A 55,182-nucleotide genomic window follows, 5' to 3' on the forward strand; every position below is an offset into this window, starting at 1 on the left:
AGCTTCGGCGCGCTGCAGGACCTGCCCTACGGCTTCGTCGCCAGCCTGAACGGCTCTTATGTCGAGCGCGCGCCGACGGGCTACGAGCTGTTTTCGCAGGGTCCGCACGACGCCACTGCGACCTTCGAGATCGGCAATCCGAACCTGAAGCTGGAACGCGCCCGCACGGCCGAGATCAGCATCCGCCGCGCCGAGGGGCCGTTCCGGCTCGACGCCACCGGCTACTACACGCGCTATACGGGCTTCATCTACCGCAACTACACGGGCGCGCTCTGCGACGACGACTTCGCCTCCTGCGGCAGCGGCAACGAGCTGCGCCAGATCGTCTACAAGCAGCAGAACGCGACCTTCTACGGCGCCGAGATCGGCGCGCAGATCGATCTGCTTCCCGTCGGAAACGGCTGGGCGGGCATCGAGGCGCAATACGACTTCGTGCACGCACAGTTCGATGACGGCAGCTACGTGCCGCGCATCCCGCCGCATCGCCTCGGCGGCGGTGTCTTCGTGCGCGCCGATGGTTGGTATGCGCGCGTCAACCTGCTCCACGCCTTCGACCATACCGAGATCGCGGCCTTCGAGACCACGACAGCGGGCTGGAACGACCTGCGCGCGGAGGTCAGCTACACCAAGACGCTCGACCCGGCCGTCTACGGCGCCAACGAGATCACGCTCGGCCTGCAGGGCCGCAACCTGCTCGACGATGACATCCGCAACTCGGCCTCCTTCAAGAAGGACGAGATCCTGCTGCAGGGACGAAACGTGCGGCTGTTCATGACCGCACGGTTCTGAGGCCCAGCCGGCTCAGCCGTGGCAGCTGCAGCCGGCGTGGTTGCAGCCGTCGTGATCGGGATGCCCCTTCGCGCATTCGTCGCAGCAGAAGGCCTTGCCGTCGTGTTGGACCGCCTTCTCGACCGAGACCACGCAGACGCAGTCCGGGCAGGCACATTTCACCATCTCGACGTCGACGCTGGTCATGTCGGTCTCCTCGAGTGCAGATCCGCGACGGAAACGACGCGGATCGAGACAGCAGCGTAGAACGAAAAAGCCGGACCCGCGAGGAGCCCGGCTCGATCGATTCTCGTTTCGAGAGGACAGCGGCGCCGACCTTGCGGCGCCTGCAGTCGATCAGCGCTTGATCTTCACGCGGGCCTTGCGGGCGGCGTAGCGCGCATCGCGTGCAGCCTTGCGCTCCTCGGCTTCCTGCATCTTGCGTGCGGCGAGTGCGGCGGCTTCCGCCTCTTCGCGCTCGATCTGGGCCTTGAGCTCGGCCTCCTCGCGGAGCCGCTTCTCCTCGGCCGCCTTGCGCTCGGCTTCGACGCGGGCGCGCTCGCGCTCGCGGGTCCGGTCCTCACGTGCCTTGGCGACCTCGGCGCGGGCCTTGGCCTTGGCGATCATCTCGGGATCGTCGAGGGCCGGCCGGGACTTGAACTTCTCAAGCAGGGCCGCCTTGGCATTCTGAGAATTCTGGCGGCGGTCGTCGAAATTGCGATAGTCGAATGCGCCCATCTGACCTTTCTCGTGTCGTGAGTCGAAACCCCGCCGGGGTCTGAGCAGAAATCCACGGCGGGAGGGACCCGGATCGAAGCCGGGTTACGCAACGGCGCAGCCGATGCACGTTTGCGCCGCAACAATCAACAGAAGGCGAGCTTCGGGCACGCCTTTCGCGGAAGATTTTCAGCAAGCGTTGCGCGAAATCTTCGAAGACGCTTAACGCTGATCTTAGGCGACCTCAGCCGGCCTGCAGGTTCACGGCCGCGGCCTTGCCGCTACGCTTATCGTTCTCGACATCGAAGCTCACCTTCTGACCTTCGGCGAGACCACGCAGGCCAGCCGCCTGAACAGCCGAGACGTGAACGAACACGTCCTTGCCGCCGGTATCGGGCTGGATGAAGCCGTAACCCTTGATCTCATCGAACCATTTTACGGTACCCGTCTGCATTCGGTCATCTCCGTTCTGCCGACCCTTTCCGCGTATCGTGCCCTGCCTCGATCGAGGCCGACGCATCCGTCACAGCGGAAGTCGTCACTCGGCCGCAGCACTCCGTCGTGGACGGGTGCTGGCGAGGCGGCCGTGGGTCGCGCGATGGCCTTGAGTTAGGTCGCGCCCGCCGGAGCGACAAGAGTTCACAACCTGTTGGAATCTCCCCCTCACGCTCTCGTCAACCGTAGGGAAGGGAGGGCGAAAAGGCCGCCAAGGTTGCCCCGCCCCCCACCTTGCGGCTAGGCTTGGCCATAACGAAAGCCGCAGAACAGCGTCCGGTCCGAGCCTTTCGACGGCTCGTCCCGACGCCCCGAGCGGCCTATCCGTCGAGGGGTGAGCAGATGGCAGACGGTTCGTTGGACATTCGCGGACAAAGCTTCGGTGCGCTGACGCACACGACTGGATGACCATCGCGATCCAGTGCTTGTCCTGACCCCCTCGAGGGCCCCCAGTTTCCCTAGCCGCCGTTTCGGCCGCCAGCCCATCTTGGCGCTGACGATTGCGTGCATAGCCGCCTTGGCCGTGCCGCAGCCGGCCCGCGCCTTCGATTTCTTCGGCCTGTTCGGTTCGGAAGAGGAGCCGCCGCAGCCGAGTGCGACGGCTTTGCCCTATACGGTGCGCATCACCGGCGTCGACGACAACGACGTGGTGCAGGCCCTTCAGGACACCTCGACCCTCTATCGCCTGCGCCAGGAGGCGCCGCCCGACGGCGAGGGGCTGGTGCGCCGGGCCGAGGCCGACTTGCGTCGCCTCACCGAGGTTCTCTCCGGATACGGTTTCTACCAGGGCACGGTGACGATCCGCGTCGACGGCGTCACCGTCACCGGAGAATCGTCGCTCGCCGCGGCGGCCCGCGCGGCCGAGACCTCTCGCAGCCGTGCGCTGGTGCCGGTGAAGATCGTCGTCGATCTCGGCCCGGCCTACACGGTCCGCTCGGTCACCGTCCGCGACCGCGCCGGGCGCGGCTTCCCGAGCGACGTGCTGCCGCCGAAGATCCTCCGCGTCGAAGACGATGCGCCGGCCCGCTCGGCCACGGTGCTCGCCCGCGAGGCGAAGATCGTCGACCGGTTCCGGTCGCTCGGCCATCCCTTCGCCAAGGTGATCTCGCGCGATCCGGTCGTCGACGACGCCGCGCACGTGATGGACGTGACCTTCACCGTCGATCCCGGCCCGAGGGCTGGCATCGGCGAGGTCGCCGTCTCGGGCGGCGAGGGCATCGACCCGGCGGTGATCCGCTCCTTCATCTATTCGGAGCCCGGCGATCCGTATTCGCCCAAGGCCATTTCCGAGATCCGCCGGACGGTGGCGAAGGTCGAGGGTGTCGGCGCGATCCGCGTGCGCGAGGGCGAGACGCTGGATGCCAACGGCAACCTGCCGGTCTTCGTCGAGATCGGCGAGCGCGAGCGCAACCTGCTCGGCGTCGCGGCACGCTATTCCACCGTCGATGGGCCGGGCGTGCGCGCCTATTACGCCAACCGCAACCTGTTCGGCGGCGGCGAGACCCTGCGGATCGATGCCGACCTCTACTATCTCGGCCTCGGCTACGATCCCTTCGCGCAGCAGCGCAAATTCGCCGGCATAGACACGACGGGCCTCGGTGGCCGGCTCTCGGCGACCTTCGTGAAGCCGGCGCTCGCCGGCACCCGCAACGACCTTCTCGCGAACGTCTTCGTCACCCGCGAGGTGCAGCAGAGCTACCTCGTCGACGCCGCGGGCGCCTCGGTCGGCATCCGCCATCGCTTCTCCGACAGCTTCTCGGCCCAGGTCGGCATCGACGGCCAGGTCGGGCGCTCGAAGGACGCGCTGGGCACCGTCGACTACCGCCTGATCGGCGTGCCGGTCTCGGTGAATTACGACTCGACCGACAGCCTGCTCGACCCGACCAAGGGTGTGCGCCTCTCGGCCTCGGTAGCGCCCTATCCGAGCTTCCTCGGCTCCGATCCGGGCATCTTCGTCGCGAAGGCGCAGGGTTCGACCTATTACGCCCTCGACGAGGACGCGAACTACATCCTCGCCGGCCGCCTCGGCTTCGGCTCGGTCTCGGGCGCCTCGCTGTCGGAGATCCCGGACAATTTCCGCTTCTTCGGCGGCGGAGGCGGATCGGTGCGCGGGTTCGCCTATCGCACGCTGGGCCCGCGCGGACCCTTCAACCTGCCGATCGGCGGCCGCAGCCTGCTGGAGGCCTCGGTCGAGGCCCGCATCAAGGTCACCGACACGATCGGCGTGGTGCCGTTCTTCGATGCCGGAACGGCCTTCGCCTCGTCCCTGCCCGATTTCGATGAACGTATCCGGACCGCGGCGGGCATCGGCCTGCGCTACTACACGGGCATCGGCCCGATCCGTGTCGACCTCGCTTTCCCGCTCGACACGATCAAGGGGTACCACGAGCGCCCGGTCGCCCTGTACATCAGCTTAGGGCAAGCGTTTTGATGGTGGTTGCCGGAACGGCACGAAGCCGCGCGATCGCGGCGTTTCTCGTCCTGCTGCTCCTCGCAGTCGCGCTCCCCGTCGGGCTGTCCAGCGCTGCCGACGGCGAGAAGACGATGCTCGGCGGCCTGCTGTCGAAGACTCTCTCGACGCCGGCTTCCAAGGTGACGATCGGCGGCGTCGACGGGGCGCTCTCCTCCGATTCCACCATCCGCGACGTCACGATCAGCGACCGCGACGGCGTCTGGCTGAAGCTCGACCGCGCCCGGCTCGTCTGGAGCCGTCTCGCGCTGCTCTCCGGGCGCCTACAGGTCGACAGCCTGGAGATCGGCCGCCTCGAGATCATGCGGAAGCCGCTGCCCGACCCCAACGCGGTGCCGGCCGAGGCGCCCGACGGCAAGCTGCTGCCGGACCTGCCGGTGAAGGTCGAGGTGAAGGGGTTTAAGCTCAACGAGCTCGTGCTGGGCGAGCCCATCGCCGGCCAGCCGGCGCGCCTCGCCGCCGACGGCACGATCAAGCTCGGCAACCCGTCCGAGGGCCTCGATCTGAATGTCGATGCCCGCCGCCTCGATGCCGCCGGGCGCTTCATCGCCAAGCTGCTCTTCGTGCCGAAGGGCGAGACGCTGGAACTCAAGACCAGCCTCGTCGAAGAGGCGCATGGCCTGCTCTCGAAGGCGGGTGGTCTTCCGGGCGAACCGCCGATCAACCTCAATCTCGAAGGCCACGGCACCCTCGATGCCTGGAACGCCCGGCTCGATTTCGATGCCGGGCCGGATATCGGCGCCAAGGGCACCGCCCGCATCTCCCGTATCGGCAAGGAGAGGCGGATGAGCCTCGATCTCGCCTCACGGATCGAGGGGCTGGTGCCGGGTCCCGCCGCGGCCATCCTCTCCGGCACCACGAAGCTCGAAGGCAGTCTCGGCTTCGCCGATAGCGGCGCCTTCCGCATCGACCGCCTCGAGCTGACCTCGCGCACGGCCCGTCTCGCCGCGACCGGCGGGATCACCGCGGATCGCGTCGCCGACATGGCGATCCAGGCCCGCGCCGTCCCGACCGAAGGCGGCGTTACCAAGGCGAACGAGACCGAGCTGCAGACCCTTGTCTTCGACGGCAGCCTGAAGGGCCCCCTCGCCTCCCCCGTGGTGAAGGGCGCGCTCAATGCCGCCGGCCTTCGCACCAGGGAATCGTCTCTCGACCGGATCGAAGCCAAGATTGGGGCCGAGCCGATCGGCAACGATCCCAAGGCCACCCGCTTCGCCCTGATGGCGGATGCCAAGATCGAGGGCCTGCGCCTCGCCGACCCGGCCCTGCGCCGCGCCATCGGCTCGCGCGCCGCGCTCACCCTGCGCGCGGCCTCGACGACCGACGGCAATCTCGACGTCTCGACCCTGACCCTCGACGCCGACACGGCCCGGCTGACCTATGCCGGCCGCATCGGCCAAAACACCCTCACTGGCAATGTCGAAGCCGCGCTCGCCGATATCGGCGCTTTCTCGGGCATGGCGGGCCGGACGCTCGCCGGCCGTCTCGACGCCAAGGCCGCGCTCAGCGGCGACCCGGCCCGCAAATCCGTCGCGGCCGATCTCGACCTGCGCGGCCAGGGCCTCGTCCTCGGCATCGACGCCGCCGACCGTCTGCTCGGCCGCGAACCGACCCTGACGGGCCGGGTCTCTCAGGCCTTCGACGGCTACGGCTTCGACCGGCTGAAGCTCGCCGGCGCCACGATCGCCGCGACCCTGCAGGGCCAGGCGACCCAATCCCAGGCCGACGTCACAGGCCGCGTCGATCTCAGCGACCTCGCCGCCCTCGACGGGCGCCTGAAGGGTCACGCGGGTCTCGACGCCCACCTCACCGGCTCGCTCCTGTCGCCGTCTCTGACCGCGACCATCGCCGTGCCGGAGGCTTCGGCGAATGCGAAGCCGATCCGGAACATGCGCATCGACGCGGTCCTCGCCGACCTGACCAACGCGCTCAACGGCACCGTGCGGCTCAGCGGCAGCGTCGCCGAGAAGCCGCTGACCGGCGAGGCGCGGATTGCGAGGCCCGCGCCGAAGGAGTTCTCGCTCGACCAGCTCGCCTTCGCGCTCGGCTCCGTCACGCTCGACGGCCGCGCGGCCGTGAACATCGACACACTGTTGAGCGAGGGCCGCATTGCGCTGCGCGCCGGCAATCTCGACGATCTCTCACCCCTGGCGCTCGCGCCGATGGGCGGCAATCTCGATGCGGCGATCACGCTGTCCCGCGAGGGCGGTCGCCAGGACGCCGCCATCCGCGCCACGGGCGCCTCGCTGCGCTACGACCGCTACGGCCTCGCCCGGCTCGATGCCGACCTGACGGCGCGCGACGTCCGCGCCCATCCCTCGCTGGACGGCCGGCTCAATGCGGACCGGCTCGTCGCGGCTGGCCAGACGATCGACACGGTGCGCTTGAATGCCGCCGGGACGCCAACGGCGAGCGACGTCACCTTGACGGCCCAAGCGCGCGGCTTCGCCCTCGACGGTGCCGCCCGGCTGGTGCCGGGCAGCGCGACCAGGATCGAGCTGCAGCGCTTCTCGGCCACCCGCGGCGGCGACAAGGTCGCGCTCGCGGGGCCAGCCAGCGTGACCATCGAGGACGGCGCGGCCGTGATCGACGGTTTGAGCATCGCAGCAGGCTCCGGCCGTGTCAGCGTGCAGGGCCGCGCCGGCAAGACCCTCGACCTGAAGGTCGGCATCCGCGCCCTGCCGCTGGCCATGGCCCGCATCGCCTCGCCGAGCCTCGCGCTCTCGGGCACCGTCGAAGGCGATGCCGACATTCACGGCTCGGCGCAGCGCCCCGAGGGGCATTACGCGCTCACGGTATCGCGACTCGTCGCGCCGGAGACCCGCAAGGCCGGCCTGCCGCCGATCGATGCCAAGGCGAGCGGCACGCTGAGCGACGGTGCCGCCAGCATCGATGGCCGCGTCTCGGCCGGGCGCGGCGCCGAGGTCACCGTCGCAGGCTCCATCCCGATCGAGCCGGGCGGCGCGCTCGCGCTGAAGGCCCGCGGTAGCCTCGATGCGGCGATGGCCAATTCCCTGCTAAGCACCGGCGGCCAGCGCGTCGGCGGCCGCGTCGCCCTCGATGCGGGCGTCAGCGGCACCATCGCCGCGCCGCGCGTCGAAGGCTCTGCCACGCTGACGGGCGGCAGCATCACCGATCCGCTGAACGGCATCCGCCTTACCGACATCCAGGGCCGCGTCACCGGCCAGGGCGAGACCATCGTGCTCGAACGCCTGACGGCCGCGACCCGCAACGGCGGCCGCCTCTCGGTCGATGGCCGCGTCGCGTTGCAGCCGGCCTCGGGCTTTCCCGGCTCCCTGCGCATCACCGCCGACAAGGCCGAGCTCGTCTCGAGCCCGCTGATGACGGCGGTGACGAACCTCAACCTCGCACTGAGCGGCCCGCTCGCCCAGAAACCCAAGATCGGCGGTCGGGTCGATGTCGTCTCCATCGACGTCTCGGTGCCCGACCGGCTGCCTGCCACGGTGCAGCCGCTGCCCGGCATCCGCCACGTCAACGCGACGCCGGCGGTTCGCGCCCGCCTCGCCAAGCGGGCCGACCGCAAGGCGCAGATCGCCGCCGCCGGCCGCAAGGGCAAGGCCGTCGCGCCGTTCGATGCCACCCTCGACCTCGTGATCAGCGCGCCGAACCGCATCTTCGTGCGCGGGCGCGGCATCGATGCCGAACTCGGCGGCGAGCTGCGCGTGAGCGGCTCCTCACGCGATCCGCGTGCCAACGGCGATTTCGAGATGCGCCGCGGCAAGATCAGCATCGTCGGCCAGCGCCTCGACTTCACCCGTGGACGCCTGAACTTCAACGGCGATGTGACGGCACCCGAACTCGACTTCATCGCGGAGACGAAGGCGTCCGACGTGACGGCCCGTGTCGCCGTCACCGGCCCCGCGAACCAGCCCGCCTTCGCGCTGACCTCCGATCCGGCCCTGCCGCAGGACGAGGTTCTCTCGCGCATCCTGTTCAAGAAGGCCTCCGGCAGCCTGTCACCGTTCCAGGCCTTGCAGCTCGCCCAGGCCGCTGCGCAGCTCTCCGGCGCATCCGGCGGCCCCGACGCGTTCGAGGCGGCCCGCAAGGGACTTGGGCTCGACAGCCTCGACGTCTCCACCGGCGCCAGCGGCGGCCCGGCGGTCGGCGCCTCGCGCTACATTGCCAAGGATCTCAGCGTCGGCGTGAAGGCGGGCGCCAAACCCGCCGACACGGCCGCGACGGTCAATTACGACCTCACCCGCCGGATCAAGCTCAACGGCGAGGCCGGCAGCGACGGCCGCACCTCTCTCGGCGTCGGCGCCGAGTGGGAATGGTGAGGTTCGGCGAGGCACGTCTGCGCAGCTGACGCACGACACGCGGCAACGGTCGAAGCACGTGGGTCGTTTGATCGGATCAGCATCGGCCAACGGTCGGGTTCATGCCTTTCGTCAACGTCACGCGGCTGCGGCTGCGCTCGTTCCGCTACCTGCCCCCCTTCCTATGGATGGCGTTTCGGACCAGTCGTCAGGCGCGGCAGGCTCAGGGCTTGCTGTCCGGCTCGGTCCTTTCCGACCGCGTCATGACGTTCTGGACCCTGACGATGTGGGACGACCAGGACAGCATGCGCCGCTACATGACGGCGGGCGCGCATCGCGCCGCAATGCCCCGTCTCATGACATGGTGCGACGAGGCTTCGGTCGTCCATTGGACGCAGGCGGAGCCGACTCTGCCCTCGTGGCAGGTTGCGGACCAGCACATGCGAAGCGAGGGACGACCATCGAAGGTGAGGTTTCCCAGCCCCGATCACGCAACGCTCGCGTATCGCCCACCGCGAATGGGACGAGGCGCCCCGCTCTGAGGGTTCGCGCCGGGCGCCCACGAAAAAGGGGCCGGTCACCCGGCCCCTCGACAGCGTCAGCTGTCTTCTAAATCAGTAATCGTAGCCGCGGCGGTAGCCACGATCATGGTCGCGGAAACGCTGCTGACGATAGTAGCTGTCCTCGCGGTCGCGTCGCGCCCATTCACGGTCGCGTTCACGCTGTCCGCGGCTCCTCAGATCGACGCCCGGACCATCAGGGCCGATCGTGATACGCTGAGCAGAAGCAGGTACGGCTGCAGCCATGGTGGCGGCAAGGATGGAGCCGGCGAGCATAATCTTCATGGTCTTCACAGTAGACCTCCTTTCTCATGCTACGGTTGTGAGGCCAACACGGGGCGGCCGGCATCGTTCCGAAAAAAGTTTAGCGCTGTTTTCGAAGGATCTCTGCCAGTTCACGGCCAATTGATGCGCCATTGAACGAAGCCTGAACATCCCGCGCACTTTTGCCGAATGCTCCATTCGAGAATTTTTACTCCACCTTCGCTCGCGAATAGTTTTCGGTCGATCTGAACATGCCTGCACGCGAATTGATCTTCTTTCCCGACGCTCGGCTGGGCAGCGTCGCTCAGCCCGTCGAGACGTGGGACGAGGAGTTGCGTGCCCTCGCCGAAGAGGTTTTCGAGGCGTTGTGCGCCGTGTCCGCCATCGGGCTCACGGCGCCGCATATCGGCGTGCCGTCACGCCTCGTCGTGATCCGTTTGCAGCCGGATCTGGCGCATGTCGTTTACGTGAACCCGCAGATCGTCGAGGCTTCGCCGGACAGGGCGCCGCAGGTCGAGGGCAGCGTATCGATGCCCGGCGTCTCGGAGCCGGTCGAGCGAGCGACGCGCATCCGCGTGCGCTACCGCGATCTCGATGGCTTGGAGCAGGAAGAGGAGGCCGAGGGCTTCCTCGCAGCCTGCCTCCAGCACGAGATCGACCAGCTCGACGGCACCTTCTGGATCGAGAGGCTCACGCGATTGCGGCGGGAGCGCGCGGTGAAGCGCTACGCGAAACTCCGGCGCGCCAACGCCTGAGCCCAAAGGTCGTATCGCTCCCTGTGTGGACGCCGTGCTAAAGCCCGGGCGGCATCTCTCGGACAGGTCGATGCGCGCCTCTTTCGCGACCGCTTTTCTGCTCGTCACCGCCTCGGCCCTGCCGAGTGCGGCACAGGCGCCCTCCCGATCGGGCGACGTCCCGTCCACGACCGGCACGGCAGGCGCCTCGCCGATCATCGCCTGCGCCTCCCTCGCCAATCTGCGCGCGGTGCTGCGCGATGCGAAGGGTGATGCCGGAGCAGCGGTGCAGGTCGTGACCGATCCCAAATCCGATCTCGGCTGCTCGGTCCTCGATAAGAAGGCGGTAACGGGCATCTCCGATCACGTCGCCTTGAACGGCCGCGCCTATGAATGCCTCGGCCTGCAGAATACCAGCATCTGCCAGTGGACCGTGGCTGGCTCGGCGGCTCCGCCCCCCGCCCCCTCGACACCGGCGCGGGGTGCCGGGGCGTCTCCAGCTCAGCCGAAAAACAAACGCTGAGCCCGGTCGACGCTGCCAAGGCTGGGCAAAATCGGCAATCGGCCTAGTTTGAGCGGGAGTAACCGTACCCGGAGACGCTGCCTTGCGGCTGCCCCTGACCCTCTGCCTGCTGCTGCTCACCTCTGCCAACGCTCTCGCCGCACCGGCGGCGACGGTGGTCGGCTGCGACAACCTCATAACCCTGAGGCGCCTGACCATGCAGAACCCGGATGGACCGGACATCCCGGCCGAGATCGGCGGATGCCGTGCCATTTCCGCCGACCGGATCGGCGAGGTCGAGAAGCGCTCGATGATCGGCGACGTCCCCTACGAGTGCAGGAACGTCAAGGAAGCGTCCTGCCTCTGGCTGCGACCGTGAGCGGTGCGGGCTAGCAATCGCCGAAGACCACCATGCGGTCGGCAATCAGGTTCAGTCGTCCACCCCTCTTGCGGAGTCGCCGCCCCATCGTTCAGACGGGGGCGATGCGCCTGACCAGGGATCGGGCGTGAGGGGCGGCACAACGTCCGCAGATCGAGAGAGCGAGGGAGCCGTCCTGATGCAGCGTCACGTCGCCCGCCTGCGAGGGGGCCTTGTGCCCGCTCGGTCCCATTGTCTCGGTGCGATGCTGTTCCTGGCCGTCTTGGGCGTCTCCGGTGCGGCGCGGGCCGAAGAGCCGCCGATCACCAGCCTGCAGGATGCCGCCTGCCGTGCAGAGGCGAAGGCGAAGGTGTTCTCGATGCCCGACCCGCTGAATCTCGGCCTGCGCGAGATCGGCAAGCAGCTCTATTTCGGCTGCATGAAGCGCGGGTCGCATTCCGGACGCCACGCCCATCAAAAGAAAAAGCGCCGGCATCACCGGCGCTGATGGGGGTCAGTTCGCGAGAGGCGCGCCGATCCTGGCACGGAGCTGATCCCGCAGGCTCTCGCTGACCGGGCTCGCCTCGGCCTCGATCGCCCACATCAGCCGCAGCAGCTTGCTGATCGGGAGAGTCTGGTTGCGCAGCGCGTCAGCGACCTGCTGCTGGAGTGCTCCGGTCGCTTTGCTCGAAGTCGGCTCGGCTGTCGTCTGCATGATCCGGTCCCGCTCGGACGTGTCTCGCCGCGGGCCTTTAAGGCCATCCGCCGGATCGCGCCATAGCTTTGCCGACTATCCCCAGGCCTTGCACAGCCTGGAATGCTTCCATGCAACACGGCCATGCAGCCAGCGATGGGCAGCACGGGATTCCTGACCGCCGAAATGCGCGAGGCGCTCCGCACGTGAGTCGTACGGAGCGCCTCGAAAGGCCGTTGCGGCGCGTGTCAGTGCAGGGCGATTCCCGTCGTCGACGCGCGGGAGGCCTTCTTCGGCTTGGCGGGCGATTTCGCGGCGGCGGCCTTCGGAGCCGGCTTGGCAGCGACAGCCTTGGCCGGGGCCTTGGCGCGCGCGGGCGCCTTCTTGGCGCTCGCCTCGGCGGCGGGAGCGGTCTCGACGCGGGCAGCGGCGATCTCGATCTCGGCCTGGATCCAATGGGCCTCAGCCCGGCCCGCGACGCGGCCCTCGCCTTCCCAGATGTAGTAGGCGCGCTCACGCACGCGGTGCTCGATGGTGTCCATGATGCTCTCCCGTGGGGTCGTCCGACACGAACCTTGGGAGGGCATGGTTAAGAGATGGTTAAATCGCTTGCGCCGCAATATTCGCGGGATTGGCACAGGTGCGATGCGTCTCATCCGGGCCACAATGCCCCCGTCGACGACCCGGCCTTCAGGTCCGACGCGACAGCCGGCGCTGGTTCGCGCGGACCTTGCGGCGATAGCCGGAGACGACGCTCTGGGTCGAACCGCCCGTGGCCATCGTCATGGCGGCCTCGCCGGCCGCGAACATCTTCTCGCTGATCATGCGCTGCGCTTCGATCTGCGCGCCCGTGCCGCCGGCGGCGAGCTTCGCCAACCGCAGGCCGATCACCGCCTGCGATTCGAGGGCGAGCATCGCGGTGTCCATGCCGAGCTTCCACCACGGTCCGAACATGCAAAGGGGCTCCTGAGTTGAGGCCTTCGTAAAGCCCCGCTTGCTCGAAACGTTCCCGCCCAGCGCCCGGATCGAGCGCCGGCAGGCTCAATCGAAGTCGAAATTGCGACCCTTGGCCTGGGATCCGCCGAGGCTGATCTTCTTGGCCGGGGGCTTCGCCTGGGCGCCGCCGAGGCTGACCTTCTTCGGCGCGGGGGCCGCGGCCTTGGGGTCTTCGACGACCGGAGCCGGCTTCAGCGAGGCCTGGCCGTGGATCACCGAGCCGATCTCGCCAACGGCGCGGATCAGGTCGTCGCGCTCGCAGGCGCGCGCCACCTTGAGCCCGAGCTGGTGCATGTGGCTCTTGCTGTAGAGGTAGCCCGCGAGCCGCGCCCGCGTCAGCGGCGGGATCTCCTCGAGGATGTACGGCAGGTCGTAGTCGTCGGCGCGATAGACCTCCCCCAGCAGCTCCATCGAGACGGGGCATTCCTTGTCGGGTTCGGCGCCGGTCGTCGGATGGGCCTGGCTCATGGATCACCTGCTGGGACGGTGGACGGGTCTGGGATCGCTCCGGTGGCGGAGACATCGGATGCCAAGCCTCGAACGCCGTCCGGAGGGACGGGAGCGAGCGGCTTCATGCATCCGGTGCAGACCGAAGCGATGGCGATGCGTGCCCGACGGTCGCTACGCGCCCACACCGACGCCCGCAAGGCCCTTGCCCGCGCCGCCACGGCCGCATCGTCGTTCGGGCGGATGCGCAGGAACAGCGGCTCCTCGGCGGAAGCCGGCGACGCGGCAAGGACCGCGCCGGCGAGTAGGACGGGGAGGAGGCTTCGCACGCGGCGCCCTCGCTGCTGTGTCCGGAAGCGGGCAGGATCGGCCGCCATGGTTAAACACGGCTTAACCATACACCACCGGAAGCGATGACGCAGCGACCGAACGCCTGATCGACCCGGGCCGCCGTCGCGGTTCAAGCAGGCGCATGGAGATGCTGCCGCTCGGATTCGCGCCCCTGTCGCTCATGGCGGCCGCCCTCGCCTATTCCGGCTTGATGATCTTCGCCATGCGGCGGTGACGGGTGCGCGCCCTCTGCTTGCCGCCGGACTAGGGCCTGCGATAGAGCCGGGGACCATTCCCTGGGCTCCAGAACGATCGACATCCCCATGACGGGCGACAAACCCAAGGCGCGGCTGCCCCGCGGCTTCCTCGACCGCAGCGAGAGCGACCTCGCCGCGCAGGGACGGATGCTGGAGACGATCAAGCAGGCCTTCGAGCTCTACGGGTTCGAGGCGCTTGAGACGCCGTTCATCGAGTACACCGAGGCGCTCGGAAAGTTCCTGCCCGATCTCGACCGGCCGAACGAGGGCGTCTTTTCGTTCCAGGACGACGACGAGCAGTGGCTCTCGCTGCGCTACGACCTGACCGCGCCGCTCGCCCGTCACGTCGCCGAACACTTCGACGCGATCCCGAAGCCCTATCGCAGCTACCGGAACGGCTACGTCTTCCGCAACGAGAAGCCGGGTCCGGGCCGCTTCCGCCAGTTCATGCAGTTCGATGCCGACATCGTCGGCGCCGGTAGCGTGGCAGCGGATGCCGAGGTCTGCATGCTGATGGCCGACACCCTCGACCGGCTCGGCCTCGCCGGCCAATACGTGGTGAAGGTCAACAACCGGAAAGTGCTCGACGGCGTCATGGAGGCCTGCGGGCTCGCGGGCGAAGACAAGGCCGGCCAGCGCCTGACCGTACTGCGCGCCATCGACAAGCTCGATCGGCTGGGCGCCGACGGCGTGCGCCTCCTGCTCGGCGCCGGACGCAAGGACGAGAGCGGCGACTTCACGAAGGGCGCGGGGCTCTCGGCCGACGCGATCGATCGCATCCTCGCCTACGTCTCCTTCGAAGCCGCGCCGCACCAGGGCAGCGACCGCATGGCCTTCTGGGAGAAGCTGTTCGGCACCTGGCACGACGTCGTCGGCGAATCCGAGACCGGCCGCGAAGGCATTGCCGAGTTGCACGCCATCATGCGGCTCTGCACGGCGGCCGGTTACGGCCATGACCGCGTCCGGGCCGATCCGTCCGTGGTGCGCGGCCTCGAATACTATACCGGCCCGGTCTACGAGGCCGAGCTGACCTTCCCCGTCCAGAACGAGGACGGCCAGACGGTGCGCTTCGGCTCGGTCGCGGGCGGTGGCCGCTATGACGGCCTCGTCGGTCGCTTCCGCTCCGAGCCGGTGCCGGCCACCGGATTCTCGATCGGCGTCTCGCGGCTGTTTTCGGCACTGCAGCTCACGAACAGCCCCCTGCTCCAGGGCGCGGCGAAGCCCGGCCCCGTCGTCGTGCTCGTGCTCGACCGTGAAAACATCGCCGAGTACCAGGCCCATGTCGCAGCCCTGCGCCAGGCTGGCATCCGGGCCGAGCTCTATCTCGGCTCGTCCGGCATGAAGGCCCAGATGAAATACGCCGACCGTCGACGTTCGCCCGTCGCCCTGATCCAGGGCTCGAACGAGCGCGAAGCCGGCGAGATCCAGATCAAGGACCTGATCGAAGGCGCCAAGGCTGCGGCCAACATCGCCAGCAACGCCGAGTGGAAGGCCGCGCGGCCCGCCCAGTTCTCGGTGCCGGTTGCCGAGATGGTCGAGCGCGTGCGTGAAGTGCTGGCGCGTCACTACGGCTGAAGCGCGCCCATCAGCCCCGTCTAGTCATTCCGAGTTCCGCCCAGCGGTTCTGGAATGACGGCGGCCATTTGACCGCAGACGCCGCCGCTTAAGCCCTCGTTTACCATACACTCCGACAGTCCTCTCACGCATTGCGGGAGATGACGATGGAACGGGAACGGTGGGAGGCAGCGTATCGGGCGCTGGCGCTGCTGTGTCTCGGCGCCTCGCTCGGCTTCAGCGCGACCGTCTTCGCTGCCGACTACCCCGAGATCATCGACGAGCCGCTGGTCGCCCCGGGTCCCCGCTATTTCCCGCGCGGCGATGGCGAGGCCGATGCTTCGACGCTCGCACCGGTGCCCGTACGGCATCGCATCCTCGGCTGCACGCCCTGGCGCGTTCCCGTACCGACCGATGCCCTCGACGATCCGAGTTATGTCGGCTCGGCCTTCGGCCTGGGAAAGCCGAGCTATTACGGCAACCCGCCCGGCCCGGGCCGCGACGACCCGTTCGGCCGACCTCTGCGCTATTGCCGCTGAACCTTCCTCGGCAGTGCGAGCAGCTTACTCTTCACCCAACACGAAGGGGTAAGCCGTTTCCACCACATATGGCCCGCCGCCGCGTGAAGCCCTTGCCGAGAACAGCGCCGCCCGCCTCGCTGTGAAACCGATCCGCGCGAAAATCCCCGTTTGCACAATGTAATGCGCGACCGCCTCGGCCCCCATGCCACGGCCGAGCCGGGCCAGCGTCACGTGCGGCGTGAACTTCCGCGGTTCGGGCTCCAGACCGGCATGGCGGGCGATGCGCTCGTGCTCCGCATGCAAGTCGTTGAGCTCGGGATTGGTCGCGACGGATGCATAGAGGGCGCGCGGCTTGTCGCCGCCGAAGACCGCGAGTTCGTCGAGCACGATCTCGATCGGCGCTCGCGGTCGCGCGTCTTCGAGCATCGCATGCACCTCGTTCGCCGTGGCGATGTCGACGTCACCGAGGAAGCGCAGCGTGATGTGCAGGTCCCCGTCCTCGACCCAGCGCGCACCGGGCAGGCCACCGCCATACGCACCGAGATGCTGCGCGATCTCGGCCGGGATCTCCAATCCGGTGAACAGGCGCGGCATTCAGTTGCCGCCGGCCTGAAGTCGCCCGAGGAAGGTCTCCACCGAGGGAAGGATCTCCTCGACGATCCTCTGCACGCCCTTCGGATTGGGATGCAGCCGGTCGGCGAGGTTGAAGGCGGGATCGCCGGCGATGCCCGTCAGGAAGAATGGGTAGAGCACCAGCCCGTATTGCTTGGCGAGATCGGGATAGATCGCGTCGAACTTGGCGATGAAGTCCGGCCCGAGATTGGTCGAGGCCTTCATGCCAGCAAGCAGCACCGGAATGCCGCGTGCCTTGAGCCGCGAGATGATCGTGTCGAGCGCCTGACGGGTCACGGCCGGGTCGGTCCCGCGCAGCATGTCGTTGGCGCCGAGTTCGAGAATGACGCCGTCTGTCCCGTCCGGCACCGACCAGTCGAGCCGGTCGAGCCCGCCGGTCGAGGTATCGCCCGAGACGCCGGCATTGCTGATCGCGACGTCGTGACCCTTCGCCTTCAGCTCTTTTTCCAGGACCGCCGGAAAGGCCGCGTTCGCCGGCAGCATGTAGCCGGCCGTGAGGCTGTCCCCGAAGGCGACGAGCTTGAGCGGTTTTGCGGCGCTTGCGGAATGCATGGGAGCAATGAGCGTGACTGCGGCAAAGAGGAGCATCAGCGTGGCCATGCGCCGAGCGCGACGCCACCCCACATGCCGGTTTCCGTGGGGCCGGGGGGCCTCGCCCGCGAATCCGATGCGTGACACAAGGCGCGCGACGATTCCCGATTCAACCTGCACTGGACCGGTCCTTTCGCCGATGACGTCTTCCCCATCCGCGCACAGATCGGTCTCCCGGCCGTGAGCGACAAGGCCGTCTCCCTCTCCGAGATCGATCTGAGCCTCGGTCGCGGCCCCTCCCGCGTCCACGTGCTGCGCGGCATTTCCCTCGAGGTGAACAGGGGCGAAGCCGTCGGCCTCGTCGGTCCATCGGGTTCGGGCAAGTCGACCCTGCTCATGGTGATGGCCGGACTGGAAAGGCCGGATTCCGGGCGGATCACTGTCGCCGGCACGGATCTCGGCGGCCTCGACGAGGATGCGCTGGCGCGCTTCCGCGGCCGCAACATCGGGATCGTCTTCCAGGCTTTCCATCTCGTGCCGACCATGACGGCGCTCGAGAACGTGGCGCTTCCGCTCGAACTCGCCGACGCGCCGGACGCCCAGGCTCGCGCCGCAGCCGAACTCGAGGCCGTCGGGCTCGGGCATCGTCTGAACCACTACCCGGCCCAGCTCTCCGGCGGCGAGCAGCAGCGCGTCGCCGTGGCGCGCGCGCTGGCGCCGAATCCGGCGATCCTCGTCGCCGACGAGCCCACCGGCAACCTCGACGAGGCGACCGGCCGCGGCATCGTCGACCTGCTGTTCGGGCTGAAGCGCGAGCGCGGCGCGACCCTGGTGCTGGTCACCCATGATCCAGGCCTCGCAGAGCGCTGCGACCGAACCGTGCGGCTGCGCGCAGGCCGCGTCGAGGAGCCGGTGACGGCGTGAGCCTTGCTCTCACCAATCCCCCTCATCCTGAGCTGCGAAGCGAAACGAAGCCTCGACGGAGGGTTCCAGGGATCGCTCCGTCTCGATCGGGGGAGCGCTGAGCCCATGCACGGCACACTCCCACCTTCCCTGCCCGGGCAGCGCAAAACCTTCGGCCTGCCGCTGACGCTGCGGCTCGCCTTGCGCGAATTGCGCGGCGGCCTGCGCGGCTTCACGGTCTTCATCGCCTGCATTGCCATCGGCGTTGCGGCGATCGCCGGGGTGACCTCGGTCTCGAGCTCGCTCAGCGACGGGCTCGGTCGTGAGGGACGGCGCATCCTCGGTGGCGACCTCGTCTACAGCCTGATCAACCGGGAGGCGACGCCGACCGAGACCGGGATCCTCGCCCAGCACGGTCGCGTCGCCACCGTGGCCACCCTGCGCGCCATGGCCGTGGCTGGCGACGGCAGCGCTGCCCTCGTCGAGATGAAGGCCGTCGACGGGAACTACCCGGCCGTCGGCAGCCTCCTCACCGATCCGCAGGCTCCGGCGGCGGATCTGCTGGCGACGCGGGACGGCACCTTCGGCGCCGTCGCCGATCCGGCCCTGCTGACCCGCCTCGGCCTCAAGGTCGGCGACCGGATCACCATCGCCGGCAAGCCGATCACGATCCGGGCCACGCTCGTCAGCGAGCCCGACACCATCTCCGCCGGGATCGGCTTCGGCCCCCGCCTGATCGTCTCGATGGAAGCCCTGCGTGCCACCGGGCTCGGCGAACTCGGCAGCCTCAACAAGTGGAGCTACCGGGTCCAGCTCCCGGATGCGACCGATGCGCAGCTGGAGGCCGCGAGCCACGCCATCGGCAAGGCCCTGCCGGATGCCGGCTGGGAAACCCGCTCGCGCCTCAACGCCGATCCGCGCTTCGCCAAGAGCGTCGAGCGCTTCACGCAGTTCCTGACGCTGGTCGGACTGACCGCGTTGATCGTCGGCGGCGTCGGCGTGGCGAATGCCGTCAGCGCCTTCGTCGAGCGCAAGCGCGGCTCGATCGCGACACTGAAGAGCGTCGGCGCGCCGGGCTCGCAGGTGGTGGCGCTGTACCTGTTGCAGGTGTCGCTGATCGCCGCCTTCAGCATCGCGATCGGGCTGAGCATCGGCGCAGCCCTGCCCTTCCTGGTCGATGCGGTGTTCCACGAGCAGCTCCCGCTGCCGCTCGAGCCGACGCTCGCGCCGGGCGAACTCGCGCTCGCCGCCGCCTACGGTCTGCTGACGGCATTGGCCTTCGCCATCCTGCCCTTGGGGCGCGCCCACGACATCCCGGTCTCGGGGCTGTTTCGCGACACGGTCGATCCGTCGGCCCAGCGGACGCGGCTGCGCTACAAGGCGATCCTCGCCCTGACGCTGCTGGCGCTCGCCGGGCTCGCCCTGGCGACGGCCTTTGACCGGCGCGTGGCCTTGTACTTCATGGTGGCGGCAGCGCTGGCCTTCGGCCTGCTGCGGATCGTGGCGATCGGCCTGATGGCCGCGGCCCGCCGTCTGCCGCATCCGGCCGCGGCCGGCCCGCGCATGGCGCTGGCGAACCTCCACCGCCCCGGCGCGCTGACTCCGGCCTTCACGCTGTCGCTCGGGCTCGGCGTGACGCTTCTCGTGACGCTCGGCGTCATCGACGCGAACATAACCCGCGCGCTCACGAGCACGCTGCCCGGGAAGGCGCCGAACCTGTTCTTCCTCGACATCCCCTCGCGGGATTCCGACGCCTTCACCACCTTCCTCGGCGGCAAGGCGCCGGGCGCAAAAATCGAGCGCGTACTGATGCTTCGCGGCCGGATCACCGCGCTCGACGGCGTCCCTGTCGAGAAGATCAAGCCGCCGGAGGATGCCTCCTGGGTCCTCGACGGCGACCGCGGCATCACCACCGCCGAGCACCCTCCCGAGGGCGCTCGGATCGTCGAGGGGCAATGGTGGAGCCAGGAAGAAGGCCAGACGCCGAAGCTCTCCTTCGAGGCCGACATGGGCAAGGCGCTCGGCCTGCACATCGGAAGCACGGTGACGGTCAACGTACTCGGCCGGACGCTGACCACGACCATCACGAATTTCCGCAAGGTCGATTGGCGTTCGCTCGGGATCAACTTCGTGATGGTGTTCTCGCCGGGCACCTTCCGCGGCGCACCACATTCGGACCTCGCGACGCTGACCCTGCAGAACGGCGCCGACCCGGCCGCGGAGGCGACGATTCTGCGCGACGTCGCCAAAGCCTTCCCTTCGGTGACGAGCGTGCGCGTGAAGGACGCGCTCGAGACCATCGATAATCTCGTCCGAAAGCTCACCCTTGCCATCCGCGGCGCGAGCGCGGTCGCGGTGCTGGCGAGCCTCTTCGTCCTGGCTGGCGCGGTCGCGGCAGGACATCGGGCGCGTCTCTACGATGCCGTGGTGTTGAAGGTGCTCGGCGCGACCCGGCAGCGGCTGATGCTGGCCTATGGGCTGGAATACGGGGCGCTCGGCCTCGCGGCCGCCGTGTTCGGGCTCCTCGCCGGCACCTTGGCCGCCTGGGCGATCGTCACCAAGGTGATGCGACTCGATTTTGCGCTCGATCTCGGCAGCGCCTCGATCGCAGCGGCAAGTGCCGTGGTGCTTGCCATCCTGATCGGCCTTGGAGGTACCTGGCGGATTCTCGGCCAGAAGCCGGCCCCGTATTTACGCCAGTTCTGATGGGCGGCCGATCGGCAGAAGCGACTGAAGGCGCGTCGACAACTTGTTCAAGCCTACAGCATACGAAGTTTTAATGTTGATTTTCGGGATGAAACGGCGATCTGGACCGTAATTGGATTTCGCACATGCAAGCTCGGCGGGCTCTTGTTTATGACGCGCCGACCGAACATATTTCGGCATGAGGCGCCGTCCGCGGAGCCGAAGGTATCGCGTGAGCCTACTCAACCCACGCTAAGAGAGCTTCCAAGGGAAACTTTCATGGCATTCGAAAACAGTCCGTTCCGTCAGACTGCCCAGCCTCAGGGTTATGCGGCTCCCCAGGTCGAAGTCGACCAGGGCCTGCGCTCCTTCATGCTCGGCGTCTACAACAACATGGTCGTCGGCCTCGGGATCTCCGGTCTCGTCGCCCTCGGCCTCAACATGGCTGCAACGGCGACGACCGCGACCGGCAAGCTCGCGCTGACCCCGTTCGGCCAGTTCTTGTACACCAGCCCCTTCAAATGGGTGCTGATGTTCGCGCCGCTGGCCTTCATTTTCGTCTTCTCGTTCCGGATGGACCGCATGTCGGCCGCTTCGGCGCGGACGATGTTCTGGGCCTTCGCGGCGGTGATGGGCGCCTCGATGTCGACCCTGATGCTCGTGTTCACGGGCGCCAGTGTCGTGCGGGTTTTCTTCATCACCGCGGCGACCTTCGGCGCGCTGAGCCTGTATGGCTACACGACGAAGCGTAGCCTGTCGGGCATGGGCTCGTTCCTGATCATGGGCCTGATCGGCATCATCATCGCCTCGCTGGTGAACCTGTTCCTGGCCTCGTCGGCCCTGCAGTTCGCCATCTCGGTGCTGGGCGTGCTGATCTTCGCGGGCTTGACCGCCTACGACACCCAGAAGCTGAAGGAGATGTATCTCTACAGTGGCTTTGACGGTGAAGCGGCCGCCAAGATGTCGATCAACGGCGCGCTGACGCTGTACCTCGACTTCATCAACATGTTCCAGTTCCTGCTCCAGCTGCTCGGCGACCGCCGCTAAGCCCGACAGGGTACCGAACGAAAAGAGGCCCCGGCAGCGATGCCGGGGCCTTCTTCGTTTGTGGGGGCAGTCCACCAGTAACATCGGCTCCGGATTACGTCGGGCGCAGCCCCGCGTGACGGGCGCCGCTGTGCCTTACCTGCCGCTCTTCTCCGCCAGCGCAGTGCGGGCGCGGGCCGCGTCGATGTAGCGGCCGATCAGGTCGGCATAGGCCTGCGCCTTGAGGCCCCGCGCACCCATCGTGTTGAGGCTGAGAATGCGCTTGCGCCGGTCGAGGCGCGCCCGGAATCGGGCTGCCGCCCGGGGTAGCGGCGCCTCGTCGACGAGCTTGAGAGCCAGCGTAAGGCTGCGCCCGGCCGTCACGCGATAGGCCTCGACATCGGTCCAGACGACCGAGTCACGCAGGTAGGGCGACGCGAAGCCATCCGGCGTCAGGATCAGGAATGGCGAGGCGCTTCGGCGCAGCATCCACCAGCCGTACAATGTCGCGAGCGCGATGATGGCCGCGAGGACGGACAGGATGATCTGTTGCGCCCTCGGATCGTAGCCGATCCCGATCTGCCGGGCGAACAGCACGATGCAGGCCCCGAAGGCTGCCATGATCACCACCAACACGCCCATGGTCCACGCCATGACGCGGCCGTTCTCGTGCAGTTGCGTCGCCTCCATCGAGACCGCAGAAGCGGCGTCCTGGAGAAACGCCGTCTCGGCCGCGTGATGACGCTCGGCATCTGCAAGGAACGCGCCGCTGAGCTGCCGGCACAGGCCGGGCCAGTCGGAGAAGAACGAGACCGGCAGGTCTCGCTCAGCCTGCCCGGGTCTGCGGGAGGCATGAGCCAACAGGGAGCCGTCGACGGTGACGCCGAGCGCCTCGATGCGCATCCGGTCCGGCGGATGGCTGTCGGTCGGGTGCGGTTGCCGGTCATCGAGATGGGCCCTCGCCTCACCGAAGCCACGCGCATCGGCGAGACGCCCGATTTCGGCAACAATGTCGGGCTGGGCCCGCGCCGCACCTTCGAAGGCTTGCTGGAGCCCGGCGCCGATGACCGGGGCGACCACGCTCGTGCGTAGCAGCGCGCTCGCCGCGGCGTCGGCGCCCGCCACGGTCGCGCCGCGCTTGTCGGCCTCCAGCTCGCGCAGCTGGCTCCAACGGCCCACGGCGGCATCGAAGGTCTCCACGGCGTGGAAGCCGAGGCGGATTGCCGGAAGCAGCACGAAGGTGTTGGTCTCGTCGCGCTGCAGGGCCATCAAGGCGCGACGCAGGCCTCGATAGATTGGCGCGAAACGCCGGCTGTAGACCGTGTCCTGGCCGGAGAAATGCGCGAGCTCGTGCCCGATGATGGCCGCGAATTCCCGTCCGTCCAGCAATCCGAAAAACGGCGCCGGCAGGTAAAGGGTGCGGCCTTCGAGCACGCTGTCTTCCGGCAGGAGGCGCACGGGCGCCTCGGTCACGAAGAAGCCCTCGGTCAGCCCCACGGCAATGACGTCCGGGACGAGGCTGTCTTGCCGGCGCGCCAACTCGCGAACGAAACGCCAGAGGCCCGGCGCATCCGCCTCGGTGACCAGCCGCCCGTTCACGTCGATCGGATCGGGTGACTGAAGCGCAAAGACCTGCCGGAGGCCACGAACCGCGAGCAGTGCACCATAGGCGGCGACCGCGGCCAGGACGATGCCGGCGCCGGCGAGCTTGATGGCATTGCCGGAGAGATGATCCGTAAACCACAGGCCGGACGCCTCGAACGCGGTCGCCGCGAGGGCGCAGACGGCGAGCCCAAGCAGCTGGAATCCAAGCAGGAAAGGCAGCAGTCCCCGGATGACGGCAAAGCCCCGCACCAGCCAGTCGCGCGATCGCCGGGCGGCGATCCCCGCGACGAAGCTCAACATGAGGCCAATGAGCCCTGCGACCAGAGCCAGACCCGCACCGAGAATGACCGCCCAGGCCGCCGGCGGCCTCGCCCGCGCCAAGCCTGCATCCCGGTTCACCGCGGGCAAGGCGTCTTCGAAACGCTTGAGATCGAACCGGGCTCTGAGCATCGGCGCATCGACGAAATCGGGCCTCTGGCCCGGCTTGGGCGCCGCGGCCTGCCTCGCGCGCTCGATGACGTTGGGCAGTCTGGCCTTCAGTTGCGCGTATTCGGATGCGGTCTCGGTGCCGCGCTGCAACTGACAGAGCCCCAGCCCCATGAGGCAGAGCGGCAGGAGAATGACCCAGGTGATGAGGCCGAGCGCAGGCGGCAATCCGCGGCGACGACGGCTCGCTCCGGCATTGGGTAGCATCCCACCTCCATCCGCGATCCGCTGGCCCGACCGGCCACACGTGCGATGCCGGCCAATCCCGGCCGCGATCCAAGCTTCATCGCCCGTTGTCCGGGGCGCTTGGCAAAGTCAATCGCGTCGGCGATCACGTTGGAAGGAGCGAACTGAGCGGCTGTCCGTTCAGGGTTGCCAGGCAGGGGCTGGCGAAGCCTCTTCCTGCTCCGCGACATCCGTCCCGATCGCGGCCTGGATCGCCCGCAGGGCTTCCTGCACGCCCTGGCCCGATACCGAGGACAGAACCAGAGGCGTGCGCTTGGCCGCCCGCTTCAGCCGGTCCCTTTGCTTCTTGAGCGTCTCGGGATCGAGGGCGTCGGCTTTCGAGAGCGCGACGATCTCCGGCTTGTCGGCGAGGCCGTGACCATAGGCTTCGATCTCGCCCCGGACCATCTTGTAGGCCTTGCCGGCATGCTCAGAGGTGCCCTCGACGAGGTGCAGGAGCACGCGGCAGCGCTCGACATGCGCCAAAAACTTGTCGCCGAGGCCGATGCCCTCATGCGCGCCCTCGATCAGGCCGGGGATGTCGGCAAGCACGAATTCGCGCTGGTCCGAGCGCACGACGCCCAGGCCGGGATGGAGGGTGGTAAAGGGATAGTCGGCGATCTTGGGCTTGGCTGCCGTCACGCTCGCCAGGAAGGTCGACTTGCCGGCATTAGGCAGGCCGACGAGGCCAGCATCGGCGATGAGCTTCAGGCGCAGCCAGATCCACATTTCCTGGCCTTCGAGGCCCGGATTGGCGTGTTTTGGCGCGCGGTTGGTCGAGGTCGTGAAATAGGCGTTTCCGAAGCCGCCATTGCCGCCCTTGGCGAGTCGCACCTTCTGGCCGACTTCGGTAAGGTCGGCGATCAGCGTCTCGCCATCCTCTGAGATGATCTGAGTGCCCTCGGGAACCTTGAGTAGCACGTCGTCACCCTTGGCCCCGTGACAGTTCGAGCCCATGCCGTGCTCGCCCTTCTTGGCCTTGAAGTGCTGCTGGTAGCGGTAGTCGATCAGGGTGTTCAGGCCCTGCACGCATTCGACCCAGACATCGCCACCCCGGCCGCCATCGCCTCCATTCGGGCCGCCGAACTCGATGAACTTCTCGCGGCGGAACGAGACGCAGCCGCGGCCGCCGTCACCGGAGCGGACATAAACCTTGGCTTCGTCGAGGAATTTCACGGGTCGGGTCTCGTTTCAGGCTGAGCTGTGGCGGCATTTGCCGCCCAGGTTCCGGTAGCGCACGCTGCGCAGTCCCGCTTCGAACCAGTTCGAGCCGGGCTTATCCGGATTGTAATCATAGAGGTTGATCTGCATGGCGTCGTCCGGCGAGTGCAGCACGGCAGGTTTGTCCGCGCCGTCGAACGACCATTCGGGGCGCGGCGCCGCCGGGCCGCCGAAATCGTCGCTCGTGCCGTCCTGCTCGCGCTGGAAGACCTGAGCATAGACCGGCTTCGGTCGATCCTGCTCGATGGTGAAGTAGAAGCCGACCAGAGGCGTACGGTCGGCGAAGTTCGTGAATTCGCAATACAGTGTCGGCACTGCGGCTTTGGACTGCGCCCCCGGCTTGGCAGATTCCGAACTTGGCCCGTCAGAACGAGGGCGCAACGCGATCGTCGTCGCGATCACGGCCGCCAGGGCCGCCGTTCCGATCATCGTCAGCACAACCCGGTTCATGCGATCACCCGTCACCTCGCTCCGCCGACCACTCGGCACGCGTGAGCCGGAAGACGTCGACCTCGCGTTCGCCGCCACGGGCCGGAAATGCGTGGCGCTCCGATCCTTGACGCACGAAGCCGCATTTCTCCAGCACGCGACGCGAGGCGCCATTGGAGATCATCGCCGACGAACTCAGCACCTCGCCGCCCGCATAGGCGAAATAGGCATCGACCATCGTCGCGGCCGCCTCGCTCATCAGGCCCTTGCCCCAGTGAGGCATGCCGAGCCAGTAGCCGAGATGCGCACCCGGACGTGCCGGATGGGGACCGATCGAAACCACGCCGATCAGAGCAGCAGGAGCCGAGCGAAGCGACAGCGCCATGACCAGCCCCTCTCCCTCAGCGTTGCCTCGCCGCGCATCGATGACGAAAGCATCGGTTCCGAGCGGATCGATCGGATGCGGGATCTGCGAGGTCATCTCGGCGACGACCCGCTCACCGGCAAGCCGTACGATCGCCTCGGCGTCGCGGGCCCGCGGCCAGCGGAGCCAGAGCCGTCTGGTCTCGATGCGAAAGACGTCGTCTCGTGTCAGATCGGGGAACATCGCGTCCGCTCCTCGGGCGCCTCCTGATGGAGCACGACCCCTGGAATGACGAAGGGGAGGATGGTGCCCATCCTCCCCGGTGTTCCGATCTGCGCTGTCGCGTCTCGCGTGCTGCGCCGGTCCGCCGGTTCGGTGTGGTGCACCGGCGGAACGCGCTGTCGAGAGGCGTTCGCCGTTACTCTGCGGCTTCCTGTACCGGTACCACGGCCACGAAGGCGCGGCCGCGTTTCGTCTGGAAGGCCACGCGGCCGTCGACGAGGGCGAACAGGGTGTGGTCCTTGCCCATTCCGACATTGGTGCCGGGATGCCACTTCGTGCCGCGCTGGCGCACGATGATGTTGCCGGCGATCACGGCCTCGGAGCCGAACTTCTTGACGCCAAGTCGCTGGCCGTCGGAATCGCGGCCGTTGCGGGACGAGCCGCCTGCCTTTTTATGAGCCATAGGGCTACTCCAAAATCTCTAGGTTGCTGCGGGCGGACGGATCAGGCTTCGGCGGAGGCGACCGCAGGGGTCTCGGCCTTCGCAGCCTTCGCCTTCTTCGGCGCCGACTGCGAGGACTTGCCGCCGGCGCTGATCTCGGTGATCCGCACGGTGGTGAAGTGCTGACGGTGACCGCGCTTGCGGCGCGAGTTCTGGCGGCGGCGCTTCTTGAAGGCGATGACCTTCTTGGTGCGGCCGTGATCGACGATCTCGCCGGTGACGGTGATGCCCTCGAGCATCGGGGCGCCAACCTGCACGGCATCGCCGTCCGTGAACAGCAGGACCTCGCCGAAGGTCACGGCCGAGCCGGCCTCACCCTCGATCGTGGCAACGGAAATGACGTCGTCGGCGGCAACGCGGTACTGCTTGCCGCCCGTCTTGATGACTGCGAACATCGTTGGTCTCTCGTGTTCTCTGCCGGCCTCCCGCACCGCGAGGCGCATGGGCCGTCTTCTTGTTCAGGTCATCCGCGCCGTGATCGGCGCGAACGCGAAACGCGCGAACTTCGTCGAGGAAGCCGCGCGTTGTGGAGGCCGATAGTCGGTCAGCAGGCGGAAGTCAATGAACGCGCCACCGTCTAAGGACAGGGGCTCCCACTCCCCAAGACGATCTGTGCATTGGTGTTGGCGCCGGTCCCGCGCGTCGGCCAGGTGACCGTCTTGCTCAAGCCGAGGCCCTTGAGCATCGGGAAGAGGTTGACGACCGGCGTGTAAGTAAAAGTCACTTCGGCCATTACGTAGCGGTTGCCTGCCACCGCCTCCGATGGAACAGGCGGACCGATGACGCTGTTCGCAACGCGCTTCGTGGCGTTGCGCGCATCACTCGAACACACTCGCGCTTCGAGAGTCGGATCCGACGCGGATTTTGCGTAGACGCCGACGACGGTGAGGACGATGCCGGCCGCCGATGTATCATACGGGTACGTGACGGAATTTCCGGCCGCATAAACGTCCGTCAAATCGCTCAGGCTGCCACGCGAGATCAGGTCGGCCATGGTTCTCGCCGCGCGGCTCAAGCCCTGGCTGACGCCGTAAGCTCTCGGGAATTCGATCAGCCCGAACAACAGCGTGATCATGACCGGGAGGATGAGCGCGAATTCGAGGGCAGCAATGCCGCCTTCCTCACGCCGGAAATCGCTAAGACGCTTCATGATCCACACGACCCGCTCGGGTAGGGCTCGGCGCGGAAGACCAGCGTCGAGACCACCATCTGACCGCCTGCCGCGAGCTGCAATCCGTTCAGCGTCAGGAACTTGAAGTACCGCGGCACGGTCGCGACGGCGCGGACCGTGACGATATTGTTGGCGGACGGGCACTGGAACTTCGATCCGAAGGAGCTGTTCGCCGTGCGGGTGCTGGAATTGTAGGGGCTCGTCGGCGAACTGCTTGCGAAGGTCGAGCCCGTAGTCACCTCGACCTTGATCTGCGAGCAGTCGATGTAGACGACTGCCGGGCACATCTCGGCTCTGAACCGGTTCGCGGCAGGGGTGCCGTCGGAATTCGTCTGGAACGTGCCCGTGAAGAGCGTCCGGGCGGCGCGGTCGAGCCCGTTATCGAGGCCCTGCTGCGCCAGGGTCACCAGCCCTGCCTCGAACACCGCCGTGAGCACCATGAAGAAGGGCAACGCCACGAGTGCGAACTCGACGGCGCTCGCCCCCCCGGTATGCCGCAACAGGGCGGCAAGCCTGCGTCCCGACGATCTGGTGAGGTATCTCATCGCATCGACCATAGCGCGCGCCTTACCGCGAGAGCCGCAATTCACTGATCTGCGCACCGATCTGCTGGAACGCTGCAGTGAGATTGGCCGAGTCGGCCACGTCGAAGAACATGCCTGGATTGCTGGCGCACGACTGTAGGAGCGTGCTCGTGCCCGACTTTACTTCGACCCTGATCGTGAAGATCTGGACGCCCGCACTCTTGATATTATCGCAGAGAATACTCATCCGAGCATCCATCGCTTTGGTGCGCGCCGCATCACTCGAATATTCATTCAGATTTCCGATGCGCTTGGTCCAGATGTAGCTGATGCCAGAATACTTAGACCCATTGTCAGACGAGTATCGAAAATTGGTATTGTCGCCGTCCGTCATGAGGATGATGAACTTACGCGTATTCTGATCGCTATACGGCGCACCCTTCACCATTGGCCCGTTGGGCGACAGGTTGTGCCAGCCCCACGCCAAACCGATCGGAATGTTCGTCTCGCCAGTCGCGTTCATGTTCGCGATCGCGGTGGTGATGGTCGACTTCGTCGTCGTCAGGGGCGTGATGGGCTGCATCGAACACTGGTAGTTCGGGCCCTTCGCATAGTTCGGCGCCTGCAAGTTCGAGGTCGCCGTCTTCCAGACCGGCAAGGCGTACTTCGCCAGCAGCCCCTGTCTGTCGCGGTCTTTCACACCGTTGTTATTGGCGATCTTGTTCTCCGCGGACGTCGCATAATCCTGGAGGTAATTGTTGATCGCATCGCCGTCGTTGTCCGACTCGTCCGGTGCGAAATAGGGAACGAAGAGCGTATCGGGTGCCGTCTGCGACGCGGCCGTGTCCTGCACGTCGTAGGGCATGATCCTGCCCTCGACACAGCCCGCCCACGGCTGCCCCAGCGTGGCGAACAGCGCGAGGCGATTGCCTTTCGCGTTGAAGATCTGGGAGTGATAGGAGGCGAGGCCCTTCGTATCGAGCCAGCCTGCCGTAACGTTCGACGCGCCGACGTTCACGGTCTGGGAGAACGGCACGACGGCGATCTTCAACGAGTTCGGCTTGGCGGGATCGACCTGGTCGAAGAGGTCGCCGACCATCTTGGTCGCAGCGGCCTTCAAGTTCGTGATCTTCGCGCCGTCCATCGACCCCGTATTGTCGAGCACCATCGCGATCTCGAGGTTTCCCGAGCCGCGCTTCGTCGTGCCGATCACCTTCAAGGGCAGGCTGCTGAACCCGGCCAGTCTGGTGAGCGTCGTCGGCGTCGTGCCCGTCGCGGTCACCGTGTAATTGCCGTCGGACCGCTGAGCATCGATCTTCAATCCGGCGATCTGCGACTTCGCCATAGCGGCCGCGATCTGCGTGATCGCCCTGCTCTCGAGGTCACTCTGACTGAGCGTCAGCGGCAGCTTGGCGAGCGAGAGCGTCGTCGCATCGACGGCGTTCTGCAGTTGCTGTTTAACCGCGGAGTTGGCGCCGTAATCGATCGTCACGCCGGCCATCATGACCATCGGCACGGATGTGACCGCGAAGATCGCCGCAACGTTGCCGCCTTCATGTCGTCGAAGGCGGCCGATCACATCGATCAGAGAGAGGGCGAGAAGAGCACGCATGCTCGACTGTTGCCTCGCGCCGATTAAAATAAAGTTGCGCCAATTATCGACACAAAGATTACAAGCCAAACAAGATGATTAACGACCACTTACCAGTCTGGCGACATTATTAATCAGGAGTAATGTCGATGTATTCGGCAATTGGCTTTTGAACATCGCGGCAGGCACTTGCCTCCTGGAACACGGCGGCATCGCGGGCCAGAGCGCCGGAGCGCACGGCCGCAGTGACAAAGGCTGGCCCCGAAGATCCAGCCGTCGTGGTAAACGAGCCATGGACCCGGCAATCACACGTCGCTCGTCATCGCCTTGCTGCTCGCCCAGAAATGAGTGAAGCGCCCCCCTGATCGCGAAGACCGGCCCGCGACCGGCTGGGCAGGAGCCGTCTCAGCGCTTCGTCAGGCCACCGAGAACATTGCGCAGGATGGCATGGCCGATCTGGGTGCCGACGCTGCGGGCCATCGAGCGGGCTGCGTTACTGATCACCTGCTCGGTGAGGCTGGGCTTGGCGCGCCCTCTGCCCTTCGCGGCCGGCGGCTGGGCCGATCCACCACCGCCAAACATGCTGCCGATGCTGTTCAACAAACCACCGAGACCGCCCTCGGATTGGTTGGCGGCTTCGGCGGTGTCGGCATCGAGGTTCTTGCGCTTGGCGAGGATCTCGTAAGCGCTCTCGGCATCGACAGGCTCGTCGTACTTGCCCTTGATGGAGCTCTTCGCAATCAGTTCGGCCCGCTCGGCCGGTGTCAGCGGCCCGACCCGGCCCTGTGGCGGGGCGATGAGGGCGCGTTCCACCAGCGATGGCGTGCCCTTCTCTTCGAGGAACGAGACCAGCGCTTCGCCGACGGCGAGTTCGGTGATCGCTTTCGAGACGTCGAAATCCGGATTCTGCCGGAATGTTTCGGCGGCGGCGCGCACGGCCTTCTGGTCACGCGGCGTGAAGGCCCGCAGGGCATGCTGGACGCGATTGCCGAGCTGGCCGAGCACGGTCTCCGGCACGTCGAGCGGGTTCTGCGTCACGCAATAGACGCCGACACCCTTTGAACGGATCAGGCGCACCACCTGCTCGATCGCGTCGAGCAGCGCCTTCGGCGCGCCATCGAAGAGCAGGTGCGCCTCGTCGAAGAAGAAGACAAGCTTCGGCTTATCGAGATCGCCGACTTCGGGAAGCTGCTCGAATAATTCGGAGAGCATCCAGAGCAGGAACGAGGCGTAGAGCCGCGGCTTCTGCATCAGCTTGTCGGCGGCGAGGATATTGACCATGCCGCGGCCGTCGCGGTCGGTGCGGAGGAAGTCGTGCAGGTCGAGCGCCGGCTCACCCAGGAACTTGTCGGCGCCCTGCGTCTCCAGAACCAGCAGCCCGCGCTGGATCGCACCGATCGAAGCCGCGGCGACATTGCCGTACTTCGCACCGAGTTCCTTCGCGTTCTCCGAGAGGAAAGTGAGGACCGCGCGCAGATCCTTGAGGTCGATCAGCGGCCACTGGTTCTCGTCGGCGACACGGAAGGCGATGTTGAGCACGCCCTCCTGCGTGTCGTTGAGCTCCAGCAGCCGGCCAAGCAGCAAAGGGCCCATCTCGGTGACGGTGCAGCGGATCGGGTGTCCCTGCTCACCGAAGATGTCCCAGAACGTCACCGGAAACCGATCGGGCTCGTAGGTGATCCCGAGTTCCTGGGCGCGCTTGACGAAAGCCGGCTTCGACTCACCCGCAGCCGCGATGCCCGAGAGGTCGCCCTTGATGTCGGCGGCAAAGACCGGGACGCCCGCATTGGAGAACCCCTCGGCCATCACCTGCAGGGTCACGGTCTTGCCCGTGCCCGTCGCGCCGGCGACGAGGCCGTGCCGGTTGGCGAGCTTCAGTGCCAGCACCTCCGGTTTCGGGTTCTTGCCCGTGCTTTTGCCGACCAGGATCGTGCCGTCGCCCGCCATGCCGTGTCTTCCTCTCGCAATGCGCGCACTCTAGGCCGGAAGCACGACGGTTTTCCAGGCGGCGGCAGGGGCGCACCGGCTCCCGGACCCTTGATTTCGGCACCCACCCGTCGGAAGGACGTCCGAACCGAGGAGAGGACACCCCATGGAAGAGCTGATCGCCCGCATCACCAACCGCACGGGCGTCGATGCCGAGACGGCGAAAACCGCGATCGGGCACATCCTCGCCTTCCTGCAGAAGGAGGGTCCGCCCGAGGACGTGGCGCAGCTCCTCGCGAAGCTGCCCGGTGCCGAGGCGGCGATCGCCGAGTCGAACGCTGAAGACGGCGGTGGTGGCCTGATGGGCATGCTCGGCGGCCTGGGTGGCGGCGTCATGGCGCTCGGCCAGAAGCTGATGTCGGCCGGCGTCTCGATGGGCCAGATGCAACCGCTCGGGCAGGAGCTCTTCGCCTATGGCCGCGAGAAGGCCGGCGAGGACACGATGGGCCGCATCATCGGCGCGATCCCCGGCATCAGCCAGTTCGTGTGAGGCCCAGCCCTTAACCCTCCCCCTTTGCGGGGGAGGGTCTTCGAGCCAATCACCAAATCCTTAGTCGGTTTCGTTCGGCGGCTACGATTGTCACACAGCGCTGCGCTTACGATCTTGCGGGGCCGGCACGATCCTAAGCCACTGTCCCATCTCGTCTTCCAATGTCATAAAAGCGTGCGCCCTTCGTGCTGATGTGCGCGCAACAAGGCCGCATGGCCTGGTGGGGCGGGCAGGGACATGGTGCCGAATTTCTCCGGGCGTGATGCCTCGGCGGCGTGGAAGACGGGTTGGGAAACGCACGTCCAAGCCCCCTTCGCCCGCTTCAAGCAGACCTTCGAGGGCGGCATTCCGGGGATCGCAATGCCGGGCAACGCGCCGATCCTGCTGAAGCCCCGTATGCCAAAGCCGGAACCCGGCCTCGGGCCGACGCTGGGCCGCATAGGCAATCTCGAAGTGCGGCTTGCGACCAAGAAGTCCGAAATCCGCCGCGCCCAGCGCCTGCGCTACAAGGTCTTCTACGAGGAGATGTCGGCGATCCCCTCCGCCATGGCGATGCTCAAGCGCCGCGACATCGACGTCTACGACACGCTCTGCGACCACATCCTCGTCATCGACCACGCTGCGGTGAAGGCCAAACCCTTCCGTAAGCCGCGCCCGAAGGTCGTTGGTACCTACCGGCTGCTGCGCGGTGACCGGGTCGATGGCGGCGCGGGCTTCTATACCGCTGGCGAATTCGACATCGGGCCGCTGCTGGACCGTCATCCCGGCAAGCGATTCCTCGAGCTCGGCCGCTCCTGCGTGCTGAAGCCGTACCGTAACAAGCGCACCGTGGAACTGCTGTGGCACGGCATCTGGACCTACGTGCTGCATCATCGCATCGACGCGATGCTCGGGTGTGCCAGCCTCGAGGGCACCAACCCGGACCGGCTCGCCCTGCAGCTGAGCTTCTTGCATCAGCATGCCCGCGCCCCCGAGGCGTGGCGGGCGAAGGCTCTGTCCGACCGCTTCGTGGCGATGGACCGTCTCGCGCCCGAGGCGGTGAACCCGAAGCTCGCATTGCAAAGCCTGCCACCGCTGATGAAGGGCTACCTGCGCATCGGCGCGACCTTCGGCGACGGCGCGGTGATCGACCATCAGTTCGGCACCACCGACGTCTTCGTGGTGCTGCCGGTGGAGGCCATCGCTGCTCGCTATATCGGCCATTTCGGCGCCGAGGCGGACCGGCACGCCGCCTGAGCCGCTTCTAATCCCCGTTACGCTTGCTGCTCGGGTGAGGGTTGCAAGCACCGATCGAGGCCTCGACAGCCGGTACATTCGTGCCGATGTGACGGCTCTGCTCATCCGCGTCCGCCGCGCCCCTCAGCCCTCCCGTGTCGATGCCCGCCCCTACCTCGTCCGCCCATCGCGACCGCCTCACGGCGATCGCCGCGGCGATCACTTGCGTCGCGGTGGTCGGCATCGGTCTCAGCCTCTCGATCCCATTGCTCTCGCTCGAGATGGAGCGGATGGGGGCATCGAGCTTCCTGATCGGCCTCAACACGGCGGTCGGCGGCTTCGCGAGCATCATCACGGTGCCGTTCGTGCCGAGGCTCGCCGCACGTGTCGGCGTCCTGCGGCTGCTCCTGCTCTCGATCGGGCTCGGGGCGGTGCTGCTCGTCGGGTTCCGGGTCTTCTACGACCTCGCCTGGTGGTTCCCGCTGCGCTTCCTCTTCTCGGTGACGCTCGGCGCGCTGTTCGTGTTGTCGGAGTTCTGGATCACCCAGGCTGCGCCGCCCGAGCGTCGTGGGCTGGTCATGGGCATCTACGCCACCGTGCTGGCCATCGGCTTCGCGGTGGGACCTGGGCTACTCGTGATCCTCGGGACCGACGGGTTCGCCCCCTATCTGGCCGGAGCCGGACTCTTTGTCCTGGCCGCCATTCCGATCGCACTGGCGCGAGGCGTGTCGCCGAGCATCCCGCACGAAGGCCAGAGCCTGAATTTCTTCAGCTACCTCCGGGTGGCGCCGATCGCGACTTTCGCCGCGCTGCTCTACGGGGCCGTCGAGACGGGCGGGTTCGCGATCCTGCCGCTCTACGGGTTGCGGCTCGGCTTCGACGCCCAGACGGCGGCCGGCCTCGTCAGCGTGGTCGCCCTCGGCAATGTGCTGTTCCAGATCCCCATCGGATGGCTCGCAGACCGGACCGATCGGGGGCTCGTGCTATTGGCGAGCGCGGTGGCCGGAGCGCTCGGCGCGGCTCTGATGCCTGCGGCGAGTGGCTCACTCACGATGCTATCAGTCCTGCTCTTCGTCTGGGGCGGTGTGGCGGGCACGCTCTACACGGTGGGCCTCGCCCATCTCGGCGCGAGCGTGCGCGGCCCCGATCTCGCGGGTGCCAACGCGGCCTTCATCGCCCTCTATGGCGTCGGATTGATGCTCGGCCCAGCGATGATCGGTGGGGGCATGGACCTCATAGTCCCGCAGGGATTCGCCTGGACGCTGGCGGCGATGTTCGTAGCCTATGCGGCCATCGTCGTGCTCGTTATCCTGAAAGGCGTTCCTGCAGCCCATCGCGCGGGATCGCCGGAACACGAGGAGCGGCTACTCCGTTGACTGGGAGAAGCTGCGCCGTTTTCGGCAGCGTGTCGTTGGACGGAGCACGGACATGAGCCTGATCGGACGCATCGTCACCAAGATCCTCGGCACCGAGGACCGGCCCGTCGTCCGCGACGACCGCAACTCTGGCTCGAGCTCGCCGATCGGTCGGCTCGTGACCAAGATCCTGCGCAAGTAGCGTTCTGAAACGGCACCGGCTCGATCGACGGAGCCGGGTCGGTCAGGTCTCAGCGTCCGGCGGCGGCTTCCATCAGCGTGGTGGTTGGCGAGCCTGAAACGCTGTGCTGCCAGAAGTGGCCGGCACGACCCTTCTCGTACCCGCTGTTGTAGAGGTTGCGCATATAGGCGGTGTCGAAGCCGCGCGCGGCCGTCGTGCTCGGGCCGCTCTCGTCGATGTAGGTCAGGTTGAAGCCGATGCCGCTCCGGCGGCTGATGGCCTCCGTGGCGGTGAGCGTGGCGCGGGTGCGCGCACGGCTCGCCGTGGTGAATGAGCGGCCGGCGATCGCCAGGGCGTTGTTCTGGGTCACCGCGAAATCGGGATCGAGCCGCCCGTTGATCACGACATAGATATCCGCCTTCCCTTTGCTGCGCAGGCGCTCGTCGCGCGCGAGGAACCCTTGCGGCAGGGTGAAGACCGGGATCACCACCGATCCGTCGACATGCATCTCCTGGAAGGCATGGTTGCCGGCCTGCACGTCGACGAGTTGCGGCGGGAATACCGCCGGGACGCTGGCGGAGGCCGTCAGCACGTCGCGGAACAGGTTGGCCGCGTTCGGGGCGCCGCTCGCGGCGATGGCGCCCATGTTCCAAATCACGGCGCGCTGCTGGTCGAGATTGGTCGTCACGACGTAGAGGCGCTTGCCCTTGGCATGCTCCTCCGCGATCGCGGCGAGCAGGTCCGGCGTGACGTAGCGGCCGATGATCTCACGAAGCTTGCCGTCGCCGAAAAGGCCGGAGCCGAACAGGACGTTGGTTATGCTCGGCGCCTGAACCAGCGATTCGGCGATGCCGCTGGTGTAGAAATCCGTCAGGTACGAGTCGTAGCTCGAGCCAAGGAAAGCGAAGGGCGCAATCAGGGCACCGGTCGACACGCCGGAGACGACGGTGAAGTCAGGCCGGGTACCCGAAGCGGTCCAGCCATTGAGGATGCCCGCGCCATAGGCGCCGTCACCGCCACCACCCGAGAGTGCGAGATAGCTGAAACCGTTGCGCCGTCCCTCTGGCCGGGCCGCGACAGCCGCGATCTCGGCCGCCGTGGCATCCGCATAGGCTCGCACGGGCCCCATGCCGGGAACGGTGGCGAGCGAGGCCTCCTGCGCCGTGTAGGGAGCGCGCGGCAGCGAGGAGCACGCAGCAAGTCCACCCGCCAGCAGCAGGCCGGATAGGGCACGCGAGACGCGCAGGCAGGACAGGAACGACATTACGACGAGGCCCGGACCAATGGCTCAGCTTGTACCGAACGAGCTTGGCCATATCTCGTTCCCGCGCAAGCTGGGCTATTTCGAGGCCGCGGGCGTCGTCGCCGGCACCTGTGGCAATCGGGTCTCATCGGCCGATACGCGCAGCGGTTGATGGGCGCCGCCGCCTCCCCCTGCGCTCCCTAAGGCCAACACATGTTTGCCATTCTTGCGCGACAGTGAGTTGCGCACGGTACGGTGGCGGACGAGGGACGCCCGGAACCTGGGCGGAAAGGCCCTCGCATGCTCAACGGACCGGCGCTTCTGCGCGTCTTCCTGGTTGTAATCGCGGCCGCGGTCCTGACCGCGTTGGTCCAGCACTACTGGATCTTCGATAGCAGCCCGCCGGAGCCTTCCAAGCCGGTCCTGCGCCCGACCGCACAGAACACCCCCGTCATCCGCCGGCCGGAGCCGCCTCCGGCTCGTGTCGCCGCAGCGCCGCCCCCGCAGCCTGCTCCGAACCCGCAGCCGACGCAGCCGTCGATACCGCAGCCGACGGAAGCGCCCGAGCCGCCGACGCAGGTGCTGACGCCCGTTCCAGCGCCGACACCGGAAACCCCTAACACTGAGGGACCGGGTCCTCAGCCTGTCGCGGCCGATCCGGCCGTTCCAGTGGAGCCGCCCCCCGCGCGCCCGACGCCACAGCCCCCTGCCGCGCCGGTGGCCGAGCAAGCTGAGCCCTCGCAGGACGACCCCGCCGAGCCGACAGAGGCGCGGGCGGTCGATCTCCTCGACCTGAATACCGCCACGCTGGCGGAGCTGAATGGGCTGAAGGGCGGCGGCAGCATCGGGCGCGCCATCATCCAGCGCCGCCCCTATACCTCGACCGACCAGCTGCTTTCGAAGCGCGTCCTCAGTCGGACGACCTATCAGCGCATCAAGGACCAGGTCACGGTCCGCTGATCGCATCGCGATGCTCTGGTGCACGGCCTCCCGACTTCGTAAGAAGGATCGGGCGAGAGACCTGAGACCCGAGGCATCCCATGCAAACCACTGCCGGCGCGCCGATCCTGCGCTCGGAACTGGGCGTCGAGGAAACGAGCGAGTCCGACAACATCGTCCGGTGGGACGGGGAGCGGCTCTACGTCGAGCACGACGTCTACCACAATGGCCAACTCGTCCACCGCAAGTACCGGCGCACGGTCACCGAGCCCGTCGCCCGGGCCCTTCAGGCGATCATCAACCGCGCGCAGCAATGACGCGGTGCGGATCGTGACGACCCGCGCCGCGGTCATTCTGGCGGCCGGGCTCCTGGCGCCGCTGCCGGCCGCGGCCCAGGTCAGCGTAGCCTTCGTCGCACCTGAGCGCTTTACCGACGCCGAGAGCCGGTTCGGATCCGGTCCTACGCTTCGTGTGACGCTGGCGGAGATCCGGCGCCTCCTCACGGAAGGCGGCGACCGCGTGCTCCGTCCGGGTGAAAGCCTCGCGATCACCGTGCTCGACATCGACCTCGCCGGCCAGGAACGGCCCGTGGGGTTGCCGACGAGCCCACGCATCGTCTCCGACATCACGCCGCCGCGCCTAAGCTTGCGCTATGTCCTGAAGGAGCGCGGCCGAACCGTCCTCGCGGGCGAGGAAACGCTGACCGACATCAACTTTCTGTCGCGCTATGCCCGTAGTCTGAGCGGCGGCAGCTTCACCTACGAGCGCGAGCTGATACGGGACTGGCTGCAGGCGCGGATCGTGCGGCGCGAGCCGGCCCGCGGCTGACCCACGGATCATCCCGGACCATCGCTTGCGACGCATCGCGCATATCTCGGACCTGCATTTCGGCTGCACGAACCCCGACGTCGTCGAGGGGCTGATCGCCGAACTGAACGCCGACCGGCCGGACCTGATCATCGCCTCGGGCGACTTCACCATGCGTTCGCGCCGGGCGGAATATCGGGAGGCCCGCGCCTTTCTCGATCGGCTGACTTCCCCTTGGATCGGGGTGCCCGGGAATCACGACATCGCTTATTTCCTGCTGCCGACACGCTTCTTCCGGCCGTTCCAACGCTATCGCCGCTTCATCGCTGAGGAGACCGAGCCGACCTTCCTCGACGAGGAGATCGGCGTCGTCTGCCTCAATACGGTCCGGACCTGGGCGCCGGATCCCGACTGGTCGCAGGGACGCATCGGTCGCGATCAGATCAGGCGAACCGAGGCCCGGCTCGATGCCCTGCCGCCGCACGTCTTCCGCATCGTCGTCGGGCATCACCCCTTCGCGGCGCCCCCCTGGAACAAGAACGCTCGCCTGGTGGGGCGGGCAGCGGCGGCGCTCACCGCCTTCCGCCGACATCGCGTCGGCCTCACGCTCGCCGGCCACCTCCACCGGCATTATTCCCGATTCGTCGAGCCGGACGGCGTCCGGGAGGACGTGGCCGGAGCAACGTCCGGCCAGCGGCTGCTCGCGGTTCAAGCGGGGTCGGCTACCTCGACGCGCCTGCGCGGAAGGGAGCCGAACGCCTATAATCGCATCGTCGTCGAGAACGGCGCGGCAACGGTGACGGTGCGGCTGTGGAATGGCACCGCCTGGGAGGATGCGCCGCGCCCTATTTGAGCTATTCCAAGTTTAGCCGGATCGGCCACGCATGAGGAATGCGCCGTCGGCCGAGACACGAGCCGCGCATGGAACGATTTCTTGGAACAATCAGATCGATTCGGTCGTGCCGCGACCGAGGCGGGATCTCGGCCCCCACATTCTTCGAATCCTGAAGTTTCAACTCAGTCAGGCGGCGCGATAGCCCACGCACCATGAATCCCGTCGCCCTCATCGTCATGGCCGTGATCACCGTCGGCTACGTCGCTGCCTTGCTCGTCGCACTGCATACTGGCACCGGATGGGTCGTGGCCCTGCTGGCGATCCTCGTGATCGCCCTCTTCGTCCGCTGGCGCTGATGTCCGCAGTCCGTTCCGGACGCGGCAAAGCCGGATTTCACAGCCGCCCGCTCCATCAGCCTTGACAAGACCGGAACGATTGCCCGTCCTGCTGCCGCCTCTCGCAGCCGCCAGGCTCGCCGGAGGGTGATGCAGCGTCGCTCCTGCTCGTAAGCGGTATGATCGCCGGACCCCTTCCGACCCTCACGTGCATTCCGGCCCTGATCGGCCGGCATGGAGCGCGTCCGTGAAGCGGACCATCGCGGCGATCCTGGCCGCCGACGTCGCTGGTTTCTCGCGTCTCGTCGCGGAAGACGAGGACGACACGCTTCGTCGCCTCCAAGACTACTCGCGGGTCTATCGCGATGAAGTGACGCGCGTCGGCGGCCGGGTCTTCAACACGGCTGGCGATGCGATCCTCGCCGAGTTTCCGAGCGCCGTCGAAGCCCTGCGCGCGGGCATCGCGATCCAGGAGCAGCTTCGCGACGCGAATGCGGATCACCCGCCGGAGCGCCGTATCCTGTTCCGCATGGGTCTCAACATCGGCGACGTCGTCGAGACCGATCGCGGCGACATGCTCGGAGACGGCGTCAACATCGCCGCGCGGCTCGAAGGCCTCGCCGAGCCCGGCGGCATCTGTCTGTCGCGCTCCGTGCACGAGGCCATCGCAGCACGGGTCGCCGTCGCCTTCCGCGACATCGGCCCCCAGACCCTGAAGAACATCCCGCGGCCAATTCACGCCTTCCGCGTCGTGCTGCCTTGGGACAGCCCAGGCGAGACGGCGAAGGTCCGGCGCCCTTGGCCGCGCCTCGTCGGCGTGGCCGCGGTGCTCCTCGTGCTCCTGGCCGGCGGCCTCGCCCTGGCGTTCAAGGACGATCTGTTCGGCAAGACGGAGGGCGCCGCCGAGGCCGAGCCGCTCTCACCGGTCGCGGCGCGCGAAGCGCTGGAAAGAGCCGATCTCCTCTCCGTCGCAGTGGTGCAGCCGCAGCGCGCCTGCTTCAAGGAGCAGGTCTGGTTATCCGGAACAGTGGTGCCGCGAAACGAGGTCGAGGTCGGCCCCGACGAGGACGGCCTGCGCATCCTTCGCGTGCTCGCCAAGCCTCTGGACAAGGTCGCCCAGGGGCAGGTCCTCGCCGAACTCGCGCGTCCGGACCAGCCGGGCCAGGTCGCCGCGACCCTTCGCGCGCCCGTGGCCGGTTCGGTCGGCCAGAGCCAGGCCCATGTCGGCGCACTGACAGCGCGAGCCCAAACCCTGTTCAAGATCGTGCCCCAGGGCACATTCGAGCTCGCTGCCGAAGTGCCCGTCAAAGGTCTCGGGACTCTCGCGGCGGGGCAGAGCGTCCAGGTGAGCCCGCTCGGATTGCCAGAGATCGCCGGCCGCGTGCGCAGCGTCTCGACCGACATCGATGGGGCGACACAAGTCGGACGTGCCCGCGTGGCCCTGGTCGGCAGTGCCGACCTGCGGCAGGGACAGTTCGCGCGCGGCGTGGCGACGGTCGGCGAGCGCTGTGGCATCGGCCTGCCGGAATCCGCGATCCTGCGCAGTCCCGAGGGCAGCGTCGTTTTCGTAAGCAATCGCGGCCATGTCGAGGGACGCCTCGTCACGACGGGCCTCAGCTCGAGCGACGCCGTCGAGATCCGCAGCGGGCTCGATGGCAACGAGGCGGTTCTCTTGCGCGCCGGCCCGTTCGTGAGGGAAGGCGATCTCGTCAATGCCTTGCCGGTATCGGAGAGGGCGTCGAACTGATCCGCGGAGTTGTGCTCGAACCACGGCTGTCGGCATCCTCATCGCGGGTTCGCCTCCGGCGCCCTGCATGACGGCTTCTGGCTTCGGTAGAACTCGCCTCCTCAGCCCGCGGCTTTGAGGCGCTCTGGCGCTGTGTTAACGAGACGCCGATTTTGTCCGGAATGGCCCCGGATCGGGGCTCGACCGGGTCGGACGACCTCAAGACAGGACACGAAATTCAGCCGATGCCGCCTGACGCGCCCACCGCCTCGGATCACAGCTCTTCCGCCGAGGGAGCAACCACGCCAGTGCGCGCATCGAGCTATTCCTACGAAGAATTGCTGGCCTGCGGCCGCGGAGAACTCTTCGGCGCCGGCAATGCCCAGCTGCCGCTGCCGCCGATGCTCATGTTCGATCGCATCACGTCGATCGGCAAGGAAGGCGGACTCCACGGCAAGGGCCATGTGCTGGCCGAGTTCGACATCCGGCCGGACCTCTGGTTCTTTCCCTGTCACTTCAAGGGCGATCCGGTCATGCCGGGCTGCCTCGGCCTCGATGCGCTCTGGCAGCTCGTCGGCTTTCATCTCGGCTGGCTCGGCGCCCCTGGCCGCGGCCGCGCTCTCGGTGTCGGCGAGGTGAAGTTCTCCGATCAGGTGCTGCCGAGCGTGAAGCAGGTCGTCTACGGCATCGACATCAAGCGGGTGCGCACCGGAAAGCTGGTGCTCGGTATCGCCGACGGCTGGCTCGAAGCCGACGGACGGCGTATCTATGAGGCGAAGGATCTGCGCGTCGCCCTGTTCCAGGCTTGAGCGGCTGAGCCGTATCGAGATCCTGCTGTTGAGATTGGACGCGCATCATCCTAGGTGACGTCACGCGGCGCGGTTCGGGGCGTCGCGGCGGAGAAGCCAGGCCATCATGCGGCGCGTCGTGATCACCGGGATGGGCATCGTCTCGTCCATCGGCAACAACACTCAGGAGGTCTTGGCCTCCCTGCGCGAGGCGCGTTCCGGCATCGACCGCGATGCGTCCTACGCCGAGCACGGATTCCGTAGTCAGGTCTCGGGTGCCCCGGACCTTGACGCCGAGTCCGCCGTCGACCGCCGCGCCATGCGCTTCCATGGCGGCGGAACCGCCTGGAACCACGTCGCCATGGATCAGGCGATCCGGGATGCCGGCCTCGAGGCGAACGACGTCTCGAACGACCGCACCGGCATCATCATGGGCTCGGGCGGCCCCTCGACCCGCACCATCGTCGAGTCTGCCGCGATCGCGCGCGACAAAGGTCCGAAGCGCGTCGGTCCCTTCGCCGTGCCGAAGGCGATGTCGTCTACGGCGTCGGCGACGCTCGCGACGTGGTTCAAGATTCGCGGCGTGAACTATTCGATCTCGTCCGCCTGCGCGACGTCGAACCACTGCATCGGCAACGCCGCCGAGATCATCCAGGCCGGCCGCCAGGACGTGATCTTCGCCGGCGGCTGCGAGGAGCTCGACTGGACGCTGTCCGTGCTGTTCGACGCCATGGGCGCGATGTCTTCGAAGTACAACGAGACGCCCTCGCGCGCCTCGCGCGCCTACGATGCCAACCGCGACGGCTTCGTCATCGCAGGCGGCGCTGGCGTCCTAGTGCTGGAAGAGCTGGAGCACGCCAAGGCGCGCGGCGCCCGCATCTACGGCGAAGTCGCGGGCTACGGTGCCACCTCGGACGGGCACGACATGGTCGCCCCTTCCGGTGAAGGTGCGGTTCGCTGCATGCGTCAGGCGCTGGAAGGCCTGAAGGGCGTCAAGATCGACTACATCAACCCGCACGCCACCTCGACGCCCGTCGGCGACGACAAAGAGATTGAGGCAATCCGCGAAGTGTTTGGCCGCGGTGACGCCTGCCCCCCGATCTCCGCCACGAAGTCGCTCACCGGCCATTCGCTCGGCGCGACCGGCGTGCAGGAGGCGATCTACTCGCTCCTGATGATGAATAACGGCTTCATCTGCGAGAGCGCGCATATCGACGAGATCGACCCGGCCTTCGCCGACATGCCGATCCTGCGCCAGCGCCGCGACGGGGCGAAGCTCGGACACGTCATGTCGAACTCGTTCGGCTTCGGTGGCACCAACGCGACGCTGATCCTCAAGAACATCGACGCCTGAACAGCCAAGCTAATGCGAAGCGCCGGGCAGCAGCCTGGCGCTTCGGACAAGCTTGGCTGCAGTTGCGAAAGCGAAGCTTTGCAGTTGCGACCGTCGAGGCAAAAGTAGATCCAGGCCAGCCGAAACTCTCGGCTCAAATCTCTGCCCGGAACCGATCGACACAAGGGGCGTTTGTTTTTGCGATCCGCAGGACAGATGCTGCCATGCTTTGGATGACTATCGTCGCGTTTGGAGGCTTTGCACTGACAGCTGGCCTCGCGGCTTTTGCCAAGCAGAGTCTCATCGAGGATGCTCGGTCGGCTACCAAGGGTTACTTCTAACGCTCCACGAATTTCGTTTTCCCATATTGTGCAGCCCCGTTTTTGGCCGACGCCAATGCGGGGCTTTCGTTTGTCGGCGAGCCTGTTTGCGCCCTCTTGCGTGGACAGGGCCGCCGCTCGCACGCTAAGCGTCCCCTTCGAGACCGGGTTCCGAGACCCGGCATAGGGTTATCGGTCGGGCAAGGCGGCGCTGCATGACGGGTCTGATGACGGGTAAGCGCGGCCTCATCATGGGCGTCGCGAACAACCATTCGATCGCCTGGGGCATCGCGCAGGCCCTGCATGCGCAGGGGGCCGAACTCGCCTTCACGTACCAGGGCGATGCCCTCGGCAAACGGGTCACTCCGCTCGCGGCCTCGATCGGTTCGGATCTGGTGCTGCCCTGCGACGTCGAGGACCTCGCCTCGGTCGACGCCACCTTCGCGGCCCTCGACGAACGCTTCGACGGCCGGCTCGACTTCGTCGTCCACGCGATCGGCTTCTCGGACAAGGCGCAGCTCAAGGGCCGCTACGTCGACGTCACCACCCGGGACAATTTTGCGCGCACGATGACGATCTCGTGCTTCTCCTTCACCGAGATCGCGCAACGTGCGGCGAAGCGCATGCCGGATGGCGGCTCGCTTCTCACGCTGACCTATGGCGGCTCGACCCGGGTCATGCCGAATTACAACGTCATGGGCGTCGCCAAGGCGGCGCTCGAAGCCTCGGTGCGCTATCTCGCCATGGATCTCGGGCCTGATCGCGTCCGCGTGAACGCCCTCTCGGCCGGTCCGATGCGGACGCTGGCCGGTGCGGGCATCGCCGACGCCCGGCTGATGTTCAACCACCAGAAGGCCCACGCTCCCCTGCGCCGCACGGTGACCCTGGAGGATATCGGAGGCTCGGCGCTCTACCTGCTTTCGGACCTGTCGAGCGGCGTGACCGGCGAAGTGCACTTCGTGGATTCCGGATACAACATCATCTCGATGCCGAGACCCGACGTGTTGCAGGCGCAAGACGAGGCCGGGGTCGTCGGCGACGCATAGCGTGCCTTCCGCTCAGCGGTTGTCTTCGCTCTCGTAGCTCTCGAGCGTCGCCATTCGCTGCGCGATGATGCCGGCGCGGCAGACCGGGTAGGAGAGCACCTGTCCCTCGCGGCCGAACGAGCCGGAGGCGTAGAAGTTACAACTCGTGTCCTTGAACCGGATCCATGCCCGCTGTTCGTCGAGCAGATCCGGAAGCTTGGTTTCCCGGTCCGGCGCATAGACGCGTTTCCAAGCCGCGTTCAGCCGCACATCCTCACGCGCGATGAGGGCGCCGCCGCAGGCACCGAAGGCCACGTTGGTCCCGTCCGATTGGTCGATGCAGCGCCGGTATTCGGCATCCCCATCATAGTGCCACTCGGCCGGCTTGGGCGCCGTCGCGGGTGCGGCGCCCTTTTCGACGGGAATACGGACCGTCTGGACGCGCTTCGGCGCGCCGAGGGCACCCGGCGCCGGCCCGACGAGTTCAGTGGTCGTGGCACCGGTCTCGGCTTCGGCGCTCCTGGCGGGCACGCTCGACAGATAGGCGCCGATCATGATGCCGAAGGCGAGCGCCAGAAGGGTTGCCGGGTGGGCTCTGGCGCTGCCTCGGCTGCTCGGGATTTCGTCGATCCGCAGCATTGTCGTCTCCCCATCGCGGTGCGCCCTGCGGCGCGTCGTCTGATGATGAGGTTTTCACCCGCCGCGAGTTCGGAAGCGACGAGCAAGTTCGGCCAGTTTCGGCCACGCTCGAGTCCGGCGGCCGCCTTCTGTGCGGGTTTGTGCGGAAGACGGCCGGTCCAGGCTCAGTTGTACTCGTAGGCGCGCTCGCCATGCGAGGCGATGTCGAGGCCTTCGTATTCCGCCTCTGCATCGACGCGCACCGGCGTGAGCAGGCTGATCGCCTTGGTCAAGCCGTAGGTCACGGCGCCAGACCAGAGGAGCGTCACGGCGATCGCGAGCAACTGGACGCCGAACTGACGCACGGCGCTGCCGGTCTCGCCGAAGCCGATGCCGCCGAGCGCCGGCAGTGCGAAGACTGCGAGAAGCAGCGAACCGAGCATGCCGCCGACGCCGTGCACGGCGAACACGTCGAGCGAGTCGTCTATCTGCAGGCGCTGCTTCACGTGGAGAGTCGCGTAGAAGCAGACGATGCCGCCGGCGAAGCCGATCAGCAGCCCCGCGCCCGGCGCCACCATGCCGGCAGCCGGCGTGATCGTGGCGAGGCCAGCCACGGCGCCGGTGACGATACCGATCGAGGTCGGCTTGCGGATCTTGATCCATTCGGCGGCCGTCCAGGCGATCGCGCCCGCCGCCGCGGAGAGATGCGTCGCGAGGATCGCGTTGGCGGCGCTTGCATCCGAGGCCAGCGCACTGCCGCCGTTGAAGCCGAACCAACCGACCCAGAGCATACCGGCACCGGCCATGGTCATGCCGGGGCTGTGCGGAGGGGTCATCTGAGCAGGGAAGCCGCGGCGCTTGCCGATCATCACGGCGAGCACCAGGGCCGCGATGCCCGCCGTGGTATGCACGACGATACCACCCGCAAAATCGAGCGCGCCGAGGCCGAACAGCCAGCCCCCGCCCCAGATCCAATGCGCCACCGGCACGTAGACCAGCATCAGCCAAAGGGCCGAGAACAGAACGACGAAGGGGAACGTCACACGCTCGGGGAAGGCGCCGATGATCAGCGCCGGCGTGATCACTGCGAAGGTCATCTGATAGAGCGCGAAGGCGCTTTCGGGCAGCAAGGTCGGCGTCCGCACCGCGTCGAGGCCCGTCAGAAACGCCTTGCCGAGGCCACCGATCACAGCACCGTTGCCGTCGAAGACGAGGCTGTAGCCGCAGATCGCCCAGAGCACCGAGGCCACGCAGCAGATCGCGAAGCACTGCATCAGCACCGAGAGCACGTTCCGCGCATGAACCAAGCCGCCGTAGAACAGCGCGAGGCCGGGCAGCGTCATGAACAGCACAAGCGCCGAGGCGGTGAGGATCCAGGCGGTATGTCCGGGATCGGCCACCGTCGCCGCAGAGGCGGGGGTGGCCAGCAACGCCAGGCCGAGACCGGCGGAGCCGCACAGGGCGAGACAGCGCATCACGGAGACTTTCGAAACGGCCAAGATCGATCGACTGCTCAATACGCAGTCATTCCGCCGATTCAAGTGACGTCACTGCCTAATTTGTAGTCAAGCTGCCTGGGAGCTCGCCGGTCGGTCGCGGATCAGGGCGACGACATCCTCCCAGCGGGACACGAAGGCCGCGACACAGGCAGGGTCGAAATGCGTACCGGCTTGCTCCTCGAGGTGAGCACGCGCCGTTTCCGGCGACCAGGCCGGCTTGTAAACCCGAGCCGAAATCAGTGCATCGAACACGTCAGCTACGGCGACGATTCGGCCAGAGAGCGGGATCTCGTCGCCCTTGAGTCCCTGCGGATAGCCCTTCCCGTCCCAGCGCTCGTGATGCGTCAGAGCGATCTCCGAGGCGAGCTGGAGCAGGCGCGACGGGCTGTCATGCAGCATGCGATAGCCGCGAAGCGCGTGCTGCTTCATCTCCTCGCGCTCGGCATCGGTCAGGGGGCCGGGCTTCAGCAGGATGCCGTCGGGAATGCCGATCTTACCGATGTCGTGCATGGTGGAGGCAAGCGCGATGTCGTTGGCTTCGGCCTCCGACAGTCCCAGCCCCTCGGCAACCGCGATGGTGCAGCCGGCGACGCGCGTCAGGTGATCACCGGCCTGATCGTCCCGGAATTCGGCTGCCAGCATCAGCCGTCGGACGATCTCGCGCTCGCGAGCGGACACCTCCGCGACGGCACGTTCGACCTGCTCGTTCATGACCTGCGCCTGCCGGTCGCTGTCCCGGCGGGCGGCGGCGAGCTCGATCAGGGTCCTCAATCGGATCTGAAGATCCAGAGTGTCGACCGGCTTCAGCATGACGTCGGTCGCCCCTGCCTGGAGGGCAGCACGACGCTCGGTGCGGCCTTCGCCCGCGGTGACGATCAGAATGGGAACATGCGCCAGGACCGGCACGGCGCGCAGCGATCGGGTGAGCGCGAAGGCGTCCACGACAGCATCGTGTTCGATCACGATCACGTCAGATGGCTGTACGGACAGGTCGGCGAGCGCGGCATGGGCGCTCTCGATGACGCGCGTCGTGCAATCGAAGGCGCGCAACGCGAGGACGAGCTGGATCGGGGTCTTGGCCGCAACGACCGCCACGAGGGCGTTGCCAGTCTCCGCGCTCAGCATATCCCGGTTCCTGTCGGCCGATACCTGCCGAGCCGATGCCCGCCCGCATCGCAACGACTGACGACATCTAGCCGAGAGCCGTTAACCGCAATTGAAGGCGCGCCAGTCGAGACGTTCCGGTCGTGCCAGTGCAGGCCGTTCGTCAGAGCAGCCTGCGTTGCGATCAGCGGCGGCCGCTCGACCCGAAGCCTCCACCGCCCCGCGCGCCCTCATCGCCGGGCGGGATCTCGTCGACGACCTCGAATTCCGGCTGGGCGACCCGCACCACGACGAGTTGGGCGATGCGGTCCCCGGGCTCGATCACGATCCGGGAGGCAGGCTGATCGGGCGCGGGTGTCGGATTGCGGTTCCAGGCCGAGATCAGCAACGGCCCCTCGTAGTCGGCATCGATTACACCGGTGCCGTTGCCGAGCACGAGCCCATCGCGGTGGCCGAGGCCGGAGCGCGGCAGCACGAATCCGCACCACTCCGGATCGCGAATCATCACCGAGATACCAGACGGGATCAGAATGGCCGACGCCTGCGGCTCCAGAACCAGCGGCTCATCGAGGCAGGCAAAGAGGTCGAGCCCGGCGGAATGGGACGAGCCGCGGCGAGGGAAGCCCCAGGACGTGACACGCGGATCGAGCACACGGACGGCGATCCGCATCACACCGCCGCAAGGTCGTGCGGAAACCCGGTCATCGTCATGGCCCATCTCTCCGTTCAGATGGGGTGCCGATAGCGGCCTCCGTCGCGTGCCACAACCGTGCACGGTCGACGGAATTGCACGGGCGGCCCTAACCTCCGCGCCGTATCGGCTCGTCACGAAACACGGAGCGGCCCATGCCCAAGATCGATCTCGATGCTGTGCCCGTGCGCAAGGGCTCGGGCTATCCGGCCCCGTTCGACGTCCCCTGCGCCACCCGCATCCGGCGGCGTCTCGGGGATGCCGGCGGCCTGCGGGATTTCGGGATCAACCTGATGCGCTTGCCTCCCGGCGGATGGTCGAGCCAGCGTCACTGGCACAGCCACGAGGACGAGTTCGTCTATGTGGTCGAGGGGGAGTTGGTCCTCGTCGAGGATGGCGGCGAGATGCTTCTGCGGGCCGGCGATTGCGCTGCCTTCCCGAAAAACAGCGGCAACGGGCATCACATGATCAACCGCTCGTCGGCAGAGGCGGTCTATCTCGAAGTCGGCGCTCGCGACATGGATGATCTCACCACTTGCTCGGACATCGACATGAAGAGCGCCAACAAGGACGGACGCTTCGTGCGGAAGGACGGCACGCCGTATCCGTTACCGCAGGCGGCACGCAGCTGACGGCGCAGCCCGATGCCGTGCTGGATCGCCGGTCTCGACGGCTGCCGCGGCGCCTGGGCCGGCGTGTTGCTCGATCTCGACGCACCCGAGAGCTTCCGCGCCGAGCGCTTCACCACAGTCGCAGATCTGCTCGACGCGCCAGAGGCGCCGGCTGTCGTCGGCATCGATGTGCCGATCGGCTTGCCCGACAAGATGATCGGCAGCGGGCGGACGGCGGATCGAGCCGCGCGCGCGCTTCTCGGAGCGCAGCGTTCCAGTGTCTTCCCGGTGCCACCGCGATCGGCAGTCCATGCCCCGGACTACGAGACGGCCAAGGCGCTTTCACGCGCTCATTCCGATCCGCCTTTCGCGCCTTCGATCCAATGCTGGAATATCTTGCGCTACGTGAGGGAAGTCGATCGCCTTCTGCTCCAGCGACCGGAGTGCCGCAGACGCCTGCACGAGGTTCACCCGGAGGTGGCCTTCTTTCGCCTCAACGGCGACCGCCGGCTGCAGGCCGGCAAGAAGGGGCCTCACCGGCAGGAAGGCCTCGAAGATCGGCGAAGGCTCCTGATCGGCGCGGGTCTTCCCGAAGCTCTCGTGCGGTCGGATCCGCCACGAGGTGTAGGTCGGGACGATCATATCGATGCCATGGCGGCATTGATCGTTGCCCGAGACATCGCCCTTGGACATGCATTGCCGCTCCCAGCGACGATCGAGCGGGATGCCTATGGCCTGCCCATCGTGATCTGGGCGCCGGGCGATCTTTCCTGATAGGGCTCGACCATGACCTCCGACTCCCCGCTTGCCATCCGCCATATCGCGCGCGCCCTCGTGTTCGATCCGGCCGACCGCCTTCTGCTGATCGAATACAAGGCGGTCCGGCCGGCGCCCTCGAACCCGGATTCGAAGAATTTCTGGTTCATGCCGGGCGGCGGGTTGGAGCCGGGCGAGAGCCACGAGGAGGCCTGCCGGCGCGAGCTCGGCGAGGAGATCGGCGTCCACGATGTCGTGCTCGGTCCCCAAGTCGCGCTCTGCGACGGCCCCTTCCTGCTGTTCGACAAGTCCCGCGACGCCCGCGAGCGCTATTTTCTCGTTCGCCTGCCCGACGACTGCGTCGACACCAGCCGCCTCGCCGAGACGGAGGACAATCCGGTAGTGGGCACGCGCTGGTGGCCGCTCGACGAACTCGCCGCGACCGATCTCCGTGTCGAGCCGGCCGGCCTCGTCGATCTCGCGCGCCGGATCGTGCGGGGCGACGTGCCCGTCACGCCAACGGTCTTGCACTGGCACGGAGCCTGAGTGATCTCTCGTGCCGTGATCGGCTCAAATTCAAGAAAGCCGAGAGGAGAGAGCGACGATGTTTCCGGCCGTACTGACCGAAGGATACCGCAGCTTCCTGGGCGAGCGTCTCCCCCAGGAGAGAAAGAAATACCAGCGCCTCGCCGAGGGCCAGGATCCGGACGTTCTGCTGATCGGATGCTGCGACAGTCGGGTCGCCCCCGAAGTGATCTTCGATGTCGGCCCCGGCGAGATCTTCACGATCCGCAACGTCGCCAACATCGTTCCCCCCTTTGAGGAAGGCGGCGGGTATCACGGCACGTCTTCCGCGATCGAGTTCGCCGTCCAGGGACTGAACGTGAAGCACATCGTCGTCCTGGGGCACGCCACCTGCGGTGGCATCAAGGCCTACGCGAAAGGTGCAAAACCGCTTTCGCCGGGAGACTTCATCGGCAAGTGGGTCAGCCTCGTCGAACCGGCCGCCAAGGCTCTCGAAGCCCGAGGGGATTCCGCCGACGCGCCGGATTACCTCACGCGCCTGGAATTCGCCTCGATCGCCCAGAGCCTGGAAAACCTTCTGACCTTCGGCTTCGTGCGCGAGCGGGTCGAGCGCGGTGATCTGCACCTGCACGGGGCCCATTTCGGGATCGAGAAGGGCGAGTTGCTGATCCGCAATCCAGGGACCGGCGAGTTTCAGTCCGTCGTGGAGCGCGACGGCAAGAGCTTGAGACCATCGGCGTTGATCGGCTGCTCGGAGCCCTGACGGGGCTGAATGACCGGGCCTGATCAGGGATGGTCAGGCCGCCCGGTCGTCGGCGCGTTGAGCCAGATCCTTGCTGAGTTCGAGCAAGGTCATGTCCAAGAGCACCTTCAGGCGGAAGGGTGCGTTGGAGGGCAGCCGCTTTTTCGCGTTGCGGCAAAGTTCAATGACCGACTCGATCTTCTGTCTTTCTTTTGTATCCAGAATAACCTCCTCGGCTTCTTTCGCATTCGATATGATGCGATAGTTTTGACAAACGCATTCATCATGCAGAACGATCAAATTCTTTAATTTTATTTTGCGATCTGTTCAAAACATTAACGCAAGTTTACTCAGCCCCGTCTTTCAACGGTAGCCGGCAGCCTTGAGCGGTCCGAAAATTCTAGAAACATTCTCTGCCGCTGCCAAGTCATGCATGAAATACTCGCATATGCACATGTCCCGTCGTCGCGATTAAAAAGGAAGCATTCCCGATCATCCTCGCATGGGAGCAGCGCTCGCCATTTGCCGAAGACATGAAGACGCACCACAGTTCTGAAGAGCCGTCGGTCTAAGAGAAAAATGTCGACGAGGCGGGCTCTCGCGTTTCCCCGCGTGCGAAACCGATCTAGCGTCTGCGACGTCTTACGGAGGGTTTCGCGTCTTGAAGACACTGCTGGTTCCGATCGCCTTGCATGATGCGCTGCCCTCGGTCTTCGAGACGGCGCTTCTCGTCTCCCAGCGCTTCGGCAGCATGATCGAGGGCGTGTCGCTGCGGCCGGCCCTCGCGGAATACGTGCCCGTCGACATGGTCGGCGGCATGACCTGGCTGAGAGACGAAGAAGCCGACCGGGCCGAGGCCGAATCCGCAGGCCAGCGCTTCGTCGCCTTCATGGAGGCTGCGGGATTGCCGCGTCGCGATCCCGTCGGCTCTTGCGCGCCCGAAGTCGCGGTGAGCGCAGGCCCCCGCTTTCGGTGGCGGACCGATGCGCCGCCCGGTGACGCCTTCCTGGGTCAATATGCCCGTCTGTTCGCGGCCACCATCGTCGGCAGGCCCGGCACTGACGACGCCGCGCCGCGCATGACCACCGTCGAGACAGCCCTGTTCGAGAGCGGCCGTCCGATCCTGCTGGCGCCGCCTCGGCCGCCTTCGTCACTCGGCGAGACGATCATCGTCGCCTGGAACGGCTCGACAGAGACCGCCCGCGCCGTGGCTTTCGCGATGCCGTTCCTGCGCCGCGCCCGGCGCGTCATGGTGCTCAGCGCCGAGGGCGGCATGGTACCCGGTCCCAGTGCCGAGGAGGTCGCCCGCTCATTGGCCTGCGAAGGAATCGAGGCGTCTCACAAGGCACTGCCCGCCGGCCGTCTCACCCCGGGCGAAGTGTTTCTCGACGAGGCCGCGAATTTCGGCTGCGACTTGCTGATCAAGGGTGCCTACACGCAGAGCCGGCTGCGCCAGATGATCTTCGGTGGTCCGACCAGTCACATCCTGTCGCACGCCCAGATCCCTGTACTGATGGCCCATTGAGGGTGGACACCGCCCCCCAGGGGCTTGGCATGCTTCCCGCGTGTGGCAGCCCCGCGATTGCAAATGGCCCGCGAGCCATCTAAAGTCCTGATAGGACTGAACTTTTTAAGTATTCTAAACTGCAATCGGGGCCTTGCATCGGCTCGGAATCGCCACGAAGTCGAAGCATCTCGGCACGAGGCATTCCCGGCGGGCACGACTCGATCGGCCCCCATTCGACGAGCCCGCGACCAAACGCATGATCGTCTGTTCCTGTAACATCCTCTCGGATGGCCAAGTCCGGGGCTGTATCACGCCGGGTCCCGGCTGCCCGCGAACGCCCGCCCAGGTCTATGCCTGTCTCGGATGCAGCGCGAAATGCGGTCGCTGCGCCCGCACGATCCGCTCCATCATGCAGACGGCTTTGATGGAAGCGGGCGGCGATGCACACGCCTCCTGCGCCACGAGTTGCTCCACCCCTTGCAGTTTGGGACAATTCCAAACTACAGAGGACCTCGAAGAGGTCGCAGCCTAGACGTTTCGTCGCGCCAGCTACGACCCTCGCATACGAGAGGAGAGTAGCGAATGAAGGGCGATGCCAAGGTCGTCGAGTATCTCAACCGAGGCCTGCGCAGCGAGCTGACCGCCGTAAGCCAGTACTGGCTTCATTTCCGTATGCTCAACGACTGGGGCTACGTCGAGCTCGCCAAGTTCTGGCGCAAAGAGTCGATCGAGGAGATGAACCACGCGGATAAGTTCATCGACCGGATCCTGTTCCTCGACGGCTTCCCGAACCTCCAGGAGCTCGATCCGCTGCGGATCGGCCAGAACGTTCAAGAGATCATCGAGTGCGATCTCGCTGCCGAGAACGAAGCACGGGCGCTCTACCTCGAAGCCGCGAAGTACTGCGAGTCGATCAACGACCGTGTCTCGAAGAACCTCTTCGAGCATCTCGCCGAGGATGAGGAAGGCCATATCGACTTCCTCGAGACCCAACTCGACCTGATTGGCCAGATCGGCCTGCCGCTCTACGCGCAGAAGCATGTGGGCGGCCTCGAGCAGATCCAGCCCGAGAAGGACTGACATCGCGCAAGAGGTCGAGCCGCGGCGGTTGAAGGCAGCCGCGGCCGGCCTTGCGATGGGGAAGCGACCGGCGCCGTCCGCCCGTAGCGTGATCGGCAACGGTATGCGACATCAGGCGGAGAGAATGCCTCGCGGGCTGACAGGCTCGACTGGACGGCATACCGCCTGTTTCCCACGAGCGAGTCCCGTTGAGTAAGCGCAGGTCCACACCACGCCGGGCATCCGAAACTCCCCTGGAGGATATCGGCGAGGCGCTTACACCGAACCCGCTGCTCAAGCCCGAGCAACGCTCGGACGACATCGACCAGTCGATCCGGCCCTTGAGCCTGTCCGAATTCATCGGGCAGCGGGCGGGCCGCGCTCAGCTCAAATTGGCGATCGACTCGGCAAAGTCGCGCAAGGATGCCCTCGATCACGTGTTGTTCGTTGGGCCGCCAGGCCTCGGCAAGACGACGCTCGCGCAGATCGTGGCGCGCGAGCTCGGCGTCAACTTCCGCTCGACCTCCGGCCCGGTCATCGCAAAGGCCGGCGATCTCGCCGCGCAGCTCACCAATCTCGAAGAGGGTGACGTCCTCTTCATCGACGAGATCCATCGCCTCAATCCGGCGGTGGAAGAGATCCTCTATCCGGCCATGGAGGACTATCAGCTCGACCTCATCATCGGTGAGGGGCCTGCCGCCCGCTCGGTGAAGATCGAACTGCCGAAATTCACCCTCGTCGGCGCCACCACCCGCGCCGGACTGCTGACCACGCCGCTGCGCGACCGCTTCGGCATCCCGATCCGGCTCGAATTCTACGATATCGACGAGTTGGAGCAGATCGTCGCCCGCGGCGCGCGAGTGCTCGGCCTGCCCATGGCGGCGGAGGGCGCCAACGAGATCGCCAAGCGTGCCCGTGGGACACCGCGCATCGCCGGTCGGCTGCTACGCCGGGTGCGCGACTTCGCCGTGGTCTCCGAAGCGGAGAGCGTGACGCGCGCCGTTGCCGACCGCGCCCTCAAGCTGCTCGACGTCGACCCGGCCGGACTCGACGTGATGGACCGCAAGTATCTGACGATGATCGCGACCTCCTTTGGCGGCGGCCCCGTCGGCATCGAAACCATCGCCGCCGCCCTCTCCGAGCCACGCGACGCCATCGAGGACATCATCGAGCCCTACCTGATCCAGAAGGGCTTCGTGCAACGCACGCCCCGCGGGCGGGTGCTCACGGCCCATTCCTTCCGGCATCTCGGGCTGGCCGAACCGAAGCGCGATCCCGGCACACAGTTCGGCCTGTTCGGCGGCGACGACCCGAACGACTGAACGGCGTCGAGGCCGCTCGACGCGATGCAGCCCATCGACGGCACTGCCAGCCACGCCGCCGACAGCGAGACACGGCGCCTCGCGGTTACGTCGCGCGATCGTAGCGCC

Annotated in this window: 61 protein-coding genes and 1 pseudogene (1 of these 62 running past the window's edge); 35 read left to right on the top strand and 27 right to left on the bottom strand. The window is 66.9% G+C overall.

What is annotated here, in order from left to right; genetic code table 11:
* Nucleotides 1-789, top strand: the end of a protein-coding gene (locus HCU64_RS01845; RefSeq protein WP_442785887.1) for a TonB-dependent receptor. 1,362 nt of this gene lie to the left of the window's left edge; the window shows 789 of its 2,151 coding nt (coding positions 1,363-2,151); its start codon lies off the left edge, out of view; the stop codon is at nt 787-789.
* A gap of 12 nt (nt 790-801) precedes the next feature.
* Here the strand turns inward: HCU64_RS01845 and HCU64_RS01850 are convergent, their stop codons facing one another.
* The 3 genes from HCU64_RS01850 to HCU64_RS01860 form a co-directional block, all read right to left on the bottom strand.
* Nucleotides 802-975, bottom strand: coding sequence for a metallothionein (locus HCU64_RS01850; RefSeq protein ID WP_233382088.1), 174 nt, complete (start codon nt 973-975; stop codon nt 802-804).
* Between the two features lie 150 nt (nt 976-1,125).
* Complete coding sequence (locus HCU64_RS01855) at nt 1,126-1,506, bottom strand: DUF6481 family protein (RefSeq protein WP_233382089.1); 381 nt, start codon at nt 1,504-1,506, stop codon at nt 1,126-1,128.
* 223 nt (nt 1,507-1,729) lie between these two features.
* Nucleotides 1,730-1,939, bottom strand: a complete 210-nt coding sequence (locus HCU64_RS01860; RefSeq protein ID WP_183508627.1) for a cold-shock protein — start codon at nt 1,937-1,939, stop codon at nt 1,730-1,732.
* Between the two features lie 558 nt (nt 1,940-2,497).
* On the opposite strand from HCU64_RS01860, the gene HCU64_RS01865 reads away from it, so the two are divergent.
* From HCU64_RS01865 to HCU64_RS01875, 3 genes are all read left to right on the top strand, one after another.
* The gene (locus HCU64_RS01865) at nt 2,498-4,411 is read left to right on the top strand and encodes an autotransporter assembly complex protein TamA (RefSeq protein WP_233382090.1); all 1,914 of its coding nucleotides are present in this window, start codon (nt 2,498-2,500) and stop codon (nt 4,409-4,411) included.
* On the top strand, nt 4,411-8,748 hold the full coding sequence (locus HCU64_RS01870; RefSeq protein WP_233382091.1) for a translocation/assembly module TamB domain-containing protein: 4,338 nt from the start codon (nt 4,411-4,413) through the stop codon (nt 8,746-8,748). Before HCU64_RS01865 ends, HCU64_RS01870 begins: the two co-directional genes overlap by 1 nt.
* A 101-nt stretch (nt 8,749-8,849) precedes the next feature.
* Nucleotides 8,850-9,269, top strand: coding sequence for a DUF3291 domain-containing protein (locus HCU64_RS01875; RefSeq protein ID WP_233382092.1), 420 nt, complete (start codon nt 8,850-8,852; stop codon nt 9,267-9,269).
* Between the two features lie 72 nt (nt 9,270-9,341).
* Here the strand turns inward: HCU64_RS01875 and HCU64_RS01880 are convergent, their stop codons facing one another.
* The gene (locus HCU64_RS01880) at nt 9,342-9,572 is read right to left on the bottom strand and encodes a hypothetical protein (RefSeq protein ID WP_233382877.1); all 231 of its coding nucleotides are present in this window, start codon (nt 9,570-9,572) and stop codon (nt 9,342-9,344) included.
* A gap of 230 nt (nt 9,573-9,802) precedes the next feature.
* On the opposite strand from HCU64_RS01880, the gene HCU64_RS01885 reads away from it, so the two are divergent.
* The 4 genes from HCU64_RS01885 to HCU64_RS01900 all read left to right on the top strand — a co-directional run bounded on the left by HCU64_RS01885 (nt 9,803) and on the right by HCU64_RS01900 (nt 11,653).
* The gene (locus tag HCU64_RS01885; protein WP_233382093.1) at nt 9,803-10,306 is read left to right on the top strand and encodes a peptide deformylase; all 504 of its coding nucleotides are present in this window, start codon (nt 9,803-9,805) and stop codon (nt 10,304-10,306) included.
* Between the two features lie 70 nt (nt 10,307-10,376).
* A complete protein-coding gene (locus HCU64_RS01890) occupies nt 10,377-10,808 on the top strand; it encodes a hypothetical protein (protein WP_233382094.1) in 432 nt (143 codons plus the stop codon).
* A gap of 82 nt (nt 10,809-10,890) precedes the next feature.
* A complete protein-coding gene (locus tag HCU64_RS01895; RefSeq protein ID WP_233382095.1) occupies nt 10,891-11,166 on the top strand; it encodes a hypothetical protein in 276 nt (91 codons plus the stop codon).
* 178 nt (nt 11,167-11,344) lie between these two features.
* Complete coding sequence (locus tag HCU64_RS01900; protein ID WP_233382096.1) at nt 11,345-11,653, top strand: hypothetical protein; 309 nt, start codon at nt 11,345-11,347, stop codon at nt 11,651-11,653.
* A gap of 6 nt (nt 11,654-11,659) precedes the next feature.
* Here the strand turns inward: HCU64_RS01900 and HCU64_RS01905 are convergent, their stop codons facing one another.
* From HCU64_RS01905 to HCU64_RS01925, 5 genes are all read right to left on the bottom strand, one after another.
* Nucleotides 11,660-11,860 (bottom strand): hypothetical protein, encoded by a 201-nt coding sequence (locus HCU64_RS01905; protein ID WP_233382097.1) that lies wholly within the window; start codon nt 11,858-11,860, stop codon nt 11,660-11,662.
* Nucleotides 11,861-12,087: 227 nt separating this feature from the next.
* Nucleotides 12,088-12,381 carry a DUF2934 domain-containing protein gene (locus HCU64_RS01910; protein WP_233382098.1) on the bottom strand — a complete coding sequence of 98 codons (294 nt, stop codon included), beginning with the start codon at nt 12,379-12,381 and terminating at the stop codon, nt 12,088-12,090.
* A gap of 148 nt (nt 12,382-12,529) precedes the next feature.
* Nucleotides 12,530-12,793: a hypothetical protein gene (locus HCU64_RS01915; protein WP_233382099.1), complete on the bottom strand. Its 264-nt coding sequence runs from the start codon at nt 12,791-12,793 to the stop codon at nt 12,530-12,532.
* A gap of 87 nt (nt 12,794-12,880) precedes the next feature.
* Nucleotides 12,881-13,303: a hypothetical protein gene (locus HCU64_RS01920; protein WP_183508650.1), complete on the bottom strand. Its 423-nt coding sequence runs from the start codon at nt 13,301-13,303 to the stop codon at nt 12,881-12,883.
* The gene (locus HCU64_RS01925; RefSeq protein WP_233382100.1) at nt 13,300-13,611 is read right to left on the bottom strand and encodes a hypothetical protein; all 312 of its coding nucleotides are present in this window, start codon (nt 13,609-13,611) and stop codon (nt 13,300-13,302) included. Before HCU64_RS01925 ends, HCU64_RS01920 begins: the two co-directional genes overlap by 4 nt.
* A gap of 324 nt (nt 13,612-13,935) precedes the next feature.
* Between HCU64_RS01925 and hisS the strand changes: the two genes are divergently transcribed.
* On the top strand, nt 13,936-15,444 hold the full coding sequence (hisS, locus tag HCU64_RS01930) for a histidine--tRNA ligase (RefSeq protein WP_233382101.1): 1,509 nt from the start codon (nt 13,936-13,938) through the stop codon (nt 15,442-15,444).
* A 146-nt stretch (nt 15,445-15,590) separates the two neighbouring features.
* The gene (locus HCU64_RS01935; RefSeq protein WP_233382102.1) at nt 15,591-15,962 is read left to right on the top strand and encodes a hypothetical protein; all 372 of its coding nucleotides are present in this window, start codon (nt 15,591-15,593) and stop codon (nt 15,960-15,962) included.
* A 24-nt stretch (nt 15,963-15,986) separates the two neighbouring features.
* Here HCU64_RS01935 and thpR read toward each other — a convergent pair whose 3' ends face one another.
* Complete coding sequence (gene thpR / locus HCU64_RS01940) at nt 15,987-16,538, bottom strand: RNA 2',3'-cyclic phosphodiesterase (RefSeq protein ID WP_233382103.1); 552 nt, start codon at nt 16,536-16,538, stop codon at nt 15,987-15,989.
* On the bottom strand, nt 16,539-17,165 hold the full coding sequence (locus HCU64_RS01945) for an arylesterase (RefSeq protein WP_233382878.1): 627 nt from the start codon (nt 17,163-17,165) through the stop codon (nt 16,539-16,541).
* Nucleotides 17,166-17,348: 183 nt separating this feature from the next.
* Here HCU64_RS01945 and HCU64_RS01950 point away from each other — a divergent pair, with 183 nt between their 5' ends.
* The 3 genes from HCU64_RS01950 (at nt 17,349) to HCU64_RS01960 (ending at nt 21,743) form a co-directional block, all read left to right on the top strand.
* Complete coding sequence (locus tag HCU64_RS01950) at nt 17,349-18,032, top strand: ABC transporter ATP-binding protein (protein ID WP_233382104.1); 684 nt, start codon at nt 17,349-17,351, stop codon at nt 18,030-18,032.
* Nucleotides 18,033-18,137: 105 nt separating this feature from the next.
* Nucleotides 18,138-20,717, top strand: a complete 2,580-nt coding sequence (locus HCU64_RS01955) for an ABC transporter permease (RefSeq protein WP_233382105.1) — start codon at nt 18,138-18,140, stop codon at nt 20,715-20,717.
* A gap of 258 nt (nt 20,718-20,975) precedes the next feature.
* The gene (locus tag HCU64_RS01960) at nt 20,976-21,743 is read left to right on the top strand and encodes a Bax inhibitor-1/YccA family protein (RefSeq protein ID WP_233382106.1); all 768 of its coding nucleotides are present in this window, start codon (nt 20,976-20,978) and stop codon (nt 21,741-21,743) included.
* 135 nt (nt 21,744-21,878) lie between these two features.
* On the opposite strand, the gene HCU64_RS01965 is transcribed toward HCU64_RS01960, so the two are convergent.
* The 10 genes and pseudogenes from HCU64_RS01965 to HCU64_RS02010 all read right to left on the bottom strand — a co-directional run bounded on the left by HCU64_RS01965 (nt 21,879) and on the right by HCU64_RS02010 (nt 32,009).
* Complete coding sequence (locus HCU64_RS01965; protein WP_233382107.1) at nt 21,879-24,020, bottom strand: M48 family metallopeptidase; 2,142 nt, start codon at nt 24,018-24,020, stop codon at nt 21,879-21,881.
* Nucleotides 24,021-24,179: 159 nt separating this feature from the next.
* Nucleotides 24,180-25,214, bottom strand: a complete 1,035-nt coding sequence (gene obgE, locus HCU64_RS01970) for a GTPase ObgE (protein WP_233382108.1) — start codon at nt 25,212-25,214, stop codon at nt 24,180-24,182.
* 15 nt (nt 25,215-25,229) lie between these two features.
* The gene (locus tag HCU64_RS01975) at nt 25,230-25,724 is read right to left on the bottom strand and encodes a hypothetical protein (RefSeq protein WP_233382109.1); all 495 of its coding nucleotides are present in this window, start codon (nt 25,722-25,724) and stop codon (nt 25,230-25,232) included.
* Nucleotides 25,714-26,295 carry a GNAT family N-acetyltransferase gene (locus HCU64_RS01980; RefSeq protein ID WP_233382110.1) on the bottom strand — a complete coding sequence of 194 codons (582 nt, stop codon included), beginning with the start codon at nt 26,293-26,295 and terminating at the stop codon, nt 25,714-25,716. Before HCU64_RS01980 ends, HCU64_RS01975 begins: the two co-directional genes overlap by 11 nt.
* A 175-nt stretch (nt 26,296-26,470) precedes the next feature.
* The gene (rpmA, locus tag HCU64_RS01985; RefSeq protein WP_233382111.1) at nt 26,471-26,737 is read right to left on the bottom strand and encodes a 50S ribosomal protein L27; all 267 of its coding nucleotides are present in this window, start codon (nt 26,735-26,737) and stop codon (nt 26,471-26,473) included.
* Nucleotides 26,738-26,862: 125 nt separating this feature from the next.
* Nucleotides 26,863-27,171, bottom strand: a pseudogene (gene rplU / locus HCU64_RS01990) (50S ribosomal protein L21); the annotation flags it as partial.
* 182 nt (nt 27,172-27,353) lie between these two features.
* Nucleotides 27,354-27,926: a TadE/TadG family type IV pilus assembly protein gene (locus HCU64_RS01995; RefSeq protein WP_233382112.1), complete on the bottom strand. Its 573-nt coding sequence runs from the start codon at nt 27,924-27,926 to the stop codon at nt 27,354-27,356.
* Nucleotides 27,923-28,492, bottom strand: a complete 570-nt coding sequence (locus HCU64_RS02000; RefSeq protein ID WP_233382113.1) for a TadE/TadG family type IV pilus assembly protein — start codon at nt 28,490-28,492, stop codon at nt 27,923-27,925. The genes HCU64_RS01995 and HCU64_RS02000 overlap by 4 nt, the downstream gene beginning before the upstream one ends.
* Nucleotides 28,493-28,514: 22 nt before the next feature.
* Entirely contained in the window at nt 28,515-30,083 is a 1,569-nt protein-coding gene (locus HCU64_RS02005) for a TadE/TadG family type IV pilus assembly protein (protein ID WP_267922102.1), read from the bottom strand.
* A gap of 384 nt (nt 30,084-30,467) precedes the next feature.
* The gene (locus tag HCU64_RS02010; RefSeq protein WP_233382115.1) at nt 30,468-32,009 is read right to left on the bottom strand and encodes a helicase HerA-like domain-containing protein; all 1,542 of its coding nucleotides are present in this window, start codon (nt 32,007-32,009) and stop codon (nt 30,468-30,470) included.
* 145 nt (nt 32,010-32,154) lie between these two features.
* Here HCU64_RS02010 and HCU64_RS02015 point away from each other — a divergent pair, with 145 nt between their 5' ends.
* The 4 genes from HCU64_RS02015 to HCU64_RS02030 all read left to right on the top strand — a co-directional run bounded on the left by HCU64_RS02015 (nt 32,155) and on the right by HCU64_RS02030 (nt 35,310).
* Entirely contained in the window at nt 32,155-32,538 is a 384-nt protein-coding gene (locus tag HCU64_RS02015; RefSeq protein WP_233382116.1) for a DUF2267 domain-containing protein, read from the top strand.
* A 237-nt stretch (nt 32,539-32,775) separates the two neighbouring features.
* Nucleotides 32,776-33,774, top strand: a complete 999-nt coding sequence (locus HCU64_RS02020) for a GNAT family N-acetyltransferase (protein ID WP_233382117.1) — start codon at nt 32,776-32,778, stop codon at nt 33,772-33,774.
* A 140-nt stretch (nt 33,775-33,914) separates the two neighbouring features.
* Nucleotides 33,915-35,129, top strand: coding sequence for an MFS transporter (locus HCU64_RS02025; RefSeq protein WP_233382118.1), 1,215 nt, complete (start codon nt 33,915-33,917; stop codon nt 35,127-35,129).
* Between the two features lie 52 nt (nt 35,130-35,181).
* Entirely contained in the window at nt 35,182-35,310 is a 129-nt protein-coding gene (locus HCU64_RS02030; RefSeq protein WP_233382119.1) for a TFIIS helical bundle-like domain containing protein, read from the top strand.
* A gap of 49 nt (nt 35,311-35,359) precedes the next feature.
* Here the strand turns inward: HCU64_RS02030 and HCU64_RS02035 are convergent, their stop codons facing one another.
* Nucleotides 35,360-36,553, bottom strand: coding sequence for a patatin-like phospholipase family protein (locus HCU64_RS02035; RefSeq protein WP_233382120.1), 1,194 nt, complete (start codon nt 36,551-36,553; stop codon nt 35,360-35,362).
* Between the two features lie 19 nt (nt 36,554-36,572).
* Here HCU64_RS02035 and HCU64_RS25185 point away from each other — a divergent pair, with 19 nt between their 5' ends.
* From HCU64_RS25185 to fabI, 10 genes are all read left to right on the top strand, one after another.
* Nucleotides 36,573-36,704: a hypothetical protein gene (locus HCU64_RS25185; RefSeq protein ID WP_267922103.1), complete on the top strand. Its 132-nt coding sequence runs from the start codon at nt 36,573-36,575 to the stop codon at nt 36,702-36,704.
* Nucleotides 36,705-36,832: 128 nt separating this feature from the next.
* Complete coding sequence (locus tag HCU64_RS02040; RefSeq protein ID WP_233382121.1) at nt 36,833-37,492, top strand: ComEA family DNA-binding protein; 660 nt, start codon at nt 36,833-36,835, stop codon at nt 37,490-37,492.
* 80 nt (nt 37,493-37,572) lie between these two features.
* Nucleotides 37,573-37,788 (top strand): hypothetical protein, encoded by a 216-nt coding sequence (locus tag HCU64_RS02045; RefSeq protein ID WP_233382122.1) that lies wholly within the window; start codon nt 37,573-37,575, stop codon nt 37,786-37,788.
* Between the two features lie 13 nt (nt 37,789-37,801).
* On the top strand, nt 37,802-38,299 hold the full coding sequence (locus HCU64_RS02050; RefSeq protein ID WP_233382123.1) for a DUF3016 domain-containing protein: 498 nt from the start codon (nt 37,802-37,804) through the stop codon (nt 38,297-38,299).
* A gap of 25 nt (nt 38,300-38,324) precedes the next feature.
* A complete protein-coding gene (locus tag HCU64_RS02055) occupies nt 38,325-39,131 on the top strand; it encodes a metallophosphoesterase family protein (protein ID WP_233382124.1) in 807 nt (268 codons plus the stop codon).
* Nucleotides 39,132-39,325: 194 nt separating this feature from the next.
* Entirely contained in the window at nt 39,326-39,469 is a 144-nt protein-coding gene (locus tag HCU64_RS02060) for a hypothetical protein (protein ID WP_233382125.1), read from the top strand.
* 226 nt (nt 39,470-39,695) lie between these two features.
* The gene (locus HCU64_RS02065; protein WP_233382126.1) at nt 39,696-41,195 is read left to right on the top strand and encodes an HlyD family efflux transporter periplasmic adaptor subunit; all 1,500 of its coding nucleotides are present in this window, start codon (nt 39,696-39,698) and stop codon (nt 41,193-41,195) included.
* 224 nt (nt 41,196-41,419) lie between these two features.
* A complete protein-coding gene (gene fabA, locus HCU64_RS02070; RefSeq protein ID WP_233382127.1) occupies nt 41,420-41,983 on the top strand; it encodes a 3-hydroxyacyl-[acyl-carrier-protein] dehydratase FabA in 564 nt (187 codons plus the stop codon).
* Between the two features lie 106 nt (nt 41,984-42,089).
* A complete protein-coding gene (fabB, locus tag HCU64_RS02075; protein WP_233382128.1) occupies nt 42,090-43,316 on the top strand; it encodes a beta-ketoacyl-ACP synthase I in 1,227 nt (408 codons plus the stop codon).
* 514 nt (nt 43,317-43,830) lie between these two features.
* Entirely contained in the window at nt 43,831-44,661 is an 831-nt protein-coding gene (fabI, locus tag HCU64_RS02080) for an enoyl-ACP reductase FabI (protein WP_233382129.1), read from the top strand.
* 12 nt (nt 44,662-44,673) lie between these two features.
* Here the strand turns inward: fabI and HCU64_RS02085 are convergent, their stop codons facing one another.
* The 4 genes from HCU64_RS02085 to dut form a co-directional block, all read right to left on the bottom strand.
* A complete protein-coding gene (locus HCU64_RS02085; RefSeq protein ID WP_233382130.1) occupies nt 44,674-45,279 on the bottom strand; it encodes a lysozyme inhibitor LprI family protein in 606 nt (201 codons plus the stop codon).
* A gap of 164 nt (nt 45,280-45,443) precedes the next feature.
* Nucleotides 45,444-46,757, bottom strand: a complete 1,314-nt coding sequence (locus HCU64_RS02090) for an ammonium transporter (protein WP_233382131.1) — start codon at nt 46,755-46,757, stop codon at nt 45,444-45,446.
* 66 nt (nt 46,758-46,823) lie between these two features.
* Entirely contained in the window at nt 46,824-47,882 is a 1,059-nt protein-coding gene (locus HCU64_RS02095) for an HD-GYP domain-containing protein (protein WP_233382132.1), read from the bottom strand.
* Nucleotides 47,883-48,045: 163 nt separating this feature from the next.
* Nucleotides 48,046-48,531 carry a dUTP diphosphatase gene (gene dut, locus HCU64_RS02100; protein ID WP_233382133.1) on the bottom strand — a complete coding sequence of 162 codons (486 nt, stop codon included), beginning with the start codon at nt 48,529-48,531 and terminating at the stop codon, nt 48,046-48,048.
* Nucleotides 48,532-48,707: 176 nt separating this feature from the next.
* Here dut and HCU64_RS02105 point away from each other — a divergent pair, with 176 nt between their 5' ends.
* Genes HCU64_RS02105 through HCU64_RS02120 form a run of 4 tightly spaced genes read left to right on the top strand, consistent with a single transcriptional unit; the run spans nt 48,708 to nt 51,207 of the window.
* The gene (locus tag HCU64_RS02105; protein WP_233382134.1) at nt 48,708-49,184 is read left to right on the top strand and encodes a cupin domain-containing protein; all 477 of its coding nucleotides are present in this window, start codon (nt 48,708-48,710) and stop codon (nt 49,182-49,184) included.
* Nucleotides 49,185-49,196: 12 nt separating this feature from the next.
* A complete protein-coding gene (locus HCU64_RS02110) occupies nt 49,197-49,937 on the top strand; it encodes a DUF429 domain-containing protein (RefSeq protein ID WP_233382135.1) in 741 nt (246 codons plus the stop codon).
* A gap of 12 nt (nt 49,938-49,949) precedes the next feature.
* Nucleotides 49,950-50,465, top strand: a complete 516-nt coding sequence (locus HCU64_RS02115) for an NUDIX hydrolase (protein ID WP_233382136.1) — start codon at nt 49,950-49,952, stop codon at nt 50,463-50,465.
* Between the two features lie 58 nt (nt 50,466-50,523).
* The gene (locus HCU64_RS02120) at nt 50,524-51,207 is read left to right on the top strand and encodes a carbonic anhydrase (protein ID WP_233382137.1); all 684 of its coding nucleotides are present in this window, start codon (nt 50,524-50,526) and stop codon (nt 51,205-51,207) included.
* Between the two features lie 33 nt (nt 51,208-51,240).
* Here HCU64_RS02120 and HCU64_RS02125 read toward each other — a convergent pair whose 3' ends face one another.
* Nucleotides 51,241-51,486: a hypothetical protein gene (locus tag HCU64_RS02125; RefSeq protein WP_233382138.1), complete on the bottom strand. Its 246-nt coding sequence runs from the start codon at nt 51,484-51,486 to the stop codon at nt 51,241-51,243.
* Between the two features lie 361 nt (nt 51,487-51,847).
* Here HCU64_RS02125 and HCU64_RS02130 point away from each other — a divergent pair, with 361 nt between their 5' ends.
* The 4 genes from HCU64_RS02130 (at nt 51,848) to ruvB (ending at nt 55,074) form a co-directional block, all read left to right on the top strand.
* Nucleotides 51,848-52,711, top strand: coding sequence for a universal stress protein (locus tag HCU64_RS02130; RefSeq protein ID WP_233382139.1), 864 nt, complete (start codon nt 51,848-51,850; stop codon nt 52,709-52,711).
* 238 nt (nt 52,712-52,949) lie between these two features.
* Nucleotides 52,950-53,225: a (2Fe-2S)-binding protein gene (locus tag HCU64_RS02135; protein WP_233382140.1), complete on the top strand. Its 276-nt coding sequence runs from the start codon at nt 52,950-52,952 to the stop codon at nt 53,223-53,225.
* 50 nt (nt 53,226-53,275) lie between these two features.
* Nucleotides 53,276-53,773 carry a bacterioferritin gene (gene bfr, locus HCU64_RS02140; RefSeq protein ID WP_233382141.1) on the top strand — a complete coding sequence of 166 codons (498 nt, stop codon included), beginning with the start codon at nt 53,276-53,278 and terminating at the stop codon, nt 53,771-53,773.
* A 242-nt stretch (nt 53,774-54,015) separates the two neighbouring features.
* Nucleotides 54,016-55,074, top strand: coding sequence for a Holliday junction branch migration DNA helicase RuvB (ruvB, locus tag HCU64_RS02145; RefSeq protein ID WP_325169954.1), 1,059 nt, complete (start codon nt 54,016-54,018; stop codon nt 55,072-55,074).
* Nucleotides 55,075-55,182 lie beyond the last annotated feature (108 nt).

The sequence above is a fragment of the Methylobacterium sp. C25 genome (assembly GCF_021352225.1).
GTDB lineage: Bacteria > Pseudomonadota > Alphaproteobacteria > Rhizobiales > Beijerinckiaceae > Methylobacterium.

Coding starts and splice junctions, on each gene's coding strand:
- HCU64_RS01850 (WP_233382088.1), bottom strand. CDS start 975: ATGACCAGCGTCGACGTCGAGATGGTGAAATGTGCCTGCCCGGACTGC.
- HCU64_RS01855 (WP_233382089.1), bottom strand. CDS start 1,506: ATGGGCGCATTCGACTATCGCAATTTCGACGACCGCCGCCAGAATTCT.
- HCU64_RS01860 (WP_183508627.1), bottom strand. CDS start 1,939: ATGCAGACGGGTACCGTAAAATGGTTCGATGAGATCAAGGGTTACGGC.
- HCU64_RS01870 (WP_233382091.1), top strand. CDS start 4,411: ATGGTGGTTGCCGGAACGGCACGAAGCCGCGCGATCGCGGCGTTTCTC.
- HCU64_RS01875 (WP_233382092.1), top strand. CDS start 8,850: ATGCCTTTCGTCAACGTCACGCGGCTGCGGCTGCGCTCGTTCCGCTAC.
- HCU64_RS01880 (WP_233382877.1), bottom strand. CDS start 9,572: ATGAAGATTATGCTCGCCGGCTCCATCCTTGCCGCCACCATGGCTGCA.
- HCU64_RS01885 (WP_233382093.1), top strand. CDS start 9,803: ATGCCTGCACGCGAATTGATCTTCTTTCCCGACGCTCGGCTGGGCAGC.
- HCU64_RS01890 (WP_233382094.1), top strand. CDS start 10,377: ATGCGCGCCTCTTTCGCGACCGCTTTTCTGCTCGTCACCGCCTCGGCC.
- HCU64_RS01900 (WP_233382096.1), top strand. CDS start 11,345: ATGCAGCGTCACGTCGCCCGCCTGCGAGGGGGCCTTGTGCCCGCTCGG.
- HCU64_RS01905 (WP_233382097.1), bottom strand. CDS start 11,860: ATGCAGACGACAGCCGAGCCGACTTCGAGCAAAGCGACCGGAGCACTC.
- HCU64_RS01910 (WP_233382098.1), bottom strand. CDS start 12,381: ATGGACACCATCGAGCACCGCGTGCGTGAGCGCGCCTACTACATCTGG.
- HCU64_RS01915 (WP_233382099.1), bottom strand. CDS start 12,793: ATGTTCGGACCGTGGTGGAAGCTCGGCATGGACACCGCGATGCTCGCC.
- HCU64_RS01920 (WP_183508650.1), bottom strand. CDS start 13,303: ATGAGCCAGGCCCATCCGACGACCGGCGCCGAACCCGACAAGGAATGC.
- hisS (WP_233382101.1), top strand. CDS start 13,936: ATGACGGGCGACAAACCCAAGGCGCGGCTGCCCCGCGGCTTCCTCGAC.
- HCU64_RS01935 (WP_233382102.1), top strand. CDS start 15,591: ATGGAACGGGAACGGTGGGAGGCAGCGTATCGGGCGCTGGCGCTGCTG.
- thpR (WP_233382103.1), bottom strand. CDS start 16,538: ATGCCGCGCCTGTTCACCGGATTGGAGATCCCGGCCGAGATCGCGCAG.
- HCU64_RS01945 (WP_233382878.1), bottom strand. CDS start 17,165: ATGCTCCTCTTTGCCGCAGTCACGCTCATTGCTCCCATGCATTCCGCA.
- HCU64_RS01955 (WP_233382105.1), top strand. CDS start 18,138: ATGCACGGCACACTCCCACCTTCCCTGCCCGGGCAGCGCAAAACCTTC.
- HCU64_RS01960 (WP_233382106.1), top strand. CDS start 20,976: ATGGCATTCGAAAACAGTCCGTTCCGTCAGACTGCCCAGCCTCAGGGT.
- HCU64_RS01965 (WP_233382107.1), bottom strand. CDS start 24,020: ATGCTACCCAATGCCGGAGCGAGCCGTCGTCGCCGCGGATTGCCGCCT.
- HCU64_RS01980 (WP_233382110.1), bottom strand. CDS start 26,295: ATGTTCCCCGATCTGACACGAGACGACGTCTTTCGCATCGAGACCAGA.
- rpmA (WP_233382111.1), bottom strand. CDS start 26,737: ATGGCTCATAAAAAGGCAGGCGGCTCGTCCCGCAACGGCCGCGATTCC.
- HCU64_RS01995 (WP_233382112.1), bottom strand. CDS start 27,926: ATGAAGCGTCTTAGCGATTTCCGGCGTGAGGAAGGCGGCATTGCTGCC.
- HCU64_RS02000 (WP_233382113.1), bottom strand. CDS start 28,492: ATGAGATACCTCACCAGATCGTCGGGACGCAGGCTTGCCGCCCTGTTG.
- HCU64_RS02005 (WP_267922102.1), bottom strand. CDS start 30,083: ATGCGTGCTCTTCTCGCCCTCTCTCTGATCGATGTGATCGGCCGCCTT.
- HCU64_RS02010 (WP_233382115.1), bottom strand. CDS start 32,009: ATGGCGGGCGACGGCACGATCCTGGTCGGCAAAAGCACGGGCAAGAAC.
- HCU64_RS02015 (WP_233382116.1), top strand. CDS start 32,155: ATGGAAGAGCTGATCGCCCGCATCACCAACCGCACGGGCGTCGATGCC.
- HCU64_RS02020 (WP_233382117.1), top strand. CDS start 32,776: ATGGTGCCGAATTTCTCCGGGCGTGATGCCTCGGCGGCGTGGAAGACG.
- HCU64_RS02025 (WP_233382118.1), top strand. CDS start 33,915: ATGCCCGCCCCTACCTCGTCCGCCCATCGCGACCGCCTCACGGCGATC.
- HCU64_RS02030 (WP_233382119.1), top strand. CDS start 35,182: ATGAGCCTGATCGGACGCATCGTCACCAAGATCCTCGGCACCGAGGAC.
- HCU64_RS02035 (WP_233382120.1), bottom strand. CDS start 36,553: ATGTCGTTCCTGTCCTGCCTGCGCGTCTCGCGTGCCCTATCCGGCCTG.
- HCU64_RS25185 (WP_267922103.1), top strand. CDS start 36,573: ATGGCTCAGCTTGTACCGAACGAGCTTGGCCATATCTCGTTCCCGCGC.
- HCU64_RS02040 (WP_233382121.1), top strand. CDS start 36,833: ATGCTCAACGGACCGGCGCTTCTGCGCGTCTTCCTGGTTGTAATCGCG.
- HCU64_RS02045 (WP_233382122.1), top strand. CDS start 37,573: ATGCAAACCACTGCCGGCGCGCCGATCCTGCGCTCGGAACTGGGCGTC.
- HCU64_RS02060 (WP_233382125.1), top strand. CDS start 39,326: ATGAATCCCGTCGCCCTCATCGTCATGGCCGTGATCACCGTCGGCTAC.
- fabA (WP_233382127.1), top strand. CDS start 41,420: ATGCCGCCTGACGCGCCCACCGCCTCGGATCACAGCTCTTCCGCCGAG.
- fabB (WP_233382128.1), top strand. CDS start 42,090: ATGCGGCGCGTCGTGATCACCGGGATGGGCATCGTCTCGTCCATCGGC.
- fabI (WP_233382129.1), top strand. CDS start 43,831: ATGACGGGTCTGATGACGGGTAAGCGCGGCCTCATCATGGGCGTCGCG.
- HCU64_RS02085 (WP_233382130.1), bottom strand. CDS start 45,279: ATGCTGCGGATCGACGAAATCCCGAGCAGCCGAGGCAGCGCCAGAGCC.
- HCU64_RS02095 (WP_233382132.1), bottom strand. CDS start 47,882: ATGCTGAGCGCGGAGACTGGCAACGCCCTCGTGGCGGTCGTTGCGGCC.
- dut (WP_233382133.1), bottom strand. CDS start 48,531: ATGCGGATCGCCGTCCGTGTGCTCGATCCGCGTGTCACGTCCTGGGGC.
- HCU64_RS02105 (WP_233382134.1), top strand. CDS start 48,708: ATGCCCAAGATCGATCTCGATGCTGTGCCCGTGCGCAAGGGCTCGGGC.
- HCU64_RS02110 (WP_233382135.1), top strand. CDS start 49,197: ATGCCGTGCTGGATCGCCGGTCTCGACGGCTGCCGCGGCGCCTGGGCC.
- HCU64_RS02115 (WP_233382136.1), top strand. CDS start 49,950: ATGACCTCCGACTCCCCGCTTGCCATCCGCCATATCGCGCGCGCCCTC.
- HCU64_RS02120 (WP_233382137.1), top strand. CDS start 50,524: ATGTTTCCGGCCGTACTGACCGAAGGATACCGCAGCTTCCTGGGCGAG.
- HCU64_RS02135 (WP_233382140.1), top strand. CDS start 52,950: ATGATCGTCTGTTCCTGTAACATCCTCTCGGATGGCCAAGTCCGGGGC.
- bfr (WP_233382141.1), top strand. CDS start 53,276: ATGAAGGGCGATGCCAAGGTCGTCGAGTATCTCAACCGAGGCCTGCGC.